At 45.0% G+C, this 57,671-nt stretch carries 54 protein-coding genes and 1 tRNA gene (2 of these 55 cut by a window edge); 9 read left to right on the forward strand and 46 right to left on the reverse strand.

Annotated features, from left to right (window positions below):
* From TW84_RS08630 to TW84_RS08665, 8 genes are all read right to left on the reverse strand, one after another.
* Nucleotides 1-347 carry the beginning of an ABC transporter ATP-binding protein gene (locus TW84_RS08630; protein ID WP_045975259.1) on the reverse strand. The gene continues 769 nt to the left of window position 1, outside the view, so the window shows 347 of its 1,116 coding nt (coding positions 1-347); the start codon lies at nt 345-347; the stop codon falls past the left edge of the window.
* Nucleotides 348-352: 5 nt separating this feature from the next.
* A complete protein-coding gene (locus tag TW84_RS08635) occupies nt 353-1,210 on the reverse strand; it encodes a carbohydrate ABC transporter permease (protein ID WP_019277875.1) in 858 nt (285 codons plus the stop codon).
* A complete protein-coding gene (locus tag TW84_RS08640; protein ID WP_006959370.1) occupies nt 1,207-2,130 on the reverse strand; it encodes a carbohydrate ABC transporter permease in 924 nt (307 codons plus the stop codon). Before TW84_RS08640 ends, TW84_RS08635 begins: the two co-directional genes overlap by 4 nt.
* 105 nt (nt 2,131-2,235) lie before the next feature.
* Entirely contained in the window at nt 2,236-3,483 is a 1,248-nt protein-coding gene (locus TW84_RS08645; RefSeq protein ID WP_045975260.1) for an ABC transporter substrate-binding protein, read from the reverse strand.
* A 138-nt stretch (nt 3,484-3,621) separates the two neighbouring features.
* Entirely contained in the window at nt 3,622-5,070 is a 1,449-nt protein-coding gene (locus tag TW84_RS08650; RefSeq protein WP_045975261.1) for an ATP-binding protein, read from the reverse strand.
* A 3-nt stretch (nt 5,071-5,073) separates the two neighbouring features.
* Nucleotides 5,074-5,796 (reverse strand): response regulator, encoded by a 723-nt coding sequence (locus tag TW84_RS08655; protein WP_045975262.1) that lies wholly within the window; start codon nt 5,794-5,796, stop codon nt 5,074-5,076.
* Nucleotides 5,797-6,519: 723 nt separating this feature from the next.
* Complete coding sequence (locus TW84_RS08660) at nt 6,520-7,128, reverse strand: DUF2913 family protein (RefSeq protein WP_045975263.1); 609 nt, start codon at nt 7,126-7,128, stop codon at nt 6,520-6,522.
* Between the two features lie 201 nt (nt 7,129-7,329).
* Nucleotides 7,330-7,406: transfer RNA gene (locus tag TW84_RS08665), tRNA-Arg, on the reverse strand.
* Between the two features lie 201 nt (nt 7,407-7,607).
* Between TW84_RS08665 and folD the strand changes: the two genes are divergently transcribed.
* A complete protein-coding gene (folD, locus tag TW84_RS08670; protein ID WP_045975264.1) occupies nt 7,608-8,471 on the forward strand; it encodes a bifunctional methylenetetrahydrofolate dehydrogenase/methenyltetrahydrofolate cyclohydrolase FolD in 864 nt (287 codons plus the stop codon).
* A 47-nt stretch (nt 8,472-8,518) separates the two neighbouring features.
* Here the strand turns inward: folD and recR are convergent, their stop codons facing one another.
* The 7 genes from recR to TW84_RS08705 all read right to left on the reverse strand — a co-directional run bounded on the left by recR (nt 8,519) and on the right by TW84_RS08705 (nt 14,149).
* Nucleotides 8,519-9,118 carry a recombination mediator RecR gene (gene recR / locus TW84_RS08675; protein WP_045975265.1) on the reverse strand — a complete coding sequence of 200 codons (600 nt, stop codon included), beginning with the start codon at nt 9,116-9,118 and terminating at the stop codon, nt 8,519-8,521.
* 16 nt (nt 9,119-9,134) lie between these two features.
* Nucleotides 9,135-9,464, reverse strand: a complete 330-nt coding sequence (locus TW84_RS08680; RefSeq protein WP_006959389.1) for a YbaB/EbfC family nucleoid-associated protein — start codon at nt 9,462-9,464, stop codon at nt 9,135-9,137.
* A 71-nt stretch (nt 9,465-9,535) separates the two neighbouring features.
* Nucleotides 9,536-11,620, reverse strand: a complete 2,085-nt coding sequence (dnaX, locus tag TW84_RS08685; protein WP_045975266.1) for a DNA polymerase III subunit gamma/tau — start codon at nt 11,618-11,620, stop codon at nt 9,536-9,538.
* A 12-nt stretch (nt 11,621-11,632) separates the two neighbouring features.
* Nucleotides 11,633-12,178, reverse strand: coding sequence for an adenine phosphoribosyltransferase (gene apt, locus TW84_RS08690; RefSeq protein ID WP_045975267.1), 546 nt, complete (start codon nt 12,176-12,178; stop codon nt 11,633-11,635).
* Nucleotides 12,179-12,339: 161 nt separating this feature from the next.
* The gene (locus TW84_RS08695) at nt 12,340-12,705 is read right to left on the reverse strand and encodes a YbaN family protein (protein ID WP_045975317.1); all 366 of its coding nucleotides are present in this window, start codon (nt 12,703-12,705) and stop codon (nt 12,340-12,342) included.
* 47 nt (nt 12,706-12,752) lie between these two features.
* Nucleotides 12,753-12,884, reverse strand: coding sequence for a hypothetical protein (locus TW84_RS25180; RefSeq protein WP_005432936.1), 132 nt, complete (start codon nt 12,882-12,884; stop codon nt 12,753-12,755).
* 164 nt (nt 12,885-13,048) lie between these two features.
* The gene (locus TW84_RS08705) at nt 13,049-14,149 is read right to left on the reverse strand and encodes a response regulator (RefSeq protein WP_045975268.1); all 1,101 of its coding nucleotides are present in this window, start codon (nt 14,147-14,149) and stop codon (nt 13,049-13,051) included.
* Nucleotides 14,150-14,391: 242 nt separating this feature from the next.
* Here TW84_RS08705 and TW84_RS08710 point away from each other — a divergent pair, with 242 nt between their 5' ends.
* Nucleotides 14,392-15,267: a LysR family transcriptional regulator gene (locus TW84_RS08710; protein WP_045975269.1), complete on the forward strand. Its 876-nt coding sequence runs from the start codon at nt 14,392-14,394 to the stop codon at nt 15,265-15,267.
* Between the two features lie 37 nt (nt 15,268-15,304).
* On the opposite strand, the gene TW84_RS08715 is transcribed toward TW84_RS08710, so the two are convergent.
* From TW84_RS08715 to fadI, 3 genes are all read right to left on the reverse strand, one after another.
* The gene (locus TW84_RS08715) at nt 15,305-15,853 is read right to left on the reverse strand and encodes an NAD(P)H nitroreductase (RefSeq protein WP_045975270.1); all 549 of its coding nucleotides are present in this window, start codon (nt 15,851-15,853) and stop codon (nt 15,305-15,307) included.
* A 103-nt stretch (nt 15,854-15,956) separates the two neighbouring features.
* Nucleotides 15,957-18,080, reverse strand: coding sequence for a fatty acid oxidation complex subunit alpha FadJ (gene fadJ, locus TW84_RS08720; protein ID WP_045975271.1), 2,124 nt, complete (start codon nt 18,078-18,080; stop codon nt 15,957-15,959).
* The gene (gene fadI / locus TW84_RS08725) at nt 18,080-19,387 is read right to left on the reverse strand and encodes an acetyl-CoA C-acyltransferase FadI (protein WP_045975272.1); all 1,308 of its coding nucleotides are present in this window, start codon (nt 19,385-19,387) and stop codon (nt 18,080-18,082) included. The genes fadJ and fadI overlap by 1 nt, the downstream gene beginning before the upstream one ends.
* Nucleotides 19,388-20,010: 623 nt before the next feature.
* Between fadI and TW84_RS08730 the strand changes: the two genes are divergently transcribed.
* The 4 genes from TW84_RS08730 (at nt 20,011) to TW84_RS08745 (ending at nt 24,540) form a co-directional block, all read left to right on the forward strand.
* On the forward strand, nt 20,011-20,586 hold the full coding sequence (locus TW84_RS08730; protein ID WP_157634020.1) for a sigma-70 family RNA polymerase sigma factor: 576 nt from the start codon (nt 20,011-20,013) through the stop codon (nt 20,584-20,586).
* Nucleotides 20,579-21,307: a DUF3379 domain-containing protein gene (locus TW84_RS08735; protein WP_045975274.1), complete on the forward strand. Its 729-nt coding sequence runs from the start codon at nt 20,579-20,581 to the stop codon at nt 21,305-21,307. The genes TW84_RS08730 and TW84_RS08735 overlap by 8 nt, the downstream gene beginning before the upstream one ends.
* A gap of 265 nt (nt 21,308-21,572) precedes the next feature.
* The gene (locus tag TW84_RS08740; protein ID WP_045975275.1) at nt 21,573-22,913 is read left to right on the forward strand and encodes an outer membrane protein transport protein; all 1,341 of its coding nucleotides are present in this window, start codon (nt 21,573-21,575) and stop codon (nt 22,911-22,913) included.
* A gap of 316 nt (nt 22,914-23,229) precedes the next feature.
* A complete protein-coding gene (locus TW84_RS08745; protein ID WP_045975276.1) occupies nt 23,230-24,540 on the forward strand; it encodes an outer membrane protein transport protein in 1,311 nt (436 codons plus the stop codon).
* A 50-nt stretch (nt 24,541-24,590) separates the two neighbouring features.
* Here the strand turns inward: TW84_RS08745 and TW84_RS08750 are convergent, their stop codons facing one another.
* The 23 genes from TW84_RS08750 to sixA form a co-directional block, all read right to left on the reverse strand.
* Entirely contained in the window at nt 24,591-25,361 is a 771-nt protein-coding gene (locus TW84_RS08750; RefSeq protein WP_045975277.1) for an MlaA family lipoprotein, read from the reverse strand.
* Between the two features lie 62 nt (nt 25,362-25,423).
* Nucleotides 25,424-26,644: a c-type cytochrome biogenesis protein CcmI gene (gene ccmI / locus TW84_RS08755; protein ID WP_045975278.1), complete on the reverse strand. Its 1,221-nt coding sequence runs from the start codon at nt 26,642-26,644 to the stop codon at nt 25,424-25,426.
* The gene (locus TW84_RS08760; RefSeq protein WP_045975279.1) at nt 26,644-27,123 is read right to left on the reverse strand and encodes a cytochrome c-type biogenesis protein; all 480 of its coding nucleotides are present in this window, start codon (nt 27,121-27,123) and stop codon (nt 26,644-26,646) included. The genes ccmI and TW84_RS08760 overlap by 1 nt, the downstream gene beginning before the upstream one ends.
* Nucleotides 27,120-27,674, reverse strand: coding sequence for a DsbE family thiol:disulfide interchange protein (locus TW84_RS08765; protein ID WP_045975280.1), 555 nt, complete (start codon nt 27,672-27,674; stop codon nt 27,120-27,122). The genes TW84_RS08760 and TW84_RS08765 overlap by 4 nt, the downstream gene beginning before the upstream one ends.
* Entirely contained in the window at nt 27,674-29,632 is a 1,959-nt protein-coding gene (locus TW84_RS08770) for a heme lyase CcmF/NrfE family subunit (RefSeq protein ID WP_045975281.1), read from the reverse strand. The genes TW84_RS08765 and TW84_RS08770 overlap by 1 nt, the downstream gene beginning before the upstream one ends.
* The gene (gene ccmE, locus TW84_RS08775) at nt 29,629-30,114 is read right to left on the reverse strand and encodes a cytochrome c maturation protein CcmE (protein ID WP_045975282.1); all 486 of its coding nucleotides are present in this window, start codon (nt 30,112-30,114) and stop codon (nt 29,629-29,631) included. Before ccmE ends, TW84_RS08770 begins: the two co-directional genes overlap by 4 nt.
* On the reverse strand, nt 30,111-30,317 hold the full coding sequence (ccmD, locus tag TW84_RS08780) for a heme exporter protein CcmD (RefSeq protein WP_045975283.1): 207 nt from the start codon (nt 30,315-30,317) through the stop codon (nt 30,111-30,113). Before ccmD ends, ccmE begins: the two co-directional genes overlap by 4 nt.
* Nucleotides 30,318-30,320: 3 nt before the next feature.
* Nucleotides 30,321-31,073, reverse strand: a complete 753-nt coding sequence (locus tag TW84_RS08785) for a heme ABC transporter permease (protein ID WP_045975284.1) — start codon at nt 31,071-31,073, stop codon at nt 30,321-30,323.
* A 116-nt stretch (nt 31,074-31,189) separates the two neighbouring features.
* Nucleotides 31,190-31,858, reverse strand: a complete 669-nt coding sequence (ccmB, locus tag TW84_RS08790; protein WP_045975285.1) for a heme exporter protein CcmB — start codon at nt 31,856-31,858, stop codon at nt 31,190-31,192.
* A gap of 2 nt (nt 31,859-31,860) precedes the next feature.
* The gene (gene ccmA / locus TW84_RS08795; RefSeq protein ID WP_045975286.1) at nt 31,861-32,481 is read right to left on the reverse strand and encodes a cytochrome c biogenesis heme-transporting ATPase CcmA; all 621 of its coding nucleotides are present in this window, start codon (nt 32,479-32,481) and stop codon (nt 31,861-31,863) included.
* A 191-nt stretch (nt 32,482-32,672) separates the two neighbouring features.
* Nucleotides 32,673-33,167: a DUF2802 domain-containing protein gene (locus TW84_RS08800; RefSeq protein ID WP_045975287.1), complete on the reverse strand. Its 495-nt coding sequence runs from the start codon at nt 33,165-33,167 to the stop codon at nt 32,673-32,675.
* Nucleotides 33,167-33,661 carry a chemotaxis protein CheW gene (locus TW84_RS08805; protein WP_045975288.1) on the reverse strand — a complete coding sequence of 165 codons (495 nt, stop codon included), beginning with the start codon at nt 33,659-33,661 and terminating at the stop codon, nt 33,167-33,169. The genes TW84_RS08800 and TW84_RS08805 overlap by 1 nt, the downstream gene beginning before the upstream one ends.
* 37 nt (nt 33,662-33,698) lie before the next feature.
* On the reverse strand, nt 33,699-34,691 hold the full coding sequence (locus TW84_RS08810) for a chemotaxis protein CheW (protein ID WP_045975289.1): 993 nt from the start codon (nt 34,689-34,691) through the stop codon (nt 33,699-33,701).
* Nucleotides 34,684-35,460 carry a ParA family protein gene (locus tag TW84_RS24350; protein ID WP_045975290.1) on the reverse strand — a complete coding sequence of 259 codons (777 nt, stop codon included), beginning with the start codon at nt 35,458-35,460 and terminating at the stop codon, nt 34,684-34,686. Before TW84_RS24350 ends, TW84_RS08810 begins: the two co-directional genes overlap by 8 nt.
* A gap of 9 nt (nt 35,461-35,469) precedes the next feature.
* Nucleotides 35,470-36,600: a protein-glutamate methylesterase/protein-glutamine glutaminase gene (locus TW84_RS24355; protein WP_045975291.1), complete on the reverse strand. Its 1,131-nt coding sequence runs from the start codon at nt 36,598-36,600 to the stop codon at nt 35,470-35,472.
* Between the two features lie 24 nt (nt 36,601-36,624).
* Nucleotides 36,625-38,907: a chemotaxis protein CheA gene (locus tag TW84_RS08825; RefSeq protein WP_045975292.1), complete on the reverse strand. Its 2,283-nt coding sequence runs from the start codon at nt 38,905-38,907 to the stop codon at nt 36,625-36,627.
* Nucleotides 38,908-38,916: 9 nt separating this feature from the next.
* The gene (locus TW84_RS08830; RefSeq protein ID WP_045975293.1) at nt 38,917-39,636 is read right to left on the reverse strand and encodes a protein phosphatase CheZ; all 720 of its coding nucleotides are present in this window, start codon (nt 39,634-39,636) and stop codon (nt 38,917-38,919) included.
* A 40-nt stretch (nt 39,637-39,676) separates the two neighbouring features.
* The gene (gene cheY, locus TW84_RS08835) at nt 39,677-40,045 is read right to left on the reverse strand and encodes a chemotaxis response regulator CheY (RefSeq protein ID WP_045975294.1); all 369 of its coding nucleotides are present in this window, start codon (nt 40,043-40,045) and stop codon (nt 39,677-39,679) included.
* 45 nt (nt 40,046-40,090) lie between these two features.
* Entirely contained in the window at nt 40,091-40,825 is a 735-nt protein-coding gene (locus TW84_RS08840; RefSeq protein ID WP_045975295.1) for an RNA polymerase sigma factor FliA, read from the reverse strand.
* Nucleotides 40,818-41,705, reverse strand: coding sequence for a MinD/ParA family protein (locus tag TW84_RS08845; RefSeq protein ID WP_045975296.1), 888 nt, complete (start codon nt 41,703-41,705; stop codon nt 40,818-40,820). Before TW84_RS08845 ends, TW84_RS08840 begins: the two co-directional genes overlap by 8 nt.
* Before the next feature lie 13 nt (nt 41,706-41,718).
* Complete coding sequence (gene flhF / locus TW84_RS08850; RefSeq protein WP_045975297.1) at nt 41,719-43,200, reverse strand: flagellar biosynthesis GTPase FlhF; 1,482 nt, start codon at nt 43,198-43,200, stop codon at nt 41,719-41,721.
* 30 nt (nt 43,201-43,230) lie between these two features.
* A complete protein-coding gene (gene flhA / locus TW84_RS08855) occupies nt 43,231-45,324 on the reverse strand; it encodes a flagellar biosynthesis protein FlhA (protein WP_045975298.1) in 2,094 nt (697 codons plus the stop codon).
* 156 nt (nt 45,325-45,480) lie between these two features.
* Complete coding sequence (sixA, locus tag TW84_RS08860) at nt 45,481-45,945, reverse strand: phosphohistidine phosphatase SixA (RefSeq protein ID WP_045975299.1); 465 nt, start codon at nt 45,943-45,945, stop codon at nt 45,481-45,483.
* A 240-nt stretch (nt 45,946-46,185) separates the two neighbouring features.
* Between sixA and TW84_RS08865 the strand changes: the two genes are divergently transcribed.
* Entirely contained in the window at nt 46,186-48,960 is a 2,775-nt protein-coding gene (locus tag TW84_RS08865) for an insulinase family protein (RefSeq protein WP_045975300.1), read from the forward strand.
* Here TW84_RS08865 and TW84_RS08870 read toward each other — a convergent pair.
* On the reverse strand, nt 48,952-49,551 hold the full coding sequence (locus TW84_RS08870) for a VOC family protein (RefSeq protein WP_045975301.1): 600 nt from the start codon (nt 49,549-49,551) through the stop codon (nt 48,952-48,954). The genes TW84_RS08865 and TW84_RS08870 overlap by 9 nt on opposite strands.
* A gap of 246 nt (nt 49,552-49,797) precedes the next feature.
* Between TW84_RS08870 and argS the strand changes: the two genes are divergently transcribed.
* Nucleotides 49,798-51,531: an arginine--tRNA ligase gene (argS, locus tag TW84_RS08875; protein ID WP_045975302.1), complete on the forward strand. Its 1,734-nt coding sequence runs from the start codon at nt 49,798-49,800 to the stop codon at nt 51,529-51,531.
* Between the two features lie 99 nt (nt 51,532-51,630).
* Nucleotides 51,631-52,059 (forward strand): HIT domain-containing protein, encoded by a 429-nt coding sequence (locus tag TW84_RS08880; RefSeq protein ID WP_045975303.1) that lies wholly within the window; start codon nt 51,631-51,633, stop codon nt 52,057-52,059.
* A gap of 30 nt (nt 52,060-52,089) precedes the next feature.
* Here TW84_RS08880 and TW84_RS08885 read toward each other — a convergent pair whose 3' ends face one another.
* The 4 genes from TW84_RS08885 to TW84_RS08900 form a co-directional block, all read right to left on the reverse strand.
* Nucleotides 52,090-52,320: a FeoC-like transcriptional regulator gene (locus TW84_RS08885; RefSeq protein ID WP_045975304.1), complete on the reverse strand. Its 231-nt coding sequence runs from the start codon at nt 52,318-52,320 to the stop codon at nt 52,090-52,092.
* A complete protein-coding gene (feoB, locus tag TW84_RS08890; protein ID WP_045975305.1) occupies nt 52,317-54,593 on the reverse strand; it encodes a Fe(2+) transporter permease subunit FeoB in 2,277 nt (758 codons plus the stop codon). The genes TW84_RS08885 and feoB overlap by 4 nt, the downstream gene beginning before the upstream one ends.
* Nucleotides 54,593-54,820 carry a FeoA family protein gene (locus TW84_RS08895; RefSeq protein WP_021457201.1) on the reverse strand — a complete coding sequence of 76 codons (228 nt, stop codon included), beginning with the start codon at nt 54,818-54,820 and terminating at the stop codon, nt 54,593-54,595. Before TW84_RS08895 ends, feoB begins: the two co-directional genes overlap by 1 nt.
* 531 nt (nt 54,821-55,351) lie before the next feature.
* Nucleotides 55,352-57,671, reverse strand: the 3' portion of a protein-coding gene (locus TW84_RS08900) for an AraC family transcriptional regulator (RefSeq protein ID WP_240478157.1). The gene runs 998 nt beyond the window's last position; only the last 2,320 of its 3,318 coding nucleotides appear in the window; its start codon lies off the right edge, out of view; it ends in the stop codon at nt 55,352-55,354.

Raw genomic sequence — 57,671 nt, forward strand, 5'->3', positions numbered from 1 at the left:
ACTTCAGCATCGATCTCTGCGTCAGGCATTTTACGGATCTTAAGGCCAAACGCGATGTTGCCACGCACTGTCATGTTTGGATACAACGCGTAGGACTGGAAAACCATCGCGATGTCACGATCTTTTGGCTCCACGACTGAGACATCACGGCCATCGATCACAATTTCACCTGAACTGATGCCTTCTAAACCAGCAATGGTGTTCATCAAAGTTGATTTACCACAGCCCGATGGGCCAACTAAAATCAGAAACTCCCCCGAGCCAATGCTGATATCGATTCCCTTAAGAGTTTCCTGTTCCGCTTTTGGATAGGTTTTACGGATCTGTTTGAGTTCTAAAGTTGCCATTATGATTATCCTTTTACTGATCCGGCGGTCAGGCCACGAACAAAATACTTTCCTGCCAGCACATAAACTAGCAACGTCGGTAGAGCGGCAATGATAGCCGCGGCCATATCCACGTTGTATTCCTTCACACCTGTGCTGGTATTCACCAAGTTGTTAAGTGCTACCGTAATCGGCTGTGTGTCGGATCCTGAATACACCACACCAAACAAGAAGTCGTTCCAGATCGATGTGAACTGCCAAATCACGGTCACCATAATGATTGGCGTTGAAAGTGGCAGCAGGATTTTGAAGAAGATGGTAAAGAACCCCGCCCCATCCAGCTTCGCTGCTTTGATCAACTCATCAGGAATGCTGATGTAGAAGTTGCGGAAGAACAATGTCGTAAAGGCCATACCGTAGATAACGTGAACAGTTACCAAACCCGCTGTGGTATTAGCTAAACCCAACTTACCTAGCACCGCCGCCATAGGCAGCAAGATGACCTGAAATGGGATAAAACAGCCAAACAGCAATAAGCTAAAGAAGAGGTTCGAACCACGGAACTGCCACTTAGTCACAACATAGCCATTGAAAGCGCCAAGCAAGGTTGAGATCGCAACAGCAGGTATAACCATCTGGAAAGAGTTCCAGAAATAACCTTTCACACCTTCACATTTCACTCCGGTGCAAGCTCCGTCCCAAGCTTTATACCAAGCATCAAACACCCACTCTTTAGGTAGGCTCATCAAATTACCCGCTTTGATATCTGGTAAGGTTTTGAATGAAGTGATAACCATGACAAACAATGGCATCAGGTAAACCAGACAGAAGAAAATCAGCGCTGAGTATATGAACAGGCGAGCAAAATTCATGTTGTTAGTCATGATTTCTTCTCCCTAAGTTCGGAATACAAATACGGCACCAGAATGGCAAGAATTCCGGCTAGCATCATCATGGCACTGGCAGCGCCAAGGCCAATCTGACCACGCGTAAATGAATGGGCATACATAAACAGTGCTGGTAGGTCTGAGGAATAACCTGGCCCGCCAGCCGTCATTGCTGTCACTAAATCAAAACTCTTAATCGCAATATGCGATGTAATGATTACCGCGCTAAAGAACACTGGCCGCAGACAAGGAAGAATAATTTTCACGTAAATCGTCGGTAGGTTAGCACCATCAATTTGAGCAGCTTTGATGATCGAGGAATCGATACCACGAAGACCCGCGAGGAACATCGCCATTACAAAACCGGAAGATTGCCATACTGCAGCAATAACCAAGGTATAGACCGCCATATCAGAGTCAACCAACCAGTCGAATTTGAAGTCTGTAAATCCCCAGTCGTGCATCAGTTTCTCGATGCCCAGACCTGGGTTTAGAATCCATTTCCAAGCCGTACCCGTGACAATGAAAGACAACGCCATCGGATAGAGATAAATGGTACGAATCGCCCCTTCCTGACGAATATTTTGATCGAGCAATATTGCTAGACCGACACCTAAGCCGATTGCGACCAGCATAAACAGCAGGCCAAAAATACCTAAGTTTGAAATTGAAGTGATCCAACGGTCGTTGTCCATTAGCTTTTCGTACTGGGTAAAACCGACAAAATTAAAGCTAGGTAGAAATCGAGAGTTGGTCATAGATAGTGCGGCAGTCCAGAAGATGTAGCCGTAAATACACACCACAGTAACCAACATGGTCGGTGCTAATACGATCTTCGGCAGCCAGGTTTGTAGCCTGTCAGCAAAGCTTGGCTTATAGACAGACTGACTTTTTGACCCAGTCAAAACATGCTCCATAACGAATCCTTGTGACACTTTTCCTGAAAGTAAGTCTTAGAAGGAAAGGACAAGCAGGCTCCCCACAAGCCTGCCTGCCCTTGGGGGTGACAGAATAAAGCGCTTTTAAATCGCCGCTTTTACTGCTTTCGCCAGTTTCTGCGCGGCATCTTGCGGATTGGCATCTTTGTCATTAAAGAAGTTAGTCACAACGTCAAAGATCGCACCTTGTGCGTAACTGGTAGTTGACATGCCGTGCGCCATACTTGGTACGAGATCACCAGATTTCGCCGTCGCTTTAAACTCGTCCATTGAATCCAGCGCACACTTGTCAAACTTAGACATATCCATATCTAGGCGTACTGGAATAGAACCTTTATTCAGGTTAAACACTTCTTGGAATTTAGGGTCAAGAATGGTGGCAGCCAGCGCTTTTTGCGCTTGTTGATTACCTGATTCGCCTAGCTCAAAGAAAGCAAAGCTGTCGACATTATGAGTAAATTGACCTGCGGTACCCGGAGCTGGTACACAGACATAATCTTTACCTGCCACTTTGCCGGCTGCTGAGAATTCGCCCTTCGCCCAATCACCCATGATTTGCATCGCTGCTTCACCATTGATCACCATCGAAGTCGCAACGTTCCAGTCACGGCCCGGCGAGTTTGAGTCGATGTAATCATGCATTTTCTGGAATTTGGCAAACACGTCGACCATCTTGTCGCCAGACAGAACATCCATATCCAGCTCAACAAAGGCTTTGACATAGTCTTCGCTGCCTAAAACATCAAGCGCAACCGCTTCAAACACAGTAGCGTCCTGCCATGGCTGACCACCGTGGGCCAACGGGATTAAACCAGCTGCTTTAATTTTGTCACCTGCGACAAAAAACTCATCCAAGGTCGTTGGGACTTTTGCGCCCGCTTTTTCAAATACCGCTGGGTTTGCCCAAAGCCAGTTCACACGGTGAACGTTGACTGGCACAGCGACAAAATCACCATCCCACTTCATGACGTCGGTCACCATTTTTGGCACTACGCCATCCCAGTTACCTTTTTCTGCAACGTCATCAAGATTAGTCAGGAAACCCAGACCACCCCACTCTTGAATGTCATGGCCTTTTATCTGCGCCGCTGAAGGTGGATTACCTGACACCGCACGAGTTTTCAGTACCGTCATCGCACTTTCACCACCGCCACCAGCAACCGCAAAATCCTTCCAGCTATGGCCTTGTTCTTCCAGCATGTCTTTCAGAACAGAAATGGATTTAGCTTCGCCACCCGAAGTCCACCAGTGAAGTACTTCAACTTCCCCCGCTTGAGTCATAGAGGCCGCTGATAGAAGGGATAAGGTAAGTAGGGTTTTATTCATTTTCATTATTATCTTCCATGTATTGGATTAGACACAGGGCTGACAGCGAACAAGCCCCTGTTTCATGTGTTCGAAAATGAGTGTATAGATTTGTACAGATTAGATTGAAACAAACCGTAATAATAATGTAACACCAATGTTACATCAGACTTCAAGTGTCGGTGGGATAAAGAGTTGCGCTCTCAAACCGCCTTGTGGGCGATTGCTGATAATGAGATCTCCACCATGCCCATGCAGAATGTTACGGCAGATACCTAAGCCTAAACCGTGGCCTTGGTCATCAGAAGCTAAGCGAAAATACGGCTCAAAAACTGCTTCGAGCTTATCACTTGGTATTCCCGGTCCAACATCGTCAATCGAGACGGAAATCCATTCATCCGTTACTTCAATCGACACGCTCGCACTATTTCCATATTTAACCGCATTATCGATTAAATTGGTCAACACTCGCTTAATGGCTAAGGGCTTAGCCACCATAGGTTCCATCTCGATTGGAATGAAAGTGACACAATCACGCTTAAAGTTCATCGGCTCGATTACCGACTGAATCATGGCATTGAGATCAATAAAGGCATTGTTCTCGTGTAAATCAGTGTCTTTCACACATTGAAGTGCGCCTTTGACCATCATCTCCAGCTCATCTAAGTCCTGATTGAATTTATGACGTTTTTTGTCGTCATCGAGTAGCTCAGCTCTTAAACGTAATCGAGTAATCGGCGTTTTGAGATCATGCGATATAGACGAAAACAGATGCTCCCTATCAGCCACATAGCGTCTGATACGCTGCTGCATACGATTAAACGCTCGCGTCGCAGTGACCAGTTCGCTCGCCCCTTCTTCACCTAGTGGCGGCTGATCAATATCCATGCTCATTTCATTGGCCGCTTTTGCCAAACGCTTTAAGGGTTTGACTTGCCGACGCATTAACAGATAAGTCAGACCAAGCAACAAGGTCGTCGAGAAGAAGATAAACAGGATCTGCTCTCGACCAATTAAGGTGTCATCTAATGTGACATAGGGTGCGGGAAGTAACGCAGCAATATAGACCCACTCATTGCTCTTAAGCTCGATCTGTACCACTAGGACGGGAGGATCAATGGGCGATAATGTTAAAGTATGATGCGCCCATGATTTGGGTAAATCACTAAGGTAGATGTCATTCTTTAGTAGACGAAGATTGTGCGCATGAGAAAAGTCGACTGATATCGAAGACACCTTAGGTAACTTGTCGTTGAGCACAGTTTCCACCGCAGAAAGTGAGGCTCTTTTTAACTGTGTATCTGGAATTGGCTCAACAATCAGCTTTTCTTTGTTGAATGACACAAAGAAACGCGTACCACCCATATTACGAATCTGATCCAGTACAATATGACGATAGCGCGTCGGTAGGGATTGGAAAAATGTCACGGTTGAGGCAAACATGTTCGCCATGCTTTCAGAGGCAGACTGAATACCTGCCAACTCTTTTTGCTTCGATTCGGTATACCAGATAGCCGTGGCAATGCCCTGTGCTAATATCACCGCTAACAACGCTAGCCCTAGAGTACGGGTGACCAAGGAATTGGGTTTTAGCCTATGTAATAGAGCGTTCATCTATCAATGTTCGATGCTGACTGGTACGGCGAGGATATAGCCATTACCGCGCATAGTTTTAATATATTGCGGGTATTTACCACTATCACCCAGACGCTGACGCAAGCGACTCAACTGCACGTCAATACCTCGCTCAAAAGGAAGTGCCTCTCGCCCTCTGGTCGCAAAAGAGATCGTATCGCGATCTAAAACTTCATTCGGACGCGAGAGAAACAGCATTAAGAGTGCAAAGTCACTGCCCGACAGATCGTGTTCTTCTTGGGTATCACTATGGGTAATTTTGTGCGCTAAGGTATCAAGTTGCCAGTCGCCAAACGTAATCTGTTTTGGTAGAGAATCCGAACTTTTTTCTTCATTGGCTTGAACTCTTCGCAACACCGCTTTTATTCGAGCAATGAGCTGACGTGGATTAAATGGTTTGGCAATGTAGTCATCGGCACCAATTTCCAGGCCAATGATTTGATCAGTTTCATCCGACACTGCAGTCAGCATAATAATTGGTACATTAGAATCGCGACGAATGTGTTGGCACAAGGTAAAGCCGTCATCACCCGGTAGCATCACATCAAGAAGCACCATATCTGGGTAGCCTTCTTGATCGAGGTGCGCTTTTAATTCATCTCCATCCGCCACGGCGTTGACCTGATAACCCGCTTTGGTCAGGTATTCACCCAACAGCTCCCGAATTTCTAGATCATCATCTACAACAAGTATCTTTGCGTTCATTCACTTCAATTATTACTTACGATGTCTGGCTCTAGTTTAGAGATTAATAGGAATGGGGCAGATTGATAAAATTGGATTATTTGATCACAAAACAGATTCAGATCACAACCTATTAACAAATATAAAAGTAATTCAGTACTTTTTCACAAGAGAGGCCAATTAGGAAGAGCAGCTGAAGGGAATTGACTAAAGCGGTAGTTAAGGTTGATCGGCGACAGAGAAGACATATGCAGTCCATTTGCAAAGCTGTTACCGCAGACAGTAGCATAAAGCCGATAGATATGCTTCGAAAGCTGCCCTAATAAATGATGTTATAACCATATCCCTGAACACTTATTAAGGCTTTGCTTTATTATCATTCATTATTAAATAAGAGCGAAAACACCCACAATCCCGACAAGAGAAAATAGGCAAGTACGGCTGATAACGCCAAAGTTAGAAGGTTGGATCATTTCTTGATGCTGCATACATTCTCCTCATTGTTTTTGTTACATCTTGATTACAATATGATGAATTTGATGAGGTTTCTCAATACACAATAAGATTAAATTTTTATGACAATCTGAAAAATTTGAGAGTTTAAGCCTACTTTTCGAGCTTTAAAGAGTGTAAACAATTGGTTCCAGTGCGCGATTTGTCAGTAAATTGCAGCTAAAGTTCGTGAAAATCTAATTAAATGAAGGCAATTAAGATTTCAGTCCATTCAGGAACGAAGCGGTAAATTTATTTCAAGCCTAAGCTAATGCGCACAAAGCTATCATCTTCGTAATCAACTTTATGTTCAAAGATTGCGGAAGCGTAAATGGTTCGAAGAATGGCATGCTTTTCGCCACGAGTACCACGAAATAGCATTGAAATATCAGCAGATAGACGATTGCGATTATCAAAATGCGCATTCAAATCCGGTGACAGCACACACAATAGACAACCTTTAGGATTAAAGGCTAAGTCCACCTCTTCTGCACTAGACACCAGCACCGTTGTATTGAGTTCTTTCTCTATAGAGTTGATAAGCAAAAGAAAACTGTCTAAATGAGGCAATTCATCACCATGAACTGGTGAGAACAGATTGCCTAGCATTGATTCCATATCCAGACGCTGAGATCGAGCGTGACTGACCAGAGAGCGGACTTTCTTCTTAAAAGGCTTATACTTCTTGCTGTTAGCCGCCTTGTTCAGCCAAGCAGAAAGTATATCATTGATGTCCGAACGCGACTTTCGGCCTAAAGCCTGTGCAGAATGATTAGTGTGCAGATGAAGCAATGCATGTAATGCTAGCTCAGACAGAAGAGGCTCAAACTCGGGTTTAATTTTAGTATGGATACTGCGCATGTTGTCTGAACGTATGGGGCCCTGTTCAAGCTTTAATCAATTTAGGTACTTTGAGAAGGAACGACATGCTACAGAAAAGCTCAGCTTATGTACAGGTCAAATTCAGTGCAATCGTCACGCTATGGTTATGAGCCAGTTTTCATCCTTTCACAGAAAGACAAAACCCTGACAGCCGCTAAGCCATCAGGGTTTTTAAAGAAATGGCACGCCCTGCAGGATTCGAACCTGCGACCACATGCTTAGAAGGCACGTGCTCTATCCAACTGAGCTAAGGGCGCGCTACAGGGAAAGGATTATACGAGTTCGAGTTCTTAAAACAAGGTATTTTCTTAACATTCTGATCTGAATGACTAAAAAAAGGTCACCAGATTGCATTTTGATTAAAAACACCTCAAGGCAAACGTTTGCTTATAGATGTTAGTCAAATTTTTTGCGACAATGCGCGGCAACTAGATAGCCATTCTATTTAAAGGAACGCCATGACTGCTCAAAATATTGATGGAACACTTATTTCTCAAACCGTTCGATCGGAAGTTGCCGCTCGTGTGAAGGCTCGTGTCAATTCTGGCTTAAGAGCACCTGGCCTTGCTGTAGTGCTGGTCGGGGAAGATCCGGCATCGCAAGTGTACGTTGGAAGCAAGCGTCGCGCGTGTGAAGAAGTAGGATTCGTATCAAAATCATTTGATCTTTCTGCTTCAACTTCAGAAGAAGCATTGTTGTCTCTAATTGATGAGTTGAATGCTGACGAAGAAATTGATGGTATTCTGGTACAGCTTCCGTTACCCGCTGGTATCGATACAACACATGTATTAGAACGTATTCACCCAGAAAAAGACGTTGATGGCTTCCACCCTTATAACGTTGGTCGTCTTGCTCAACGTATCCCTAAACTTCGTTCATGCACACCCAAAGGCATCATCACGTTACTTGACCGCTACAATATAAACCTTCGCGGTATGCATGCGGTTGTTGTGGGCGCGTCTAACATTGTAGGCCGCCCTATGACGCTTGAGCTTCTGCTAGCGGGCTGTACAACGACCACTTGTCACCGATTCACCAAAGATCTCGAAAGCCACGTGCGACAAGCTGATGTAGTGGTAGTGGCGGTAGGTAAACCTAACTTTATTCCAGGTAATTGGATCAAAGAAGGCGCCGTGGTAGTCGATGTCGGTATCAACCGCTTAGAGTCTGGAAAACTAGTCGGTGACGTCGATTACAAAAACGCAAAGGAAAACGCGAGCTTTATTACGCCCGTTCCTGGTGGTGTTGGTCCAATGACAGTAGCCAGCTTGATTGAGAATACAATGTTGGCTTGTGAACAGTTTCACACCAAACAGAAATAACAAAAAAGCCACTCTCAAGAGTGGCTTTTTCAATCATCCAGTATGAATCATAGCTTTTGTCGACCTAACAGTGAATGTGAGAGCGTTGTGCCATCCACCAACTCTAATTCACCACCTACAGGGACGCCATGGGCAATTCTGCTCGCCTGAACCTGATGTTCCTTACACAATTCAGCGATATAATGTGCTGTGGCCTCCCCTTCGACTGTGGGGTTGGTCGCGAGAATGACTTCGGAAACATCCCCTCGGCGTAAGCGGTAGTCGAGCACGTCCAGACCAATATCACTCGGACCAATTCCATCAAGGGGAGACAAATGCCCCATCAAAACAAAATAGCGGCCAGAAAACTGTCCCGTTGACTCTACAGCAGCAATATCAGCCGGGCTTTCAACTACACAAATTTGACCATTTTCCTGACGTTTAGGATTGGTACAAATATGGCAGGTTTCTTCTTCGGTAAACGTGCGACATTCATTGCAGTGACCAATTTCCGTCATCGCATGGCTTAACGCATCCGATAACTGCAAACCACCTTTTCTATCGCGCTGTAACAAATGAAAGGCCATACGTTGAGCCGACTTGGGACCAACCCCAGGCAGACAACGCAAGGCCTCCATCAATTGCTCCAGCATATGACTGGTGCGCATTAACTAACCCTATCGATTAGAAAGGCATTTTCATGCCCGGTGGTAGTTGCATACCTCCAGTCACGCCAGCCATTTTTTCTTTCTGAGTTTCTTCAACACGACGAGCAGCATCGTTGAAAGCAGCAGCGATAAGGTCTTCTAACATTTCCTTGTCGTCTTCCATCAGACTTTCATCAATTTCAACGCGACGCACGCTGTGGCTGCCCGTGATAGTGACTTTTACTAGGCCTGCACCAGACTCACCTGTCACTTCCATATTTGCAATTTCTTCTTGAAGCTTTTGCATACGCTCTTGCATTTGCTGGGCTTGCTTCATCAAATTGCCCATACCGCCTTTACCAAACATGATTATCTCTCTGGTTATTTAGCCTATTTCGTTAATAAATGGGGTCGAAGTATGACTTTTCAACCCCAGAATTAGATTGGTCGTACACTGTCTTTATCGAGTTCTGCAGCAAATCTTTGCTCAATGAACTGAACATGATTATCATTTTCTAAGCTCACAAACGCCTGTTGCAATCTTCCTTGATAAAGTTTTTCTCTCAGCTCTAAAGGTGTTTCTCCGCTATCGCCTATCTCAACAGTAAGATGGCAATCCTCACTAATAGCTCTGTTGACTGCCTCGAGTAACTCACTTTGCGCACGCTCTGTATTTAAATGCGCCTGCTGAGGCCTTAATGTTAGTGCGATTAATGAACCTTGTTTTTCATAATGGGAGTTCAGAGCCAATTGCTCAGTCAGCTTAGCCGTGTCCAGCTGACTAATCAGCTTCGCCCACTCATTTTTCCCTAGGCTCTCTTCTGCTAATTTTTGGGCCATTTCAGGTGTTTTCTCATGCTCCAACGCTTTTTTTATCTGAGTTGGAGTCAGTTCACTGTCCTGTTTTTCGACTTGAGTTAGGGTCGGCTTCCACTGATAAGGTTCATTCTTAATCGGCTCAGGTGTCGCTACCGACTGCGAGTTTGACAATGGCGACACCGGCAGAGTTCCTGATTGTCGCTGAGCAACTCGGTCAAGAACAGATTCTGATTTTTTTGCTGATGTCGCGTTAGCCTTTTTTGGCGTATTTCCTTGGTGGTTCCCTTTACGTTGAGAACGAAGCTGATGACGCAACCCACTCACAGGCGATGTAGGTTGGCCCTGTTGTACTGAAGGCGGAACCTGCTGCTCTTGAGACATAGATGGAACCGGTGTGTCTTGCTGTAAAGGCTCGTAATCCATAGGCTCATGGCTATATTGCTCTGGCATGTAACCAGCCGGCGGTAACGCTTCTCGATCCTGACGATGGGAAGGAGTCGGTACGACAGGCGACGTGGTACTGTGAGTCGTCGCACTAGAGAGAGGTTGAGAGACTGGCGCTTGAGTCTCCGGCTCTGACGGAACAACATCTGTCGAGATAGCATGTGCTTGAGGTTTTGCCGACGGCCTGAATGCCATCATTCTCAGCATAACCATCTCTAGACCAATGCGCTCTGAAGGCGCTAAAGGAAGATCTTGGCGACCTTTCAAAGCAATTTGATAATACAGCTGAACATCTTGAGGCGCTAAAGCACGACTCAAAAGCTCTACTTTTTCTGCGTCAGGCTGCGCCTTGTCCAAGGTTGCAGGCAGTGCCTGATACATTGCTAGACGATGCAACTGAGTCGCAAGCTGTTGGAGCAGCCCATCCCATTCAACGCCGTTTTGCGCTAAGGCTGATAAACGGTCCATCGCCACCTGAGGTTGCTTTGAGCTGATCGCCTCAAGCAAATGCAACGCCTGGTCGGTATCCAGTGTGCCCAACATGTGTGCCACGCTGTCAGCAAGTACTTGCCCGTTACCTAATGCAATGGCCTGATCACTTAAGCTCAATGCATCACGCATACTACCATCAGCAGCGTGTGCGATCATTCCAAGCGCTCGCGGCTCAGAGGACACTTGCTCATGTTTTAAAATATGATCCAACTGTTCATGGATAGTATCAACACTGATTGGCTTGAGATGAAACTGCAAACAACGGGATAAAATGGTAACAGGTAGCTTTTGCGGATCAGTCGTCGCCAGAAGGAATTTCACATACTCAGGCGGCTCTTCGAGTGTTTTAAGTAACGCGTTAAAACTGTGGCGCGAGAGCATGTGGACTTCATCGATTAGATAAACCTTAAATCGACCACGTGCAGGCTTATATTGCACGTTATCCAGCAATTCACGAGTATCTTCAACTTTAGTGCGTGACGCAGCATCGATTTCCAATAGGTCGACAAACCGGCCTTCATCGATTTCTTTACAAGTAGCACAAGTACCACAAGGCGTCGCTGTGATCCCTGTTTCACAATTCAGCCCTTTTGCAAACAATCGACCTATCGTCGTTTTCCCAACACCACGTGTACCGCTAAACAAGTAGGCATGATGGAGCCGGTTCTGGGCTAAAGCATTTTCCAATGCTGTCAAAACATGGCTTTGCCCTACCACTTCATTGAAGTTAGTAGGTCGCCACTTTCGAGCTAAAGCAAGATAACTCATGAGTATATCCGATTAATGGCCGTCAAATTCACAGATACTGTATACGTCGAGGCCTAAACCTTCTAGACGCTTGTCGCCACCAATCTCTGGAAGATTGATAACAAATGCAGCATGTTCCACAACGCCACCCAACTGACGAATCAGTTTCGTTGTCGCTTCAATAGTGCCACCAGTAGCCAAAAGATCATCAACAACCAACACTTTGTCACCTTGCGAAATCGCGTCAGTGTGGATTTCTAGTGTGTCAGTGCCGTACTCGAGATCATAAGATTGAGCAACGGTCTCACGTGGCAGTTTACCCGGCTTACGCACAGGAACAAAACCTAGGCCTAGCTCAAGTGCAAGCGGAGCCCCAAAGAGAAAACCACGCGCTTCTGTACCTACAATTTTGGTGAAACCCATGTCCTTGTATTTTTCAACTAATAGTTGGATCGTCGCTTGGTAAGCAGGAGCGTCTTCCATCAAGCTGGTCACGTCACGAAATAGAATGCCTGGCTTTGGATAATCTGGAATACTTTTGATGCTGGATTTGATCAGTGAGATTGTTTCAGTTGTCATAACTCATTTCTTAGATTGGCTAAGCGTGTACCTATCTTGTCATTATGTGGTGACGCTAGCGGGGTTCTCTGCACATTTGGGTCATCAACCGCTGACTTAAATGCTCTGTGCCTACAATTATAAACGCCCACTCTGAAGAGCGGGCACACTTTACTGCAATCTTAGTGATTTTCTTGCTTGTCAGCAAGGCGCTCTATCACTGGTAAACGAATAAACCAAGTCAATAAGATGATCAGCATGACTACCAGCATAATCTTTAGCCAAAAGTGGGGAACAACCCAAATAGAAAAGGTAAAGCTCGCGACCATACAAATGGCTCCACGTGTTTTTACTTTGCTGGTTACTGCACCATGCTGATGCCAATTGTCTAAGATAGGCCCAAACGTTTTGTGCTCATGCAACCAACGATGGAAGGTTGGGCTACTGCGCATAAAACACGCACTGGCAAGAAGAATAAATGGCGTCGTTGGGAGAAGAGGGAGGAATATGCCCAGAAAGCCCAGGCACAAACTTAAGCTACCGACAATATTTAAACCAAGTCTTTGAATACTGATGGTAAGCTCCGAGAAATCAATTAGAAACCCGCGTATCCGTTCATTACACGAATCCAAGTTAACGTGGCTGGTAGTGTAGGGATCAGTAGCACTGCAATAAAACCTAGAAAGTAGAAAATATTGTAAGGTTCTTTGAAATCTTTGTCTGCCATGGGATTACTTCTCTAATGTAGTGACGATTTTCCGACCACGGGTTAAACTTTCGTTAAAACATTGGGTCATTTTTGTTTTGGCGGACTATACCCTAATACCTTGCACATAAACACCGAATAAAAAAAAGGTTATTCCACTATTCAACTCGATGCAAAAGGAGCGCTTACGCACTCCCTCCGCGGAAAATATCTAAGCTGAAACTACTTGAACCCAAGCAGCTTAAAGTTAACTGGCAAGCAGACTGTATTGGCAGATCAGTGGTAATGAAGTTCTTCGCACAACTATCCCCTAGCCTCACACCCGCAGGTATGTGCTGCGAAAAGTAGCCATTAGACCACTGAGCATCTAATCCGGCAGGTAAAATAGATAGTGTTCCTTCAGACACATCAGCTAATCCAAACAGGGCACGTACTGGACTCGCACATTCGGAACACGTCACCCCTTTTTCAAGGAGGTCAGCAATGTCTTTCAGATCCGCGTTGAAACACTTCAGATTTCTTAAGTAATCATGGAACAACGCGCGTACCAGCAGAGTCGTCGCTGCACCGTGCTGCCCTTCGCTCGCTGAGTCAACAAGATAAAACGCAAACTGGCCATTCATAAGCCAAGCATAATCAAACACTAGAGGCATAACATCTGTGGACTGCAATAAGCGGTAACTGCACTTCCAATCCCCCTGAGACGTATCCTTATCAGGTAGCAAAGCATGAAGTAAATCTTTCGCAGCAATGGGATTGTCTTCGAGATATTCGAGGTGCCAATGTAACTCCTGTTCCTCTGGCATATCACCGCTGTCTACACGAAACCATTGGCTGGCAAAATCACGCTGATCACAAAGATGGTTATCAGAATCGTCGAGTGTGTTCTCGATTGCACTCGCGAGATGCTCATGATTTGCAATTGGCTTCGGTAAAAAATCCTTAATACCGAACCGTAGCGCTTTTGCTACATCTGACATTTCATCGGTTGCAGACACAACGATCAACGGGAGCGATGGGTACTCTAAACTCACCTCTTCCACAAACTCTATACCATCCAACACTGGCATAGATAGATCGCACAAAATGATATCGGGCTCAGCATCTCTGAGCTTTTTAAGACCTTCTAAGCCATTTTCAGCTTCTACGATTTGATAACCTTGAGCTTCGAGAAACCCGCTGGTAATCTTACGAAATACAGGATCATCATCGACTAGCATAATCCGTTTTGGGCTGGCAGCCAGCTGAACTGAGGGCTTTGTCGCCACTTCGTATGTTTTATGCATAAACCTTCGCCTCACACAACTAAAAACGTACAACTGCTGTTATTATTGTTTTTATAACTCGTTTCAAACACTCATTTAAAAGTAGTCGCGAAAGTGTATTTATACAAATCTTCCACTTCGCGCACTTGTTACATACTATATGTATGCAATGTCAAAGATCGTAAAACTTGTTGATGTGACTCAACCTTTGACATCTGATATAGATATAAATTAACCAAATCCATAAAAATGTGTCGGACATAATGAAATTAGACGATCTCAACCTGTTTAGGCTAGTTGTGGAAAATGGGAGCTATACCGCCACGTCTCGTAAGACGATGATTCCCGTTGCTACAATCACTCGACGCATACAAGCGTTGGAAGAGGCTCTAAACCTTAGACTGCTCAATCGCCATGCTCGTAAGCTTTCTCTCACAGAAGCTGGCGAACGTTTTTACAACGAATGCTCTCCGCTACTCAACAGACTGACCCTAGCCGCTGAAGAGATCACTGACGAATGTCGTGGCGCTGCGGGTAAAATTCGTATTTCAGCACCATCTAACCTCACTAAGAGAATGATGATGCCGATGTTCAATGAGTTCATGACGCATTATCCGGACATTAATATTGAACTCACTACCAGTAACCATGCAGATCAGCTCGACCCAACAGAATGGGACGTCATATTCCGTGTCGGCCCGCAACGAGATTCAAGCCTCATTGCTCGTAAAATCAGTTCTGTTGAAGATATCTTGGTTGCCAGCCCAATTTATTTGAAAAATAACCCAGCCCCAAAACATGCCGAAGATTTACATACCCACCCGCTGTTAAAAGGTGCTCCTCTCCTCAAATGGCAACTGACTAACGCCAGTGGAGAAACCGTTGTAAATAATGATAAAGGACGTTTTCAAGCAAACACCTTAGACGTGGTGCGTAGTGCCTGCTCAGATGGCTTGGGTATAACGCTTATGCCTGATGCGATGCTTAAGGAGTACCTCCAAGATGGCAGTTTAGTGCGGGTTCTTGAAGAGTGGAGCGCAAACCCACGAGATATCTACATGTTGTATAACCACAAAGACCACCTACCAGAAAAAGTACGCTTGTTTATCGACTTTGTGATCGCTTACAACATCCATTGATAAACAAAAAGAGCTTGGGGGAACCCAAGCTCTTTTGTTACAAGTACTCGACAAACTTACTTAGGTCCCGTTCTGGTACTTTCATTGGGTTACATGATGGTGTTCCCAAGTAGAGAAAGCCAACAATTTCATCTTCCCCTGTTAGACCAAACGCATCGTGAACTGCTGGGTGAAACATCCACTTTCCTGAGCGCCAAAAGCCTTGAAAACCTTGAGCCACCGCGGCCATTTGCATAGCCTGCACCGCACAACCCGCAGATAGATATTGCTCCAGTGGCGGTACTTTTTCATGCTGAGTAACTTTAGCAATCACTGTGATAACCATAGGTGCTCGGAATGGCGCATTTTTCAGTTTATCTAAAACCGCGTCTTCGCTGTTCTCGACTTTGGCCGCTGACACCAGAATGTGTGACAGCTTGTTAAGACCTTCACCTTGGGAAATAACAAAGCGCCAAGGTGTTAAGCCTGCGTGATCTGGGGCTCTCAATCCAGCACGGATTATATTCTCAAGCACCTGTCCTTCTGGCGCAGGCTCAGACAATTTTGCTATCGAACGACGGTTGAGCAACAAATCTAAAGCATCCATTTGAAATCCTTACTGAGTTTTTATCTTTGCTTTGGCTTGATCATAACCTCAGGTAACAAAAAAGGCGAACCTTACGGTTCGCCTTACCATCTTCGATCTCGCGTTACTCGTAAAACGATTTCTCTAACCCTGCTCGGGTCAACAAACCATCACAAGGAGCGAAACGATCCCCGTATTTCTGCGCGTGCTCGTTCATCATTTCTACCAGTTTCTTCACACCAATCTGGTCCATATAGCGGAATGGACCACCAAGGGAAGGAGGGAAGCCAATACCAAAAATAGCACCAATGTCACCATCTCGAGGGCTACGAATAATGCCTTCGTCAAGACAGCGAACCGCTTCATTCAACATAGGTAGCACACAGCGCATCGCGATGTCTTTCTCTGCCATCTTAGACTCTGGTGACAAGCTAAGTAGCTTATACACTGACTTGTCGACTTCCTTCTTCTTACCTTTATAGGTATAGAAACCTTTACCTGTCTTACGTCCTTTACGATTATCATTCAGCAAGATATCGAACACGTCAGGACCTTGGAAACGTTCGCCTAATTCTTCAACCAGAATCGGCATAATCTTAGCACCGATATCGACACCAACTTCGTCAAGCAAGGTTATCGGGCCTACTGGGAAGCCATAGTTCAGCAAAGCTTTATCCAATTGCTCTATCGGCTCACCAGACATCAAAACTTGTGCCGCTTCATTCATGTACGGAGCAAGAATACGGTTCACGTAGAAACCCGCACAATCTTTAACAACAATCGGCGTTTTACCTTGCTTACGTGCAAACTCAACGACAGTCGAGATTGTTTCATCAGACGTTGTTTGATGAGGAATAACCTCAACCAACGGCATTTTTTCTACTGGGCTAAAGTAATGCAAGCCAACGATGTTTTCAGGTCGCTGAGCTTTTTCCGCTATCTGATGAATAGGCAGCGAAGAGGTATTAGTAGCAAAAATAGTGCTATCTTTCGCATTCTCTTCCACATCAGCGACCATTTGCTGCTTGAGGCTCAGATCTTCAAATACCGCTTCAACAATAACATCCGCATGATTGAAGCTGGTGAAATCGGTTCCACCTGACATCTGTAACATTTGGGACTGCAGCTGTGCTTTAGAAATAATGCGACGCTTGCGCTGCTTATCAAACAACTTGTAGTTGTACTTCAACGCGTTAAGAACACCATCGTTAGAGACATCTTTGATACGCACTGGAATTTTCGCTTTCGAGACGCTGACGTGGCTGATTCCAGCACCCATCAGGCCACCACCTAGAACCGCCGCACGTTCAATCGTTTTAGGCTCAGCATCGCTGCCATTCTCTTTCTTCATCTCGGTTGTCGCGAAGAAAATAGAGCGAAGTGCTTTCGACTCAGAGGTCATTACTAGCTCACCAAAGCGCTGTGCTTCTTTTTGCTGGCCTTTTTCAAACCCTTTCTCTAGACCGTAGCGAATCACTTCTAGGATTGCCTCTGCCGCTGGGTAATTGCCGCGAGTCTTTTCGAGGGTCTTCTTTGATGCTTGCTCAAAGATCACTTTACGACCAAGACCGGTATTAGCGATTAGCTTCTCTTTCGTTGAAACCTTGCGCTTAGCTCGCGATTTTCCAGCATGCTTTTCGACAAAGCTCTTCGCTACCTCAAGTAAAATCGTCTCAGGTACCACAGCATCCACAACACCAAGCTTCTTGGCTTTTTTAGCACGTAGCTGCTTACCTGTCAGGATCATATCCAAAGATGGCAATAGCCCAACAAGACGTGGTAGTCGCTGCGTACCACCAGAGCCTGGGAGCAGTCCAAGCTGTACTTCCGGTAACCCTAGTCGAGTTTTATCTGAGTTCGTACAAACACGGTAATCACATGCAAGGGCAAGTTCTAAACCGCCACCCAAGCAAGGGCCGTGAATGGCAGCAATAACAGGATAAGGTAAGTCAGATAGTTGCTGAAACATCTGTTGACCTTGTTCGGCTAAAGCTTGCGCTTGTGAAGTACTGTTACATGCGTCCAGCATCCTGACATCAGCGCCTGCGATGAAATTGTCCGGTTTCAGAGAGTGGATAATCAAACCTTTTACTGAGGATTTTTTCTCCTTCAGTTGGTTAAAGATGTCTTCCATTTCCTGAGCAAACGCTGCTTGTAAGGTGTTCATTTTCTCACCCGGAACATCAATAGACAGCCAGGCGATATCTTGTTCGTCTATTTTTAACTCAAACGCTTTTTGCTCGCTCATTACTCAACCTCCAAAACCATCGCTGCACCCAAACCACCTGCGGCACATGCTGTATTCAACGCTAGTCCACCACCTCGACGTTTTAGCTCTCGTAACGTCTGAGTAATCATTCGTGCTCCTGTCGCTGCAAATGGGTGACCATAGGCAATCGAACCACCCAGCACATTAAACTTATCCATGTCGATTTCACCGATCGCTTTGGATCGGCCCAGTTGCTCTTGAGCAAACTTATCAGAAGCAAACATCTTCACATTCGATAAGGTTTGAGCTGCGAATGCCTCATGCATATCAATCAAAGTAAGGTCGGACAGTTCAATACCCGCTCTGGACAGAGCCATCGGTGTTGAGTAAGAGGGACCCATTAACATATCCGTTTCAACACCAATCGCAGAGAATGCGTAAGATCGGATGTAACCCATGATATCGAGGCCCAACTCTTTTGCTTTGCCTTCACGCATCAGCATAATTGCCGCCGCTCCATCGGTGAGTGGCGTACTGTTTGCAGCGGTGACACTACCATACTGACGGTCAAAGGCCGGACGTAACTTTGCGTAACCTTCGAGTGTAGAGTCATAGCGAATGTTATTATCTTTTGCGAGCCACTTTTTATACGGTTCAGGGAATGCCGTCATGACCTCCCCTTCAATTTTCCCTTCATTCCACGCCTGAGCAGCAAGAGTATGAGAACGATGCGCCAACGCATCTTGCTCAAGACGAGTAATCGCATGTGATTTAGCCATCTGTTCAGCAGTTTGGCCCATCGACAAACCTGTTGAGTATTCTGCCACGGCTGGAGGCACTGGCATCAAATCTTTAAAGGACAAACTTTTAAGAATCTTGAGCTTTTGGCCTAGAGTTTTCGTTTTGCTCAGGGCGAGTAGATTCGCCGCTAGTTTTTTAGACACGCCAATGGGTAATACTGAAGAAGAGTCTGCGCCGCCCGCAATCCCCACATCAATCGAGCCAGACATAATGCTTTCAGCCACATTGACCGCCGACTGAAAACTCGTCGCGCAAGCTCGGGTCACGCTGTAAGCATCAGTGTGAATATTCATTCCTGTACCAAGAACGATTTCACGAGCAATGTTCGGAGCTTCCGGCATTTGCACGACTTGACCAAAAACGACTTGATCGACAAGCTTTGGGTCGATCTCAGTTCGCGCCATCATCTCGCTTACGACCATTTTACCCAAATCAACTGCTGGCACTTGACTGAATTCAGTACTTTGACGTGCAAATGGTGTACGCAAACCAGCGACAACCGCGACGCGCTCTCCGGAACGCGTTTTCACTTCCTGTTTGCCCATTGTTTCTCCTTTAAAGAATAGAGGTCTGACCAGAAACATTGTAATCAGAATGTTAATACAATCAAACGGTCGTTTAAATAAACGTGATTTAGGATGGAAAAGCAGTTTACTTGTTTGGAATGAACCAAAGCTGAATGGCAGTGGGATTTATAGATTAGATAGCTTGCAGAAAAAGCCTTGGTTTAGGCAAGCTGTTTGCAAAAAATCTATCATCTATAGTTACAGTGGCGGAGAATGTTGAGCAAAAAAAAACCACACAGAACTGTGTGGTCGGAATATATAAAACAATTAACTTACGCCAATTGAAAATAATCAGTTTCCTGATTAGGAGAAAGTAAAGTCAGCCTTCAAAAGGAAGTGTCATCTTGCTCAACATGTTGGTCATAAGACCAACTAGATGACAAGGAATACTATAACCGTTGAAACTGAGTGGATTTTGAAATAGATCAAGTTTATGTGGATTTATCCACTTAATTATATTTTATAAAATAATCCGATTAACTTTAATTCTATCAGTCGCTATGAGAACATTCGCTTGCACATAAAGTTGGACATGCCCATTTCATTCAGGTCTCACGAACAACCTTTACTTACAGGCGTTCAACAAAAACCACAGAGCAAATTTGGAGGCTCATGTGTCAATCATCAGTTTTTTTGGGAAGAAAAAGTCCAGCCGCCCGGTCAACTCGGATATGGACAGACAAAGAAAGTATGAAGCGCTTGTCAGAGCGTATCACAGAGACTTGTACCGTTACGCTTACTGGTTATGTAAAGACCAGTCGGTGGCAGAGGACTTAGTACAAGAAACTTGCCTACGGGCATGGAAATCTCTGGATAGTTTACAGGACGAAAAAGCAGCTAAATCTTGGCTCATTACCATATTGAGACGAGAAAACGCTCGCCGTTTTGAGAGAAAACAGTTTGACCTGGTCGATATTGATGATCACGGCAACGATGCAAAGGTCAGCGATGACCCACACCATCAATCCGAATGGATTCAGGCGCAGATCATGAAGCTGGAAGATGAGTATCGCGAACCACTTTTCTTGCAAGTCGTCGGCGGATTTAGCGGCGAAGAAATTGGTGAAATACTCGGTCTGAATAAGAACACTGTGATGACACGTCTCTTCAGAGCAAGAAACCAACTGAAAGATATGTTAGACACAGAAAACCGTCACAGAGGGCAGCAAAATGGATGAGTTAGAGTTTCGTCGTCGCATCATGTCCGATCCTAAAGACCGCGACAGCGATATGTTAGAAGCCATTAAGTCAAATGATGCCAATGGCAAGTTCGCCGATGATATAATGGATCTTGATGCTCAGATTGCCAAAGCAATGAATGTAGATGTCCCTGAAGAACTGGCGGACAGAATATTGTTCCATCAGACATCAAGCACAGAATCAAACGTAGTTAGACCAAACTTTGCTAAACGAGCAATGGCCATGGCGGCATCGATTGCGTTTGTTTTTGGCTTGCTCGTCGGACAGGTAAATTGGGGTAACCTCGTTGTATCTCCAGCACAAGCAAGTCTGGCTGATACTGCCATCAAGCACGTCATTGCTGAAAAGCCATTCGTTCAAAATTTGGATGAAAATGTCGCATCATCGCAAATCAACGCCAAGATGATGCCATTTGATCACCAGCTTGGTGAAAACTTCCCATATCATGTCTACTACCTCAATCATTGTGGGTTTGGTCAATCGAATGCACTTCACATGGTCTTCCGTGGTGAAAAAGGTAAAGTTACCTTGTTCTTAACAGGCATTACTTCAGACAAGACTGTCGACTTCGAGAAAGAAGGTATGGCGGGTGTTGTAGAACCTGTCGGTCAGACCAGTTTAATCTTGGTCGGAGAAGAAGGTGAAGATGTGGCCAAAATCGCCGAAAACTTGATGAGTATCATTAAGCCTATGAGTTAACCAAATTTTAACATTTTGTGACCCACCTCATGGCTTGAGCGAATCGTTCAAGCCATTTTTTTAGCATAAAATTAGAGCTCAAGCTCTAAAAAGAAGTTTTTTCCAGCATTTTCCTGCCAAATACACATCATTTCCATAATTTTATCATCCAATTAGCTAATGGTCGGATTTCTATCTTTTATACTTGAGTCTAGTATCAGCCACCACTGAGCTTTTGCTCGAGTATAACGTCCGGTAGAGACGAACAAAAAAGGAAAAAGCAAAAATGAACAAGACGCGTCTGTTTAAAAAATCACTTTTAGCAGTGACCATTGCCACAACCACAATGGCTTCGCAGCAAGCTCTCGCTGCCGGTTTCCAACTTAATTCTCAATCAGCGACTGGTTTAGGCCGTGCATTCGCTGGTGATGCTGTTATCGCCGATAACGCTTCTGTTATGTCTCGTAACGCTGCAGCAATGTCATTATTCGACCAAACAGAAGTGTCGCTTGGTTTTAACATCATCGACTCTGAAGTTAAAATAAAGGATTCGACTTACACTCAACCAGCTGCAGTCGGCGGTTCATCTAGTTCTGTCGATGACACAACAAACGACGCAACCTCTTTTGTGCCAAACTTTTATATTGTGCATCCTGTTAACGAAGAGTTTGCTGTCGGCCTTGGTATTTACTCTAACTTTGGTACAACCAATGAGTTTGATAGCAACTGGGGTAAAGGAACGGGTACAGTGTACACCTCATCAGGCGGCGCGAATACCATCGCTAGTGTGCCTGGTGCAGACGCTTTCGGCGGCATTACTAACGTTAAAACAACAAATATTGCTTTACTTGGTTCATATCGTCTTAATGAACAATGGAGCATTGGTGGCGGACTAGATATTATTTATGGTGAAGGGGAACTTAAACGCCAGACTACTGTAAATATAGTGGACAATCCGGGTGGCAACTTGGGTACTCAGAGCAGCGAGCTTATGAATATAGATGCGTCTGGGTGGGCAGTAGGGTTTAACTTAGGAACCGTATACGAGTTAAATGAAAACAACCGCTTCGGTTTAAGCTATCATTACAGCCCAGAGAAAGAAGTGAGCGGCACTGTTTCGTACAACGGTAACTCAAATATCGGCGATCTTAAGATCCCACTACCCGATATGTTTGAATTCTCTGGTTACCACCGTATTGAAGACACTAAATTCGCTGTTCACTACAGCGTACAATGGATTGGTTGGAGCGCTTTCGATCGCTTAGCAACAACTAACGGTACTGAAATTAAAGAATATAAGTGGAAAGATACCTTCCACTACTCTATTGGTGGTACCTACTACATTAACCAAGACTGGGAAGCTCGTGTAGGCTACATGTTCGACGAAGGCGTTCAAGATGAACTGACTTCAGTATCCGTACCTGATTCTGACCGTCAATGGTTCTCTGCCGGTGCTACTTACCATATCAACCAAGATCAAGCAATAGATGTTGGCTTCACCTATCTCATAGGCGAAGACCAAAAGGTTAACGACACCATCACAAGTGGTGCGAACACCATTAAGCTAGATACAACGACTAAAGCGACAGCTATGTTATTCGGTGTGCAATACACTCACAAGTTTTAACGTATGGTTAATAACAACTTTAAAGGGCCAGTTTTTACTGGCCCTTTCTTTTAGCTGAACGATAAAGCCCACTTTAAACCTCTGTTTATCAACTATTTTCAGCTTACACATGTACTCGTAAACAACATTTTCAGACTACGCGTGTACGCTCAGTTTACAAAACAAGCCATTAACATTTAGTTGATTAAGTAGGTTAATACTCATTTTTAAGTATTTTATACCAAATGCTAGCTTAACACTGTTTTTAATTTTTAAAGCAATAACTCTAAACTTATGATCGCATGACCATCTCTCGACACGTTCAGCGAACATTAAAATGAAAACAAACAAAACTCTCCTATCTCTTGCAGTGGCAGGTAGCCTTCTTTCAGTATCAGCATCAGTCAATGCAGCGGGATTCCAGCTCGCTGAATATTCAGCGACAGGGTTAGGTCGCGCCTACGCGGGTGAAGCCGCTATAGCCGACAACGCGAGTGCTCAGTGGCGCAACCCAGCAATGCTAACCTATCTAGAAGGTACTCAGATTTCTGTTGGCGCTATCTACGTCAACCCGAATGTTGATGTTAATGGTAGTGTGGATGGTTCTAAGTCAGCATTATCTACACTTCCTACATCCAATGCTTCTTCTGATGATTTCGCGAATGACGCCGTTATTCCTAACTTTTACCTCTCTCATAAGTACTCTGAAAAAGTCGCAGTCGGCTTTGCCTTGGGTACTAACTACGGTATGGAAACCAATCTGGGTGATGACTTTGCCGCCGCACACTTTGGTAATGAAGCCAGCGTCACCACGATGGAAGCTAATCTAAACGCCGCTTACAAGCTGAATGAACAATTCAGTTTTGGTGGTGGTCTCCGTTATGTCATGGGTGAAGGTAGCTTCGGTGCAAAAACACCGCAATACAACGTATTGTCAAAGCCGCAAGGCACTACTCTAAAGTACATGGAAGGTGATGATACCGCTTGGGGTTGGCAAATCGGATCAGCTTGGCAAATTAACCAAGATCATAGAATTGGCTTTACTTACAAATCTGAAATTGATCTAAAACTTGAGGGTTATGCAACGGGCTTTGGGTTTAACTCGCTACTGAGTAACGGAAACCGTGACAACGGCTCTATGGATCTCGCCTTACCAGCCACCGCTGAACTAGCAAGCTTCCACCAGCTAACGGAAAAGCTTGCTATCCACGCAAGTTTAAACTGGACTGATTGGAGCAGCTTCGAGAAGCTTGAAGCACAACTTGATACCTATGGTACTAAAATGGTCAAGGTTGAAAACTGGGAAGACAACTACCGTTTCGCCATCGGTGCCACCTATCAGGTTGATCAAAAACTAACTCTGCGTACGGGCGTCGCATACGACACATCAGCAGTCAGTGATAAAAATCGCACCATTACCATTCCAGAAACCGATCGTACATGGCTGAGCCTAGGTGCGAGCTACGAGTTTACTAAGCAGTTCACACTAGATGGTGGATTAACCTACATCCTCGCGAAAGACGCACCAATCACCGAATCACGCGGATACACATCGGATGATGAAGCACAAAATGTTGCAGGCCAATTCGTCGGCGAAACTAAAGGCAGTGTCTGGCTAATCGGTGTGCAAGCTAATTACACATTCTAAATAATTATCCCGCAAAGAAAAAAGGCTTGGTCAATGACCAAGCCTTTTTATTAGAAATCTTCATCCAGATATTCATCTAGGTAAGCTTCTTCATCTGCATCGTAATCATCCTTGGGCTCGATTTCTGCTTTAAAGTCTTGCCTCTGAAGAAACGCATCACGTGTCAGCGCATATGGATCAGGGGAGTTTTCTAGCATAGCTTCTTGGGATACCAATGCCGCACGCGTCTCCATACCTTCAAGCGCCCACTTACCTAGCCCAGCCCAGAAGTTAACTAACGACAGCGGTATATATAAGCCATCGACAATATCTGTGGATTCACGCACAGTCCAAGGTCCGTATCCCGGCACCATAACATAAGGACCATTGCCTACTCCGTAATGTCCAACAGCGTCACTGAATGCTTTCTCATTGTGATCTGTAATCCCCGCTTCTGAGGCAATATCAATAAGACCTAACAAACCAAAAGTACTGTTAATCCAAAAGCGATTAAAATGGTCAAGTGCTTTTTCACCGTTTCCCATCAACAGATTATTTACCATACTCGCTGGTTCATCTAAGTTGCCAAGGAAGTTAGATACACCATGACGCAATGGATCAGGCACATAATTAACATATGCCAACGAAACGGGACGTACAAAATAAGGGTCCAGGAAATCATAGTTAATGGTCCACATTGTGCGGTTGAAACCCTCAAATGGATCATTCACTTCAGATTCGGCTGACGTTGAGTATTCATTTTCTTGAGGAGAACCCGCACAGCCGAATAATAAAATCGACGTACAAGCAATCACCCAGATCTGAGACTTAAGGCTCTTCATTATTATAATTTCCATAAAAAAGGCTGGTATCATCACCAGCCTTCGTACATTCATAAGGAGTATCATTGATACTGCTTATCAATTATAACTTCAACAGGTTCGCCCATTTTAACGGCTTCGCTCTCTCCAAACCAGTCCCCTTGCTTCGTTGCGACATTTCCATCGCTATCTAAACGAACCCTTACCATCAAAGATTCGAGTGAAGAAAGCTTGCGATTTTGCAACATGCTATTCCCATCATCCAAAACAACAGTCCTTGGGAAAGAACCGAGTGGATACCTCGCTGCAGCAACTGGCATTGGCGCGCCATCAGCAGTGTGTACCGATACAATCAAAGCTGAGTTAGGGTCTGCTTGAACTTGCTCACTGATCGATATTAAAACGGATACCGATTGACCGCTAGAAACGTGTTCACCCATTTGTTTCTGAGCATTCTCGATACTTCGAGAAAGCATCTCGTAGCGACTATCTTGCGGGCCTATCATCTGCTGCATAACGCTCCAGTAGCGAACCGCTGCTGAATAATCTTTACGCTCGTACGCATCGAAAGCTAACAATGAGAATACGCGTAAATCAACATAATCACTTTGAACCAGTTGACCAAGTATCTTACGAGCTTTGTCTTGGTCGATATCATCCTGAGACAACATCAAAGCTTGCGCATAACCCAGTTTCACATCCGCGTTATCTGACTCAAGCCTGTACGCTTTTTTCATCGACCCAATTGCCGTTTCCACATCCCTGTTGGCGAGTGCAATTCGACCAAGAAGCAACCAGCCTGTAGAATCATCAGGTTGGTAATGCAAACGAGTGCGAAGTGCTAAAGTAAGATCTTGCATTTCGTCATCACTCAACGCCGTCCCTTCCGGTGCCATCAGCTTTTTCGACAGAGCAGGAAGATTGGCACTCACTTGCTGCCATTCTACGACTTCATCTGAAGCACCAAATGTCATATACATCGCATAAGACAATATAATGACCAGAAGGACCGATGGTATAAGTACTGCCGTAGGTGAAATACCATTTTCACGTTCTGCTTTTTGAGCTTGTGGAATGTCATCTAGCAGTGACTGTTTCAAATCGTCAATCAGCTCTTGTTGGTTTTCGACTAACCCTTCTTCAGTTTCTTCTTTAAGCTCCGATAAACGATCTTTGTAAAACGCTTTATTTAATTCATCACGTAATGCTTCATCATTATTCGCTCTTTTTCTAACGATTGGCAAAGCAATCAACAGTGAACTCAATGCAACGAGAATGACTGAAGCTACCCAAAATAGTGTCATTACTGCTTGTCTCCATCATTCTTATCATCCAACAGCGCTTTCAAGCGTGCTTCTTTCGCGTTATCCCAAGATTCTGTCTGCTCAGGTTGCACTTTACGCGATCGAGTTCTTAGGACAATAAAGCCAAAACCAAATACCAAGACAAAAATCGGTCCTAGCCATAAAATTGATGTCGCCATTGTGAATGGAGGATTATAGGTAACAAAATTGCCGTAGCGAGCAATCATGTAGTCAACAATTTCCTGTTTTGACTTACCTTCTTTAGTCATCTCATACACTTTTTGGCGTAAGTCGACAGCCAACTCTGCGTTGGAATCCGCAATCGTATTGTTTTGACATTTAGGACAACGAAGCGTATTTCCGAGTTCTTTGAACTGCTGCTCTTGTTCCAAATTTTCAAACTCATAAATTTGGATTGTGGCATGTGCAGCTAAAGACAGAGTCATCGCAGCAAGTAAAGCGAATATCATCTTTTTCATTGACCAGCCTCCGCGAGAACTTGCTCGTACATCGGCTTAAGCGTTTCGTTCCAGTTACGGTCATTCACATCACCGACATGGCGATAACGAATCTTCCCTTGTGCATCAATAAGGAAGGTTTCTGGGGCACCATATACGCCTAAGTCTAAACCAAGCATTCCGTTCCCATCGAATAAGCTAATCAGGTATGGATTACCCAGCTCATTCAGCCACTGAACAGCTTTATCACGCTCATCTTTGTAGTTCATGCCGATGATCTTCACACCTTGAGATGCTAACTCATTCAGGTATTGGTGCTCTGCATAACAAGTTGGACACCAAGTCGCCCATACATTTAGCAGTAGTGGCTCACCTTTAAAGATGGATTGATCATAAAGCTTGCCTGGCTCAGCGAGATCTTCAAGACGAAATTCAGGCACCGATTTTCCTACTAGCACAGATTCTAGCTTGGTAGGATCATCGCCATGCGAGTTTTTAATCAGTTGGGTAGCAAAGACAGCCACCAAGCCCAAAAACACAAAAAGTGGTATGAACAGTAGTTTCTTATTCATTATGCCTCCTGCGTCTTAGTGCTTTGTCTGAAACGATAGCGCTTGTCACTGATTGCAATAGCGCCGCCCAAAGCCATCAACAGGGAGCCTGCCCAGATCCAACGAACAAACGGTTTGTAATAAATACGCACGGCCCAAGACTTATTGTCATCTAGACGTTCGCCCATCGCAATATACAAATCACGAGTCATACCACGATCAATCGCAGCTTCAGTCATCATCGAGCGTGCAGTGCGATAGAAGCGTTTTTCTGCGTGAAGGGTATTAATGTACTGACCATTATGAGTGATCTTGAAGTCAGCAATATAACCATCATAGTTCGGGCCATCTTTGTCACGCAGTCCTTCAAAGTAGAAGTCATAACCTTGAATGTTGTAATGCTGACCAGGAGCTAAGCGTACATCTCGCTCGATGCTGTAGTTCTGAACCATCGCAATACCAATAATACTTACGGCAAGGCCAATGTGACCCATCATCATCGCCCAGTGACTACGCTGAAGTTTCTTGATGCCAACAGCAAAACTGTGACGATGAGTTGCACGTTCATGCAACTCAAAGCCGTGCATGAAGATAATCCACAACGCCATCACCCAGCCTAAATAAGCCATAAACTGGAAGAAATCAGCAAACAAGTATACAAATACACCTGCGAGTACAAGCGACGCTATGCCAGAAACCAGCATAGGCTTGAGCAAGCTTGTTAAGCTATCTCGTTTCCAACGAATCAGCGGACCGATACCTAACAAGAAAGAGAAAGGAATCATTAACCACGCAAACAACATATTGAAAAATGGCGCACCGATAGACACAGAGCCCAAGCCAATCTGTTTATGCACTAGTGGTAATAGCGTACCAACTAAAACCACGACCAAAGCAGCAATCAATAGGACGTTGTTTGATAGCAATGCATTTTCGCGTGAGACTAAGCTGAAGTTACCTCTAGCACGAACGGTTGCCCCTTTTAGAGCAAACAAAAGCAGTGAGCCGCCGATAACAAACACCAAGAAGCCGAGTATAAACATACCTCGTGAAGGATCAGATGCAAACGCGTGAACTGACACCAAAATACCCGAACGCACAAGGAACGTACCTAACAAACTAAGAGAAAATGCAGAGATAGCCAACAACACAGTCCAAGCTTTGAAAGTACCACGCTTTTCGGTTACGGCTAATGAGTGCATAAGTGCTGTGCCCGCAAGCCAAGGCATAAATGATGCGTTTTCTACTGGATCCCAGAACCACCAGCCACCCCAGCCGAGTTCGTAATATGCCCACCACGAACCTAGCGCGATACCCAGAGTCAGGAACAACCAAGCTGCGGTGGTCCAAGGACGAGACCAACGAGCCCAAGCGGTATCAAGTCGCCCCGTCATTAACGAAGCGATTGCAAAAGAGAACGCAACTGAGAAACCGACATAACCCATGTAAAGCATTGGTGGATGAATAATTAAGCCAGGGTCTTGAAGCAATGGGTTCAAGTCGCGCCCATCAACAGGGAAGAAAGGCAAAGTACGTAGAAATGGGTTAGATGTAACTATGATGAATAGTAAGAACCCAACCGTAATCATCCCCATGACAGCAAGTACACGGGCCACCGATTCTTGCGGCATACCACGGCTGAATGCCGCGACTGCTACTGTCCAAGCGGCTTGGATCAGAACCCAAAGAAGCAAGGAGCCTTCATGCGCTCCCCAAACGGCGGTCAGGCGATAGTACCAAGGCAGCTGACTGTTTGAGTTAGTAGCAACATAATTAAGTGTAAAGTCATTGGTATAAAATGCCCAAAGCAGAACACAAAAAGAGAAAAGTAACAGTAGGAACATTCCCCAAGACAGAGGCCTTGCGGTGTTCATCAGCATGGTATTATTTCGAGATGCACCGACTAACGGCAGTATGCTCAATAGCACTGCCATTGCCAGTGAAACAATCATTGCAAAATGACCAATTTCAGCAATCATTGACCGCTTCCTTGTTTTTGTTGTTGTGTATATTCAAGCGGTTGGTGATTTTTCTTCATCGCTTCCGCTATCTCTGGCGGCATGTATTCTTCATCATGCTTTGCCAACACTTCAAAGGCTTCCACGGTGGTCGCATCTTTCAACACACCCTGAGCGACAATACCCTGCCCTTCCCTAAACAGGTCTGGAAGAATACCGTCATAGACGATGGTGACCTTTGGCCCGATATCATGCAAATCGAAAGAAACACGCAATGATTCGGGGTCTCGTCGAACCGAACCTTCAACCACCATACCGCCAATCCGAAGACGCTGGCCGACTTCAGGTTTGGTGCCGTCAGGTTTACCATCCACTAGCTCTGTCGGTGTATAGAACAAATCCATATTCTGATTCAATGCGTAAAGCATCAAACCAACAGTAGCGCTAATACCAATGAAAATGGTTAAGACAATAGCCAGCCTTTTTTTTCGCCTAGGGTTCATAATGTGTTCTCCAAATTTTTAGCCGCATCAATACGCGCTTGCCTGTCTACCTTCGACTGCACTTCATTCAACAGGTTTTTGCCACGGCGGATGCTGACTATAAGCAGAACAAACATCGAAAAGAATGTGATACCAAAAGCGCTCCAGACATAGCCTGCATAACCGCCCATCGCGAAAAAATCGCTCAAAGATTCAAAATGCATCGTTTAGTTACCTCGCTGAGATTTAGCCTGAGCTAAAGCAATCACCCACGGGCGGTGACTCTCTTTACTAATAATCTCATTGCGTAGACGAATCATCGTCACTACACCAAAGAAAAAGGCAAAACCGAAAATGTTCAGCAATAGAGGCCAAAGCATATCGCTAGAGATGGAAGGCTTTGCAAATTTAGTGATCGTCGCTCCCTGATGTAGGGTATTCCACCACTCAACTGAAAAATGAATAATCGGTAAGTTCACCACGCCAACAATCGCAAGAATGCCCGCAGCTTTTGCGGCGGTTTTTTGATCATCAAACGCGTGATAGAGTGCGATAACACCGAGATAAAGGAACAATAAGATCAGTTCAGAGGTTAGACGTGCATCCCATACCCACCATGCCCCCCACATCGGCTTACCCCATACAGCACCTGTAAGTAGAGCAATGAAAGTATAAACTGCACCGATTGGCGCCATTGCAGAAGCGGCCATATCTGACAGCTTCACTTGCCATACCAAGCCAATAAATGCGGCAATCGCCATGGACATATAAACACCCATAGACCAAATCGCAGAAGGGACATGGATGTATATAATCCGGAAGCTGTCACCTTGTTGATAGTCAGAGGGGGCGAACGCCAGACCCCATATTGTCCCTACTGATAAACACAATAGGGCTAATATCGAAAACCAGGGCAGCAGCTTACCACACAGCTGGTAAGCAGTTTCGGGCTTGGCATAAGGATGGAGCCATTTCCACATCGTCGTTCTCACTCTTACTTCAGTCTTTGTCTTATGTACGTCTCTTAGACTTATTTTGACAATTATTAGTTTTGTAATTTATAGAAAGGGGAATATTCGTACTTGATCGAAAACAATTAATTGACACTCACTCTCAACGCCGCACTGATCGCAAATGGTGTTAGGGTCATTGCCCCCATCAACATCGCACCCATGATTGCGAGCTGTCCGTTGTATGCCATTCCAAGTGAAGCAGCATCAATAGCCGAAGTCGCAAAAATTAGTACGGGAATATACAGAGGCAAAATCAACAAACTGAGTAACACGCCCCCTTTTTGTAGACCCACCGTCAACGCGACACCAATAGCACCGATGAAGCTCAACGTTGGAGTGCCTACAAGCAAAGTCGAAACAATAGCCAACCAAGAGTTCATATCAAGAGAAAGTAAAATAGCCAGCAAAGGGCTAATCAAGATCAAGGGTAAGCCCGTCAAAGCCCAATGAGCAATGACTTTTGACATCACCACGACTGGCAACGGGACAGGCATTAACATCATTTGTTCCAGTGATCCATCCTGAAAATCGTCCCTAAATAGCCTTTCTAGAGATAACAATGCAGACAACAATGCCGCGACCCACACAATACCGGCAGCAATACGAGCCAACAGGCTGGGCTCTGGACCAATGCTGAGTGGGAAAAGTGTAATCACTATGATGAAAAACCACAGCGGATTGAGTATGTCTGCCTGACGGCGAAACGCAATAAGCAATTCACGTCGAATAATACTGTTCATCGTTGCAAACATGGTTAACTACCCAGTTTTATTTTTCTTAGTTTTGGAGTATCAGCGAACATATCCTGATGCGTTGTAAGTATCACGATACCACCCTTTTCAGCGTGGCTAAGAAAGAGAGATTCCAAAACTTTCACTCCCTGTTTATCGATCGCTGTCAACGGCTCATCCAAGATCCAAAGTTTATGATCGCTCAACCACAAACGTGCCAGTGCAACCCGACGTTGTTGCCCTGCAGATAACTGAGCGACAGGGACATCCTCACGACCCACTAAACCCACTTTCATAAGAGCACGATAAATAGTCTCTTTATCGACTGGCTTATGAGAATGAATATTAAGGTAGAACCTCAAATTTTCATAAGCGGTGAGCTCACGTTTTACGCCGGTTTGATGGCCCAAAAACAGCAGTTCTTGGTGATAACCATCTCGGTTTGACTCAATGTTTTCGTTGTTCCAGAAAATCTCACCACTGTCACGATCTCCGAGCCCAGTAACGATACGCAATAACGTTGTTTTGCCCGTGCCATTTCGGCCTTCAATCTGTACTAACTCACCGGAATTTATAGTAAAAGATAGGGATTCGAAGAGAATTCTTTCATCTCTGATGGCAGTCAGTTGAGATACTTCTAACATGAACGTTCACTAGATAAATTTTATGTGGGTATAGTACCACAGCCGTACTCACACAAAATAGAAATAGCCCCATACGAATCACGAAACTCGGTAAGATTCTGTTAATAATCTATCACAGCTCAATCCAACTACCACTAAATGGTTACAATTGAACACAAAAAAAGGATGCTATTTGCATCCTTTTTCAATCGTTATTTTCTTGCACTTTTTCGCCGTACTGGTGCTTTTCGTTGTTCGTTACTTGCTCTTAACGGAGGAACCTTCTCTTTTCCAGCAATCTTTTTTTGCAAAGATAACATCAACTCCGCTTCCGCTTTAGGCAATTCACATTCTTCAATGAGCTCGTTAACATCAGCGCCTAGCTGAACCATTTTTGTGGCCCGTGAATACAACCGACCATCACCATCTTCCTGTTCTAGTTCTGATATTCTTTCGTTCAGGTGCTGGATGAGGTCCTGCTGCTCACTGACGCGTTGTCCCAATCCGACAACCACTGAGCGTACTTCAAGCAATTGCTTTGTTGCCTTGTGTAACTCTTTATCAAGATGACGATTTTGCTGTCGCCAATGGTCGGCCATTAAACGCTGACTTTTCTTAAGACGAAAAAGAGCCAATACAAACAACAGTACAACTAACGCAACGGCTCCTGCAATCACAGGAGCATTTGCCAACACAACCGCATCCATTACAGGTGAGCCATCTCATCCCATTCTTCGTCAGTCAGAAGTTTGTTCAGATCAACCAGAATTAGAAGCTTACCATCGCGGTTGCTTACACCTTGGATGAATTTAGCACTTTCATCAGTACCAACACTTGGCGTGGTGTCAATTTCAGAAGAACGCAAATAAACCACTTCAGCAACACTATCCACTAGAATACCAATCACCTGATGTTCAGATTCAATCACGATGATACGTGTATTATCGGTAATTTCACCTTCCATCAAGCCGAAGCGTGAACGGGTATCGATTACCGTTACGACGTTACCACGTAGATTGATAATACCTAGCACATATTCAGGCGCGCCTGGCACAGGAGCAATTTCGGTATAGCGAAGTACTTCACGTACTTGCATGACATTGATACCGTAAGTTTCTTCTTCTAGCTGGAACGTCACCCACTGAAGTACTTCGTCATTGGACTGATCTTTTCTTACTTCGACTTCATTAGTTTGAGACATACCTATTCCTCTCTAAGCCTAAATCGGCATAAATGTTTTATTTATCTAAGGCTTTTACATCAAGTCCTGCATTAAGCATAGCTATCAATGCTTCAACATGGATCAAAGCACACATTTTTTCTTTAACCATTCCAGCTAACCACGGTCGCTTTCCGGCCGTTTTACGCCAGCGAACTTTCTCTGGATTAAGTGATTCTGTTCCTTTGAGCTGCGTGGAAGCCAGTCCCCACATGCTCTCATCTAGCATCACTATATATTGGTATTCATCCTTGTAGCTGTCATCTACCAGCTTTTCGGCCATCACCCACTTTGCCGTATCTACCACATCCAACTGAGCCTCTCGGCTTGTTTGTAGGCCTAAATACCAATCAGGGCGGCCTATCAGATGATTCAATTCCGCGATTCGGTGTATACCACCAAGTTCGTCAAGAGGAACCGCAAAGGTCACTCCATTTACGTCAAAGTAAAGCACCTGAAACTCAACATCACGTATTGTCGAATGCCAAGTCCCTAGGTCGCTACCACCCGTTTCTGTTTCAGGCTCGGCTTGCGGTGTATTTTCAGCAATGATTTCAGGTTCTTCATAGAAAGTTTCTGGTTCAAGTTCGACTTCTAAGGTCTCATCTACTAAAGAAACATCTAACTCTGGTTCAACGCTTACCTCAATTGCCTCAGGAGTCTCAACATTCCACTCCTGAATTTCTTCAACCGCTTCTTTCGCTTCTGCGATCTGAACCGTGTTTTGCTCCATGACTTCTTCAAGTTGAAGTTCGGCAACCGGATTCGTAGATTCTAGTTGTTCTAACAACCTTTCCACATCGTCCAAATTCGGTACTTCGACTTCCAGAGTCGGTGCAGAGTAGTAGCTTTTCTCTTCGACCGATTGAACCAGAGGCTCAGGTTCTGGTAAACCATCCTTATCACTGACTAGCTCTTCTACAACCTCTTCAGATTCAATCGTTTCATCGAGTAGAGCCGAAAAATATTCGTCCAGCGCCTGTTCACTTGATAGTAAGGTATCGCTACTCATTCACCGCTAACCTCTCTAGATAGATCAACAGTTGTTTATAGGCAAAAACTCCACGACTCCCGGACGCAAAATGCGAAACAGGAAGATGCTTTAAACTCGCATCCCTAAACTTTGTATCAATGGGAACTGCAGAAGACCATACCTGATCAGGGTAGTCCTTCTTTAATTGCTGTAATGTCTGCAACGACGCCCTTGTGCGTTTATCATACATAGTCGGTACGATCGTAACATTGAAGGCTCTATTTCGTGATTTCTGCATAATCGCGAGTGTGCGAACCATTCGTTCAAGACCTTTCATCGCCAAAAATTCTGTCTGAACAGGAATGAGTATTCTATTGCTCGCCGCTAACGCATTGACCATCATTACACCAAGAATAGGTGGACAATCAATCAGCACGTAGTCGTAATGCTCTTTGATCGCCATCATCGCGCGCTTGAGAATCAAGCCCATTCCGCTGCGGTTGCCCATCACTCGGTCTAGTGTGGCGAGCGACATGTGCGCCGGAATAATATCAATACCTTCAATGTCAGACTTCATCACCAAAGGCAATACGCTTTGCTCGCTGAACTCTTTCAACTGAAAGAGGTCAAATAAGCTTGCATCTACACCGTCTGAATCATAGCCTAAATACGTAGTCAGAGATGCATGAGGGTCTGTATCGACAAGCAAAACCCGTTTTCCTTGCTTGCTCAACAAACCTGCCAGTGTGATAGTAGTCGTTGTTTTACCTACACCACCTTTTTGGTTTGCAATACTCCAAACAATCATGCGTAGCCCCTACGATAAACCGACTTCTACCAACATTCGCTCGGCGATGCGGTCTAAGGGGAGGTCTTCAGTGGAAATACCCGCTTTAGCCACCGCTTGTGGCATTCCGTATACAACACAACTTTCTTCATCTTGTGCCCAGATAGTTGCGCCTGCACTTTTTAGCATTCGAGCCCCTTCACGACCATCAGCTCCCATACCAGTCAGTACCATAGAGAGCACTTGTTCTGAATATATTTTTGCCGCACTACCAAACGTCACATCAACGCATGGCTTGTAGTTCATGCGCTCACCACCATCGATAATACGCAACTTAGCAGAGCCAGGTCGGCCATCGATCATCATCTGTTTGCCACCAGGCGCTAAATATGCCACCCCAGGTTTGAGAGCATCACCATCGGCAGCTTCTTTTACCTGGATCTTACACAGAGAGTTTAAACGACTTGCAAAAGCCGCTGTAAATGTCGCGGGCATATGCTGAATCAAAACGATGGGGTGTGGATAGTTAGCTGGCAGCTTTGTGAGTATTTTTTGCAATGCAACAGGCCCTCCTGTGGAAGTCCCAATTGCGGTCAACTGGTATTTTTTGCCGCTCGCTTTAAATCTCGCAGTGGAAGACGGTTTAGACGCAGGTGCAGCTTGGCGCGTCGCTCGTTGCGCGGAAGCTGCCGGCGTAGCGGCTTGCCTTGTCGTAGAAGTGGACGTTGGCGCAGGTTTGGAAGCCGGACGACGCATGAATGTACGACGTGTTGATATTTGAATAACGCGTTGCTGGAGCAAAGACACGGCTTCATCACGGTTGCGCGCAATATCCTCGAACTTCTTCGGCAAAAAGTCTAATGCACCTGCATCCAAAGCATCCAGTGTCGCTTTGGCGCCATCATGGGTGAGTGATGAAAACATTAAGATAGGCACTGGGCTTTTAGCCATTATTTCACGGACAGCAGTAATACCGTCCATCACTGGCATTTCAATGTCCATAGTAATGACATCTGGCTTCAGCTTCACAGCTTTTTCAACCGCTTCCTTACCATTGGTGGCCACGTCCATTACCTCAAGTCGAGGTTCGGAGTTTATTATTTCACTGACTCGGCGACGAAAAAAACTCGAATCATCTACTACTAACACTTTAATCGCCATAGCTATCCTTTTTATTTCTACGACTTAGATTCGAGAAGCAGTTGCGTACTGCTTGAGCAAATCCGGCACATCCAGAATAAGCGCAATATGTCCATCACTGGTGATTGTTGCACCTGCCATACCTGGCGTGCCTTGAAGCATACTATCGAGCGGTTTGATAACCACTTCCTCTTGTCCAATCAAAGTATCCACCACAAAACCAACACGCTGGCTACCGATCTGAACTATCACGACATGACCATGCCCTTTACGAAGTTCTACATCCCCAGCTCTCGGCGCTAACCAATTCTGCAGATAGAATAGTGGAATAGATTTTTCACGAACAATAATGGTCAGTTGGCCATCAACAACGTTAGTTCGACTCAAATCAAGGTGGAAAATCTCATTAACGCTTGCCAATGGAAGAGCAAATGGGTGTCCAGCCACACCGACCATTAAGGTAGGAAGGATAGCCAAAGTTAACGGCACCTTAATCGTTATTTTGGTCCCCTTACCCATCTCCGAATCGATGTCAATGGAGCCATTTAGAGTATTGATAGCGGTTTTAACCACATCCATACCTACACCACGACCTGAAATATCGGAAATTTTCTCTTTACTAGAGAATCCGGGCATAAAGATAAGATTAAAACACTCTTTATTGGTCAAACGAGAAGCTGCATCTTCATCCATCATGCCACGCTTAACCGCAATGCCGCGAAGTTTATCGGGGTCCATACCACCGCCATCATCCACAATGGCTAGCTCGATATGATCGCCTTCTTGAGAAGCAGATAGAATGACTTTACCCGTTCTTGGTTTGCCTGCCTTAGCACGATCATCTGGCATCTCAACGCCATGGTCAACGGAGTTACGCACCAAGTGGATCAATGGATCCGCGAGTGCTTCAACCAAGTTTTTATCTAGGTCGGTGTCTTCACCGCGCATCTCAAGCTCAATATCTTTCTTCAAACTACGTGCGAGATCTCTAACAACTCGAGGGAAACGACCAAACACTTTCTTAATTGGCTGCATGCGAGTCTTCATGACTGCGCCTTGCAAATCAGCAGTAACAACATCCAAGTTAGCTACCGCTTTAGACATTTCTTCGTCGTTGCTGTTGAGGCCTAAACTTAACAGTCGGTTACGAACGAGCACCAATTCCCCTACCATGTTCATAATGGTGTCTAGGGTTGAAGTATCGACTCGAACCGTGGCCTCAGCTTGAGGTTTTTTGGCTTGTGTCGCTGGGGGAGACGACTCTTTTTTAGCTGGCGGTGCAGCTTTCTCTTTTGGTTTGGGCGCAGGTGCAACTGTCGAAGCAGCAGGAGCGGCCGCCTTAGGAGCGGGTGCCGCAGCTTTGGGGGCTGGCGTCGGTTCGGGATCTGGCGCTACGTTTTGTGCGGCTGGCTTAGTAACGGCCTCAAGTTCTTCAATTGAAGGGCCTTTACCTGAACCATGTAAATCATCAAGCAACTTTTCGAATTCAGCGTCTGTCATTAGATCACTGTCACCAGCACCAGAAGCCGCAGCTGGTGCTGGCGATTCAGGTTTAGAAGCAGGCGCGGCCGCTGGGGGAGTTACCGCACCTTCACCAGGTGCTTTTCCGCTACCATGCAGTTCATCTAAGAGTTTTTCAAATTCATCATCCGTAATATCACCGCTCATATCACCATCAATTGCTGATGGGGCGGCGGGTGTTTCTGGTGCTGCAGCAGCTTCAGCTGCTCCTGGTGCGCTACCTTCACCGTGCAACTGATCTAATAATTTATCAAACTCGTCCTGAGTAATTTCGTCAATAGAACCAGCTGAAATAGTTTCAGAGCTTGATGAAGCTTCTACTGACTCAGTGACTTCTGGTTGTTGCGGAGCTGGTTCTTCAGCTACAACTTCAGGTTCCACTGGTGCGGCTTCACCAGGCCCTTCTTCATCCGCGGTTTGCGGCTGACTCAATCGATGCAGTTCGTCCAAGAGAGCTTGGTCAGCTGGGGTTAGAGGCTCTCTATCTTGCACAGCTTGAAACTGTTCATTAACGGTATCTAAGGCCGTCAGCATTGTATCCATTAGACTTGCAGATACCTCGCGCTGCCCGTTACGCAAAATATCGAATACGTTCTCCGCACCGTGACAAGTATCGACCAGTTCGGTCAATGAAAGAAAACCGGCCCCGCCTTTGACGGTGTGGAATCCACGAAAGATTGCATTTAAAAGATCTTTGTCGTCGGGGTTATTTTCCAATTCTACCAACTGCTCAGAAAGCAGCTCTAGAATTTCTCCTGCCTCGACCAAAAAGTCCTGTAGAATATCTTCGTCTAATTCATAGCTCATAAGTTACCTCTAAAACCCAAGACTTGAGAGTAAGTCGTCGACTTCGTCTTGTGATGAAACCGCATCATCCCTTTCATGAGGGTTGAGTATTGGCCCCTCTGGGTCTATCGATGAATTGTTCTTATTGTTTGCAGCATTTTCTAGCTGGCTAGCACCAAATGCTGTCAGAATTTCCACAAGCCGATCCTCTACTTCGTTAACCAAAGTAATGACTCGACTAATAATCTGACCTGTTAAGTCTTGGAAATCCTGAGCCATTAGAATCTCGGTTAATTGCCCTCTGAGTTCAGTACTATCGCCCTCTACCTCGCTCAACAATGCATCAATACGATGGCAAAGTGCTTTAAACTCAGTCAGATCAATCCGACCATGCATTAACTCATTCCATTGAGGGCGAACCTGAAGCAACCCGTCATGCAAGTTATCTGCTATTGGCATACAGCGATCTACAGCATCCATGGTTTTGTTTGCCGCTGTCTCTGTTTTTTCAATGACATACTTGAGTCGGTCCCTAGCATCAGGGATTTCATCATTCGCAATCTCACTCATACGTTCATCAAGGCTAAACTGCTTGATAGACTCGTGAAGGTCACGCGTTAGCTCGCCTATTTCCTGTAGCATTGGATTAGAAGAGCCATCATGTATGTCTTTAACAAGTTGGTCAGCTTCATTCTGCTGATCGTTTTCTAACAACTCTACCAGGTGCTTTGCCTGTTCTAATGAAATCATTCTGAATTGGCCTTTTGCGATACTTCGTCAATTCCTTGACTTATAAACGCTCAAAGATTTTATCTAATTTTTCTTTTAGTGTAGCTGCAGTAAATGGCTTAACGATATATCCGTTTACACCAGCTTGCGCAGCTTCAATGATTTGTTCGCGCTTTGCTTCTGCTGTGATCATTAGAACAGGTAGGTGCTTAAGCTCCTCATCGGCACGAATATGCTTCAGAAGGTCTATACCTTGCATACCAGGCATGTTCCAGTCTGTTACAACAAATTCGAACTCACCTTTTTTAAGCATTGGTAACGCCGTTAAGCCGTCGTCCGCTTCTTGAGTGTTATTGAAACCCAAGTCACGAAGTAAGTTCTTAACGATACGGCGCATTGTTGAAAAATCGTCAACAATAAGGATCTTCATGTTTTTATTCAAAATTGCCTCCACTGAGTTTGATATCAGTGATTTCTAGTCATTATTTGTCCAAACACTCAACTTAGTGCGTAGACGCTGCATTGATTGGCTTAGTATTTGGCTAACGCGCGACTCGCTAACACCAATAACTTCGCCGATTTCCTTCAAGTTTAACTCTTCATCATAATAAAGCGAAAGTACTAGAGCTTCTCTTTCAGGAAGTGATTTAATTGATTCTACCAGTGCTGTACGAAAATATTCATCTGCGACGCCCTGAAAAGGGATATTTTCTTCGTCAGCATCTTCGTGCGATATCGCATCTTCTGACACACCTAAATCGTCAATACCAATGAGACGTGAACTGTTTATATCAGTTAGTGCACTGTGGTATTGATCGAGAGTCATATCCAAACGCTTGGCAACCTCTGCATCTGTCGGATCACGATTGAGTTCACCTTCTAACTGCGCAATCGCCTGACTGATTTCTCGACTGTTTTTGTGTACGGAGCGAGGGACCCAATCCCCTCGGCGTATATCATCTAGCATAGCACCACGAATGCGAATACCAGCATAGGTTTCAAAACTGGCACCTTTGCTGCCATCGTAATTCTTTTGAGCTTCTAACAAGCCGATCATTCCAGCTTGAATAAGGTCTTCAACCTGCACGCTCGGAGGTAGTCGTCCAAGCAAATGGTGTGCAATGCGCTTAACCAGTACCGAGTATTTTTCTAAAAATGCTCGCTGGCTGTTTTGATTAGCGTATTGGTCATAGGTCAATGCCTTATTCACCAAATGGTTCCTCTAACATCTCTGTTCTATGAAGTAAGCGTTCTACAAAAAACTCCAGATGTCCACTCGGTGTTTTGGGAATTGGCCAAGTTAGCGCTTTATTTGCTAACGACCCCAAAGCCAACGATGCAGGCGAACGAGGGAATGCATCCACGACAATCTTTTGTTTTTTAACAGCTTGTCGAACTTTATCATCCAATGGAATACATGCTACGAGCTCAATGCTAACATTCAAGAATCGCTCTGTGACCAAGGTCAACTTTGCGAACAATTCTCTCCCTTCACGATAGCTTCTGACCATATTTGCAACAATTTTAAATCGTTGAACTTGATGTTCTTTACTCAAAAGTTTGATCAGGGCATATGCATCCGTGATGGATGTCGGCTCATCACAAACCACCACTACCACATCCTGAGCCGCGCGTGAAAAGCTCACTACCATGTCTGAGATCCCGGCTGCAGTATCAATGAGTAGTACGTCCATCTCATCTTCCAAACTGCCAAAAGCACGAATTAAACCTACATGTTGTGCATGTGACAGCTCAGTCATAGACTGGGTGCCTGAGGTCGCTGGAATGATTCTGATCCCATACGGTCCTTCAACAATAGCATCTTGTAGGTCACATTCACCTGCCAATACGTGTCCAAGGTTCTTTTTTGCCCGTATACCGAGCATTACATCAACATTGGCTAGGCCCAGGTCAGCATCAAGTACCATGACCTTTTTGCCCTGACGAGCCATACAAATCGCCAGACCCAAGGTTACATTTGTTTTACCCACGCCACCCTTACCACCAGTAACTGCGATTACTTTGGTTAGTGAAGGTTGTGTTAAGCGGCGTAGTCCGCTTGCTTGGTCTTGTATCATATTCTTAGTCATAATCGTACGCCGCCTAGAACCCTTCTGATTCACTATTCCAGTAGTGAGGTTCGTCATCTGTCGACTTCTCTAACAATTCATTTGCCTTGGCAACCATATACTTAGGCTGCGCTATCACTATGTCTTCCGGAACTCGTTGCCCGTTGGCAATGTAAGCAACGGGTAATGAGTTTTGTACAACGACACTGACAAACTCTCCAAGACTTAACGACTCATCTAATTTGGTAAGGATACAACCTGAGAGTGGGATCCTTTTAAAATGGTCTATCGTCTCCTGCAGTACTTTTCGCTGCGCGGTGGCTGGTAAAACGAGGTAGCTGTGAATAATCTCCCCGCTTTCGTGCATTAGAGTATCCAGCTGCTCTGACAGACGTACGTCTCGTTGTCCCATACCTGCTGTATCTACTAGAATTAGGCGACGATTTCTCAATTGGTATATTACATCGGCTAACTCTTTGGAATCTTTAGCAACTTTTACAGCGCACCCCATAATACGTCCATAAATTGCTAACTGCTCATGGGCGCCGATACGATAGGTATCGGTTGTCACCAAAGCGACGTTATCTGAACCAAACTCCATCGCAGCCCGAGCGGCAAGCTTAGCAACAGTGGTCGTTTTGCCAACACCCGTCGGTCCGAGTAACGCCACGACTCCGCCACGTTTTAGTATGTCTTGTTTAGAAATAGGGATCTGATCGGAAACCAAACCCAGTAATGCTTTCCAAGCTTTTGTCGGAGGGGTATCTTCAGGGATATAGCAAGCCAACTGATCCGCAAGTTCGGCCGAAACTCCCATTCGCTCAAGACGTTTAATCAACATAGCACGCAGCGGCTCTCGTCGTTCAACTTCCTGCCACATTAACCCTGAGACTTGGTGTTCCAGCAAACGACGAATTGATGTCATTTCTTCACGCATATCTTCAAGATCTTCACTGCGCACATTTTGTTCTTCGGCACGATGACGCTCGTAACGAGTGGGGTCAAGGCGTGGAGCAGGACGCTCGGCACTTTTGTCTTCGGCAATCAAACGAGCTAATGGGGAATCTTCTTTTAATTGAACACCATTGTTGCCATTACGAGCGGCAGATTGTCGTTTCAACAATGCAGACAATGAATCCACATTTTCCGCTTCTCTGCCGTCCGCCTCCTCAGCTCCATTACTATATTGCTTGAGCATATTGGCAAAACGCTTCGTCATAGAGCGACCAGAATCTGCCTTAGTCTGCAAACTCACGCGGTCTTCATCTAGTTGGCGTTGCTTTGGTGTAGACGCACTCTGCATTGTCGCTGCGGCTTGTGAATTATTGTAGCGAGGCTGGGAGTTATAGTTAGCACTGGAACGCGCGGCAGCCGTCTCATTGTCTATCGCCGCAACAATTTCAACACCACCTGCGACTTTTTTATTAGACATGATCACAGCATCATCGCCCAACTCTCCTTTCACTTGGAGTAGTGCGGTACGCATGTCTTTGGCAAAAAATCGTTTAATCTTCAAATTAGATATCCGTCTATTAACGCATCAATGCTAGTTACCAACAGCTTGAACAATACGTATTTGTTTCTCGTCTGGGATTTCCTGATAAGAAAGCACTCGCAGCGATGGAATTGTATTCTTCACGAACTTAGCCAATGTCGAACGCAATACCCCAGAGGTCAGAAGAACGGCTGGTTCCCCTTTCAACTCCTGCTCTTGTGTTGCCTGAGTTAAAGAAGATTGTAGTCGCTCTGCCAAGCCTGGTTCAATACCTGCAGATTCTCCCCCAGATGCTTGCATTGTTTGATGCAATATTTGTTCCAATTCGGGTATCAAGGTTATGACAGGCAGTTCTGGCTCTATTCCATTGATTTCCTGAACAATTAATCGTTTCAATGATATTCGAACGGCCGCGGTTAGGATGTCAGGTTCTTGACTCTTGCTCGAATATTCAGCCAATGTTTGGACAATGGTGCGAATGTCTCGAATTGGTACTGCTTCGTTCAGTAGGTTCTGCAAGACCTTAACAACCACACCCAGCTGCAGCTGATCTGGCACAAAGTTCTCCACCAATTTCGGCGCACTTCGACTAAGCATCTCCAACAAGTTTTGCACTTCTTCATGGCCAATCAGATTAGAAGCATTGTTCGTTAACAGTTGGCTTAAGTGAGTAGCGAGAACGGTAGATGAATCCACGACAGTGTAACCAAGCGCTTGCGCATGCTCTCGCTGTTCACCTTTTATCCACACAGCCTCAAGGCCAAAAGCAGGATCAATGGTTGGCTCACCTTCCACCATCCCGTACACCTGTCCCGGGTTAATCGCTAGCTCCATATCGGGACGGATCTCTGCTTCCCCTACAGCCACGCCCATGAGCGTGATCCGATAGCTATTTGGCGTTAGTTCTAAGTTGTCTCGAATATGGACTGCAGGCACAAGAAAACCAAAATCTTGCGACAATTTTTTACGCACACCTTTAACGCGTTCTAACAGTTCCCCACCCTGATCTTTGTCAACGAGAGGGATCAGACGATAACCGACTTCCAAACCAATAATGTCAACAGGTTGAACATCATCCCATGACAACTCTTTTGAAGTTGGTACTTCTTGCTCTGTTGTCGCTGGCAATTTCGCCTGTTCTGCCTCTTTTTTCTGCTTACGATAAATCCAGTACGCGCCACCACCAGCCAGTATTGCAAGCAGTAAGAATGCAAAATGTGGCATACCAGGAACAACGCCCATTACCCCCAATATGCCAGCGGTGATCATCAACGCTTTGGGGTTGTCAAACATTTGAAAGACAACCTGCTGACCCATGTCCTCGTCAGTGTTCTGACGAGTCACCATGATCGCAGCACCAATAGAAAGTAATAGCGATGGGATTTGCGCAACCAGACCGTCACCAATAGTCAGCAAGGTATAGATCTGAATCGCCTCCCCAAAAGCAAGACCGTATTGAACCATACCAATCGATAAACCACCGATGATGTTGATGAAAAGAATCAAAATTCCGGCAATCGCATCACCTTTAACAAATTTTGACGCACCATCCATCGAACCATAAAAATCCGCTTCTTTGGTGACTTCTTGACGACGAGTTCTTGCTTGTTCTTGGTCAATCAACCCCGCATTTAAATCAGCATCGATTGCCATCTGTTTACCGGGCAATGCATCCAAGGTAAATCGTGCACTCACCTCAGAAATTCGACCTGCACCTTTGGTTACAACCATGAAGTTGATGATCATCAGGATGAGAAATACCACCAAACCAACAGCGTAATTACCACCGATCACAACGCTACCAAAAGCTTCAATCACGCTACCCGCAGCACCTGTGCCTTCATGGCCATACAGGAGTACAACTCGGGTCGATGCCACGTTTAGCGCCAGTCGTAACAAAGTAGCAATAAGGAGTACCGTCGGAAAAGCTGCAAAATCCAAAGGCCTGCGTGTGTATACCGTGACAAGAAGCACGACCATCGCCAATGCGATATTGAAAGTGAAAAATAAGTCGAGCAGAAAAGGGGGTATTGGCAATACCACCATCGCCAGCGTCGCCAGTACCATGATAGGCGCCCCTATCGCTGGCATCGCTCTTTGAGGAATGGCAGGTAACTTATCCGCGAACGGCAATGTAAATTTCATAAAAAGAAATCTATAACTTAACCAAAATTGAAGGACTTGTGTTTATATGCAAATTCCAGTCCAAAAATCCTGTCAATTTTATGGCTAACGACACAAGTTCGGAGAGAGCGCAAACAGGTTGATTGCGCTTACCTCGTAAAACAGCTGACGTACTGGCTAGGGTTGGATATTGAAAATCAATTTACCACGTCGTTTTGCTAAGTCATATTCAATACACGCGATACCTGACGTAGGAAACATCGGAGGTGCCATATCCGGCACAAACTCAGCGGTTAGGTAACCAACCAACGGCAAATGGGAGACCAACAAAATAGAATCCAGTCCTTGCACCTCAGCGATAGCAGCAACGTAATCAGCGACGTGGCTGGATTCACCATAAGGCGTTATGTCTTCGCATGTTTGAATCTGTTTGGCGCTAAAGCTGCGCGAGACTTCTTGCCAAGTTTGTTGTGCACGTAAATACGGGCTAACAAGCACCATATCAAATTGAACGTAACCTTGCTCTACACATGTCCTAGCCACTGCTGTAGAAGCGCTACGTCCTTTCTCTGTCAGCGCTCGTTCTGCATCAGAGGCTGCATAATGCTCAGCTTCTCCATGACGCATGATGAATATTTTCATGGCTTCTTCCTAACTCTGCGACTTTCTAGTCATTACGATTGTTATTGTTATATACGAGGACTTTTAGAGCCCGTTTAAAAAATAATTATATCAAGTGCCTTGCTAAAGACTTCGACTTTCTTAACAATCTTGATGTACGAACCAATAATTTGCGTAGCTTCTATTTGTTACACAGATTGTTGGCACTCATCGACATCACGTACATACTAATATCTAAGCACCTTTAGCGGAGAATCTCTTGTGCATATAAGCCCCAATGATACCAGCCAATATCGCTACTTCACGTTGGAAAACGGGCTTAGAGTGTTGGCTATCCACGATAGCAATGCACAGAAATCAGCGGCGGCCTTAGCTGTTAATGTCGGTCATTTTGACGATCCTATTGAGCGGCAGGGACTCGCGCATTATTTGGAACACATGCTGTTTCTAGGAACCGAAAAGTACCCTAAAGTAGGTGAGTTTCAAAGCTACATTAACCAGCATGGTGGCAGCAATAACGCATGGACCGGAACAGAGCACACTTGCTTCTTTTTTGACATCGCACCCTCTGCATTTGATGACAGCCTTGAGAGATTCAGTCAATTTTTTACCGCTCCACTTTTTAACCATGAAGCTCTAGATAAGGAACGCCAAGCGGTCGAATCTGAATATAAGCTCAAACTTAAAGATGACTCTAGAAGGCTGTATCAGGTCCATAAAGAGCTGGTTAATCCGGCCCATCCTTTTGCTAAATTCTCTGTAGGAAATTTAGAAACTCTCGCGGACCGCGATGGTCAGTCAATTCGAGATGACATCGTTAAATTTTATGAGCAGCACTATTCTGCTGACTTAATGACACTAACCGCAATGGGTCCCCAGCCGCTAGATGAGATCGAGAGCTGGATCATCGAAAAGTTTTCCGCAATTACTACACACAATTTGGCGGGTAAGACGATTGATGTCCCGTATGTCGATGAGCATTCCACCCGTATTTTGGTTAATGTTGAACCTGTAAAAGAAATTAGAAAACTGATTTTGACTTTCCCCATGCCTTGTATGGACCAATATTACCGTCAAAAACCACTGTCATACTTTGCTCATCTTCTGGGGTATGAGGGAGACGGCAGTCTAATGCTTGCCTTAAAGGACGCCGGATGGATAACTTCCCTTTCTGCCGGAGGCGGAACAAGCGGAAGTAACTATCGAGAGTTTACTGTTAGCTGTGCGCTAACGTCTAATGGCGTCGATCACGTAGACGAGATAGTTCAAGCCATATTTAGCTACATCTCTCTCCTGAGCCATGAGGGCTTTGATGAGTGGCGCTATCTTGAAAAGCAGGCAGTATTGGAATCTGCTTTCCGCTTTCAAGAACCTACCAGGCCACTCGACCTAGTGAGTCATTTAGTGGTCAACATGCAGCATTATTCGCCAGACGATACGATCTACGGCGACTTTATGATGAATGAGTACGACGAACCTCTGCTCAAAGACCTACTCCAATATTTAACGCCAGAGAACCTTCGTATTACTCTACTCGCGCAGGGCTTCAAGTATGACAAGCAAGCTCAATGGTACGCTTCCCCCTACTCTGTCACTCCATTTAACTCAGAGAAGCTAGCTTACTACAAAGCCACAAGCGAATTGAGCTTTTGCCTTCCACCAAAGAACCCATTTATTTGTTATGACTTAGATCCGCAACCCATCGATTCTCAGTCTGACATCCCTGAAGTCATTGAAGATCTTCCAGGCTTCAAATTGTGGCACCTACAAGACCATGAATTCCGCGTGCCTAAAGGAGTCATCTATGTGGCGATTGATAGCCCGCATGCGGTCGCTAATCCGAAAAACATTGTCAAAACACGCTTATGTGTAGAAATGTTCCTCGATTCGCTGGCTAAAGAGACCTATCAGGCGGAAATTGCCGGTATGGGCTACAACATGTATGCCCATCAAGGTGGCGTAACGTTAACACTGTCAGGTTTTAGCAAGAAACAGCCTGAGTTGATGAAAATGATCCTCAATCGCTTTGCTAAGAGGGAATTCAGTGCCAAACGCTTTGAGACCATCAAAACTCAGCTAATCAGGAACTGGCGTAACGCTGCACAAGACAAGCCTATTTCGCAACTTTTCAACGCAATGACCGGGCTATTGCAACCCAATAACCCACCTTACGTGGAATTGCTGGAGGCGCTTGAAAACATTCATGTCGAAGAGTTAGCGGACTTCGTTCAGGACATTTTGGCTGAATTGCATGTCGAGATGTTTGTTTATGGAGATTGGAACCGCACCGACGCCATTCAGTTAGGGGCAACCCTTAAAGATGCACTCCGAGTGCACAATCAACAATATGAAGAAGCGCTTCGCCCTCTAATTATGCTTGGCGAAAATGGTTCTTTCCAACGTTCGGTGGAGTGCAACCAAGACGATTCTGCAATTGTGGTTTATTACCAATGTGATGACATAGAACCCCGACATATTGCACTCTATTCACTCGCCAACCACCTGATGTCTGCCACTTTCTTTCATGAAATAAGAACCAAACAACAACTGGGTTATATGGTAGGAACAGGGAACTTACCACTCAATCGTCATCCGGGTATTGTGCTCTATGTCCAGTCTCCCAATGCCGCCCCTATCGATTTGATTAGCTCGATTGATGAGTTTCTCAATGCGTTCTACATGGTGCTTCTTGAGCTCAACGAGTACCAATGGCACAGCAGTAAGAAAGGACTATGGAATCAGATAGCCACGCCAGATACAACGTTAAGGAGTCGAGCTCAACGCCTATGGGTTGCCATCGGCAATAAAGATCACCAATTCAATCAGAAAGAGATGGTATTAGAGGAACTCAAAACCTTAACACGCGCTGATATGATTCGCTTTGTGGTCAACGAGCTTAAGCCAAGAACGGCGAACCGCCTGATTATGCACACTCAAGGAAACGCGCATCATGAGTCCGCTCCGCTCCAATTAGGTTTGGAAATTGGCTCAATTGAAGAATTTCAATTGAGACCAAAGGACATCGATTTAGGCTGATGGCTCCGACTCGACAATCTTTTTCAATGAATGTGGGTGAAGCTTGATACAAACGCCATCGTGCTTAAATGCCACTGTTGGATTGTTGAGACGCTCGCCCTCTCCCTTCGGACTTGATAATTTTACCTTAATTCCCTGCTCTCCCAGCTGATTCCAGTGCTTGGCAAGTTCTGGCTGTTGTTGCTTGATGCCCTGCAAAAATTCCTCTGCTGTTTCAGCTTGCGAAGGAACAACAAACTCGACATGCTCCCATGACTGCTGCGGATAGCTTTTCCCCTCGGCTGGATAAGGCAATTCTAAGCACTCTATGGACCAATTCAATGCCTTCAATGGCTCAGTGAACTCAATCACAATGATCGGACGACCATTTATCACCGCATTTGATATTTCACAGCCTTCTTTTAACCATTCTTGATGAGCCAGTTTTGCCAATTCCAAGTCATTGATACGTAATGCAATATGATCCGCCTGAAAAGGACGTAAATTAATATGCAGTTTCTCGCTTAAACCTTGAATTTTATGCATAAAATCTTCAATCTTGCCTTTCATTTGTGAAGGCATCAATTCAGCATCCAGTAGTCTTTGAGACATTTTCATCTATCCAAAACGTTGATTTTTCCGCAATACTAGCAAGAACCTAAGGAAAAGTAGAAAATTTCCCAGAACACTCCCTATAAGAAAAGTAATAAAGTTGGTATTATGTGCGCCAAATTATGAACTCTATATAGAGATATGCATTCACTCCACCAGAGTGGATATTATTCAGTAATAGCGTCTGACGAAGCTGAATAACTCAATGCATATCCAACCAATTCCCAAGAATTGAAGGAAGCGCGTGTGAATATCCAAGCACTTATTAACGACAAAGTATCTCAGGCTCTTGAAGCCGCTGGCGCACCTGCAGGCAGCCCTGCAGCCGTTCGTCAATCAGCAAAGCCACAGTTTGGTGATTACCAAGCAAACGGTGTGATGGGCGTTGCTAAGAAACTCGGCACAAACCCACGCGAATTTGCTCAAAAAGTATTGGATGTTCTAGACCTTGAAGGTATTGCAAGCAAAACTGAAATTGCAGGCCCTGGTTTTATCAACATCTTCCTGAGCGAAGAATTCCTCGCTAAACAGGCTGAGTCCGCACTATCTGACTCTCGCCTTGGTGTTGCAGCTGAAGCGCAAAAAACGATCGTTGCTGACTATTCAGCGCCAAACGTTGCTAAAGAAATGCACGTTGGCCACCTGCGTTCAACAATCATCGGTGATGCTGTGGTTCGCACTCTCGAATTCCTTGGTCATAAAGTTATCCGTGCCAACCACATCGGTGACTGGGGCACTCAGTTCGGTATGCTTATCGCCAACCTAGAACGTGTACAGCAAGAGTCTGGTGAAGTTTCAATGGAGCTGGCTGACCTTGAAGCCTTCTACCGCGAGTCGAAAAAGCTTTACGACGAAGATGAAGAGTTTGCAGTAAAGGCGCGTAACTACGTGGTTAAACTGCAAGGTGGTGATGAATACTGCGCAGAGATGTGGAAGAAACTGGTGGATGTCACCATGATCCAAAACCAGCGCAACTACGATCGTCTTAATGTCTCTCTAACTCGCGAAAACGTAATGGGTGAGAGTATGTACAACGACATGCTTCCTGGCATTGTGGCAGACCTGAAAGAGCAAGGTCTTGCACAAGAAGATGACGGTGCACAAGTTGTATTCCTTGAAGAGTACAAAAACAAAGACGGCGAGCCTATGGGTGTGATCATCCAGAAGCGTGACGGCGGCTTCTTGTACACCACTACCGATATCGCTTGTGCGAAATACCGCTACGAAACGCTAGGTGCAGACCGCGTATTGTACTTTATAGACTCACGCCAGCATCAACACCTCATGCAAGCATGGACAATCGTTCGTAAAGCAGGCTATGTGCCAGAAGAGGTAACTCTTGAGCACCACGCTTTCGGTATGATGCTAGGTAAAGATGGCCGTCCATTTAAGACGCGTGCAGGTGGCACAGTTCGTTTGGCGGACCTACTAGATGAAGCAGAAGAGCGTGCAATCAAACTTATCGAGTCTAAGAACCCAGACTTAGAAACGGCTGAAAAGCAGAACATCGCGAACACCGTAGCAATGGCTGCTGTTAAGTACGCAGACCTGTCTAAACACCGTACAACTGACTACGTGTTTGACTGGGACAACATGTTGGCATTTGAAGGCAACACAGCGCCATACATGCAGTACGCATACACGCGCGTTGCATCTATCTTTGCCAAAGCAGGCATCTCTATGGATGAGCTGGCTGGTGACATTCAGATCACCGAAGAGAAAGAGAAATCTCTTATCGCCAAGCTACTTCAATTTGAAGAAGCCGTGCAGTCAGTTGCTCGTGAAGGTCAACCACATATCATGTGTAGTTACCTATTCGAACTTGCTGGCCAGTTCTCAAGCTTCTATGAAGCATGCCCAATTCTGAACACAGAAGATGAGTCTGTTAAACAGAGTCGTCTGAAGCTAGCAGCACTGACGGCGAAGACAATTAAGCAAGGTCTTTCTCTACTAGGTATTGATACGCTAGAACGTATGTAAGCTAGGGCTTTAGCGATAGAAAATAAAGGTTGATATGAAAGCATCAACCTTTTGTTTTTTCTGGCGTATACTGGCTAAAAATACTGATAGGAATGAATCATGAGTTTTGAACTCCATCCACAACTGGCAAAGGATACTAGCGTCATCGGTCACTTTCCTTTGACTATTGCTCTGCTCCACAAGGACAACGCTGTTCCTTGGGTCATTCTTGTTCCTAAGCGGGAAAACCTCAAAGAACTGCATCACTTGCCAATGCAAGAGCAACAACAGTTCTTACTCGAATCACAAGCAGTAAACCAAGCATTAGAAGCAACGTTTCGCCCAGATAAACTCAACTTAGGTGCGCTTGGGAATATGGTCCCGCAACTTCATGTCCATCACATCGCTCGTTTTAAGGATGACGTTGCTTGGCCGGGGCCCGTATGGGGAAATACTCAAGGGGATTTTCGTTCTGAAGAGGAACAACGAGCGATACTCAGTAAGATTCAGAATGTCTTATCACTAAGTAGCTTGTTTAAAAAAGCATAAAAAATGCCGCTGTTACTAGCGGCATTTTCTTTACATGGTCACCGTGAGAGATAACTCATCGGCACTATTCGCGGAGTATCTGACCCGGGTCACTTTCTGAGCTTTATTGGTATCGACTAAGCGAGATATCTTCCCTTTTTTGATCCATACCGCCAGCATGGCATCGACACCGTCTTCACTCATTGAAAATTTCTTCGCGAGTTCTTTCTGGCTAACGCAGCCCTGCAGTTCGATGTACTGTTTCAGCTCCTGTAAGATCATGCTGTTTGTGCCTCAGCATAATGCATCTGCTTCAGCCCCGCCGCTTTCAACGCGCGATAAGTCGCAAAGGAAACCAAAATGACTCCGGCTATCCAGGCTGCACTGTAGATTGGGTGGTCTGTGAAATGCATCGTCTGGTAGTAAAGCACTGCACCGCCGTAAGCAAGACCCATCGTCCATACAGCAATAAAGCGCGCGTATTTCTGGCCAAATTCACGGACATATGCGCCCATAGCCGCGACACACGGTGTGTACAGCAAGATGAAAATCAAGTAAGCAAACGCGGCATGGCCTGAGACGAAATATTGGTTCAGGTTACCAAAAATAGAAGCGTCAACTTCCTGCTCCTCTGCCACAGTAGAGCTATCGGTCAAATCACCCACTTCAATACCCAATGGATCGGAATAACTCAATCCAGCTAAGTTTTCCGGGATAGACATAACCGCCTCTTCCAAACTCGCCATGAGATTGAACTCACCTTCTTCTCCTTCACTTGGTGCGTAAAGGTTGTTCAAAGTTCCCACAACCGCTTCTTTGGCAAAAATACCTGTGATAATACCCACTGTCGCCGGCCAGTTATCTTCATGAACGCCTATCGGTTCAAATACAGGCGTCACCACCTGAGAAACTTTGGACAGTACTGAATTCTCGCTGTCTTCATTGCCAAATGACCCATCAGTACCTACAGAGTTGAGGAAGCTAAGAATAGTCACAACAACAACGATAGTTTTACCTGCCCCAAGCACAAAGCGTTTCAGTTTTTGCCACGTTTTTATCAGTACATTCTGTATCGTTGGTAATTCGTAATCAGGCATTTCCATGATTAAGCTGTCGCTTGAGCCCGGATAAAGCGTATGCTTTAGCACCAACCCAGTGAATACAGCCGCAGCAATCCCCAGTAGGTAAAGAGCAAATACGATATTCTGGCCACTTTCAGGGAAAAACGCGGCAGCAAACAATGCATATACAGGAAGACGAGCACCACAAGACATGAACGGCGCCATTGAAGCAGCAAGTTTGCGTTCACGTTCCTGATCTAACGTTCGTGTTGCCATGATGGCTGGTACGTTACAGCCGAAGCCAAGAACTAACGGGACGAAGGCTTTACCCGGTAAACCAATCTTCTGCATCACTTTATCGAGAACAAAAGCAGCACGAGACATATAGCCTGAGCTTTCCAGGATTGCTAAAAAAAGATACAAGCAAGCAATCACCGGAATAAACGTGGCGACAGTCTGGATACCGCCACCTACGCCATCCGCAATCAATGTCACCAGCCAGACAGGCAAATGGTCATCTAACAAGTAGTGTCCGCCATCAACTAGCAAAGCGCCGACACCAATATCAAAGAAGTCGATAAATGCACTGCCGATATTGATAGAGAACATAAACATTAGGTACATAACGACAAAGAAAAATGGAACACCAACCCACTTATTGAGAATGACGTTATCCACCTTTTCCGTAAAGCTATGACTAAGCTTGCCTTCAGTCCGGCGCACTTTTTTGCACTGTTCATGGAGGAAGGTATATTTGGTATCGGCAACCGTAAGATCGATATCTAGGTCTATGTTGTTCTGAACCTTTGCAATGTTATCCCTTTCCTCAGACGAGAGATTGTTTAAGACCAACAGATCCTGCTCTAAAGCTCGAATAGAAAGAGCGCGTGCGGATACCTCAGAATGATTAGCAAAAACAGGTTGGATTTGGTCTATCGCCTGCTCAAATTCTACGTCATAACGAATCTTCAGTTCATTCAGCGCAACGCCTTGAACCACCGCCTTATGTAGACGTTCTTTCAGGCGTTGGACCTGATTTTTGTTGTTTGCAGATAACGCATAGACCGGACAGCCCAGCATTTTTTCTAACGCTTTAACATCGATAGTTTGTCGTTCACGCTTCAATGCATCCATTTTATTCAGCACAACCATCATCGGTCTGCCAAGCTCTCGCAGCTGAAGCGTCATATATAAACTGCGTTCAAGACACGTCGCATCAACAACGTTAATGATTAAATCCGCTGGGTGCGTTAGTACAGCACGTGAAGCGATCGACTCATCAATGCTGTTGCCATCGTTACCACTATCCAATGCGTAGATACCAGGAAGGTCGGTGAGCATAAAATCATCACCAGAATGACTGTAACGACCTGTTTTCTTTTCAACCGTCACACCTGCCCAGTTACCAACTTGCTGTTTGGCTCCCGTCAGGCCATTAAAAAGTGTTGTTTTACCACTGTTTGGATTACCGACGGTCAGAATTTTGTATTTCATCAGTTGGCCTCCACATGAATTGAATTCGCAATATTAGTTCTAACTGCGAGAGATACACCACGAACCTCAACCTGAAGAGGATCGCCCATTGGGGCTTTACGGATAAGAGTGACTGGAGTCTGAGGAAGCAGCCCCATCACCATGAGCTTTTTCCTGACGTCATTAGAAAGCTCTGAAAAACCGGTGATCGTTGCTTTTTGCCCTTGAGTTAAATCTGAAAGTTTCATAGACAGGCCAATTAAAGATAAAAATGAGAAATATTATTATTAATAATCTGGAATCTTAGCCCGTGTAAATTTTGTAAATCTTGTCTGAAATCAAACATTACATTTATGGAACGTTATTTTTGTTCATTTACAACTCGTCAAATCCGTTAAAAGTTATCGACAACGAGTATTTAGTCATCATTCCATTTTGACATCATTGGTAATAAATAATAAATAATCAATTAAAATCAATAATTTAGAAAAGATGTCGTTTTTGTCATACAACCTTGGCGTTAATTTTATAAGTAAAATAAGTCGATAGTTTTATAGTTAAAAACGTCGACAGGGAAAGCTCCTCAAAGACAAGAAATTCCAGAGGTGGTGCAGCATGCATCACTCCGGCAGCAAGCGAAGGTGTCATTGGCACCCGTGGTATAGTCACCCCGGCTATACCACGATATTTTTTTAAAGTACGTCAATCAGTGTGTTCTCAGGTTCTGCAGTACATAGCTTCAAGTGTGCCTTTTAAGCTCACTGGACAGCTTAGTCTCATCAACTATCTTGGTTTTCAATGAATTGGGAAGGTGACACACCAAAACGATGTTTGAATCGTTGGCTGAAATAAGAGGGATCATTAAATCCACATTCAAAGGCTACATCGGATATTTTCTCACCAGCCAGCAAGCGCCGACAGGCATAGTCTAACCGTACCTCTGTGACATAATCCATAAATGTACGTTGTGTGGCAGATTTAAATCGGCGCTGCAAACTGCGTTCTGATAAATACATCTGCTTAGCTGCTGCCGCGGTACCAAACTCTGGATTGGAATAGTGTTGCATGACTAAGGCTTCAAGCTTCTCAATCCATGGGTCTTTAGATACCCCAATATCTGAGAGTTTAACCATTGAATTTTCTTTAAACTCGTTACCCGCTGACCAAACAAACTCGATAGTGTTGTTATCATCAGAACAGTATCGATGAAAGCGGCCGCCGCTTTCATTGACTAGAGACTCCAGTTCATTCCACAGCTCAATAGCATTCACTGATGGATCATCAAATCTTTTGCCTTGTTCGATCATAGAAAAATGCACTTTGTCGTTACTGATACGGCAAGTCATCAAGGCAACTTGTCCCTGATACGAGCGTTTGATCAGATTGTCAATCAATAGATTAAACACACTATCAAGGTTAAACACTTCGAGCGCGACATAAATATCTTTATCTTGCGCAGGTCTGACTTCGACAGACAAAGCAGATTTTTTAAGTTCCTCTTGCCAGCCATACAAGGCCGAGCGTAGGACCAACGACAGGTTATAAACAGGCAAAGCGTCACCATTAGCAGCCCGAACATTGAGCAACAAATCCAGCTCATGAGTCATAAATTGCACGAAATGCTGCTGTCCTTGCTCAAGCTCAACCTCTTCTTGCAAAGAATAACCTTGAAGCTTTTCCCGTAAAGACTGCAGCGACTGGTGGTACAAAATACGTCTTATTTGCAGCTGCTTACGTAATTTGTCGTTGTTGGTCAGTAAAATCCGACTTTGATGACGTAATTGGTTGGTCTGTAGTGCAACCAGAGACTTCAACTCTTTATTGGTTTTCGCCATCATGTGTGATCGCCAATAAACAATAACTGCGATAAGGAAAGAAACCGCAACAATGTAGGATATGACCGCATAAACCCCCATGTACCATGGCTCTTCCACTGTAAAGAGAAATGATTCAATGTCGCCTTGAACAAAACCATTAGTCGAGACGCGAACTTGCAGAGTGTAGTCACCGGGGAGAATATGTTCTATGGTCAGCTTCATTCCTTCAAGGTCTTGCCAGTTTTCTTGGCGGCCAAAACGATATTGAAGTGACACATTACTAACTTGGGGGAGTACACCAAATTGGAAAGCAATCGACTCTCCATATTTTACGTTTGGCGCGCTTAGTACACTTCCGCCAAGCGAGAATAGCTCCTGGTTAGCAACGACCTGGCTGAATACGACTTGTCGCTTAGGAGGGGGGGTAACACTCAACGTTTTCGTATCAATCTTGACCAAACTTCTCCTAGAGCCAAATAGCAGATTGTCTTTACTCTCAGACCCAGTAGTGCATAATCCAGACAGAAATTCGTTGTTCTCTAGGCCCAACGGTTCACTATAGTGTGCTTCAATTTCCCCACTACTCGCATAATGCGTAAGCCCAGCAGAAGACGTCATCCAGATACCATTCTTATTTCTAACCAGACATTTGGTAGTAATATGCTCATCTACCATGTCTAGAGGGTTAAGTTGTAAGCTGGCAACATCTAATCGATACAAACCGTAGGTGTTCGCAACCCATACTTCACCTTTGTTGACTTCTTCGATGCTCACGACTCGACCAAAATGCTCTGCTTCATCAACATAATGAATCTGACCATTAACTAGAACATATAAACCATTCTCGGTACCAAGAACTAGGCTTCCATTCTCTGTCACTGCCATCTGGGTCAACTGAGTTGGTAGGTGTTTATTTAGTATCCACTCAGACCCGTACTGAATCAACTGCCGACTTTTGATGTCATAACGCCATAGCTTTAGATCACTAGCTCCCCACAATCGCCCTTGTGAATCCAGTTCTAGCAACTTCACTGAAGAGTTGTTGAGAAGGTTGGGTAAACGACTAGAAATAACTGCACCAGATGCACTATCAACAGAGATAATACCGTTCTCGGTAGCGAGCCAAAGTACCCCATTCTGCTCAATCACATCGTTCACTTTTCCTTTGTAAAGGCGTTTTCTAGACGCATTTTGGTCTAAGGCTAGCGCATAAACGCCGGCACTCGTGATCATCCAGAATCCACTCCTGCTTTTCATGTAGGTCAGTTGAATCAGTTTTTCT

Origin of the sequence: Vibrio neptunius (genome assembly GCF_000967495.1) — a bacterium.
GTDB lineage: Bacteria > Pseudomonadota > Gammaproteobacteria > Enterobacterales > Vibrionaceae > Vibrio > Vibrio neptunius.

Bases quoted from the DNA above. Each gene is read 5' to 3' on its own strand.
- TW84_RS08635 (WP_019277875.1), bottom strand. From the start codon at position 1,210: ATGACTAACAACATGAATTTTGCTCGCCTGTTCATATACTCAGCGCTG.
- TW84_RS08640 (WP_006959370.1), bottom strand. From the start codon at position 2,130: ATGGAGCATGTTTTGACTGGGTCAAAAAGTCAGTCTGTCTATAAGCCA.
- TW84_RS08645 (WP_045975260.1), bottom strand. From the start codon at position 3,483: ATGAAAATGAATAAAACCCTACTTACCTTATCCCTTCTATCAGCGGCC.
- TW84_RS08650 (WP_045975261.1), bottom strand. From the start codon at position 5,070: ATGAACGCTCTATTACATAGGCTAAAACCCAATTCCTTGGTCACCCGT.
- TW84_RS08655 (WP_045975262.1), bottom strand. From the start codon at position 5,796: ATGAACGCAAAGATACTTGTTGTAGATGATGATCTAGAAATTCGGGAG.
- TW84_RS08660 (WP_045975263.1), bottom strand. From the start codon at position 7,128: ATGCGCAGTATCCATACTAAAATTAAACCCGAGTTTGAGCCTCTTCTG.
- folD (WP_045975264.1), top strand. From the start codon at position 7,608: ATGACTGCTCAAAATATTGATGGAACACTTATTTCTCAAACCGTTCGA.
- recR (WP_045975265.1), bottom strand. From the start codon at position 9,118: ATGCGCACCAGTCATATGCTGGAGCAATTGATGGAGGCCTTGCGTTGT.
- TW84_RS08680 (WP_006959389.1), bottom strand. From the start codon at position 9,464: ATGTTTGGTAAAGGCGGTATGGGCAATTTGATGAAGCAAGCCCAGCAA.
- dnaX (WP_045975266.1), bottom strand. From the start codon at position 11,620: ATGAGTTATCTTGCTTTAGCTCGAAAGTGGCGACCTACTAACTTCAAT.
- apt (WP_045975267.1), bottom strand. From the start codon at position 12,178: ATGACAACTGAAACAATCTCACTGATCAAATCCAGCATCAAAAGTATT.
- TW84_RS25180 (WP_005432936.1), bottom strand. From the start codon at position 12,884: ATGGCAGACAAAGATTTCAAAGAACCTTACAATATTTTCTACTTTCTA.
- TW84_RS08705 (WP_045975268.1), bottom strand. From the start codon at position 14,149: ATGCATAAAACATACGAAGTGGCGACAAAGCCCTCAGTTCAGCTGGCT.
- TW84_RS08710 (WP_045975269.1), top strand. From the start codon at position 14,392: ATGAAATTAGACGATCTCAACCTGTTTAGGCTAGTTGTGGAAAATGGG.
- TW84_RS08715 (WP_045975270.1), bottom strand. From the start codon at position 15,853: ATGGATGCTTTAGATTTGTTGCTCAACCGTCGTTCGATAGCAAAATTG.
- fadJ (WP_045975271.1), bottom strand. From the start codon at position 18,080: ATGAGCGAGCAAAAAGCGTTTGAGTTAAAAATAGACGAACAAGATATC.
- fadI (WP_045975272.1), bottom strand. From the start codon at position 19,387: ATGGGCAAACAGGAAGTGAAAACGCGTTCCGGAGAGCGCGTCGCGGTT.
- TW84_RS08735 (WP_045975274.1), top strand. From the start codon at position 20,579: ATGGATGAGTTAGAGTTTCGTCGTCGCATCATGTCCGATCCTAAAGAC.
- TW84_RS08740 (WP_045975275.1), top strand. From the start codon at position 21,573: ATGAACAAGACGCGTCTGTTTAAAAAATCACTTTTAGCAGTGACCATT.
- TW84_RS08745 (WP_045975276.1), top strand. From the start codon at position 23,230: ATGAAAACAAACAAAACTCTCCTATCTCTTGCAGTGGCAGGTAGCCTT.
- TW84_RS08750 (WP_045975277.1), bottom strand. From the start codon at position 25,361: ATGAAGAGCCTTAAGTCTCAGATCTGGGTGATTGCTTGTACGTCGATT.
- ccmI (WP_045975278.1), bottom strand. From the start codon at position 26,644: ATGACACTATTTTGGGTAGCTTCAGTCATTCTCGTTGCATTGAGTTCA.
- TW84_RS08760 (WP_045975279.1), bottom strand. From the start codon at position 27,123: ATGAAAAAGATGATATTCGCTTTACTTGCTGCGATGACTCTGTCTTTA.
- TW84_RS08765 (WP_045975280.1), bottom strand. From the start codon at position 27,674: ATGAATAAGAAACTACTGTTCATACCACTTTTTGTGTTTTTGGGCTTG.
- TW84_RS08770 (WP_045975281.1), bottom strand. From the start codon at position 29,632: ATGATTGCTGAAATTGGTCATTTTGCAATGATTGTTTCACTGGCAATG.
- ccmE (WP_045975282.1), bottom strand. From the start codon at position 30,114: ATGAACCCTAGGCGAAAAAAAAGGCTGGCTATTGTCTTAACCATTTTC.
- ccmD (WP_045975283.1), bottom strand. From the start codon at position 30,317: ATGCATTTTGAATCTTTGAGCGATTTTTTCGCGATGGGCGGTTATGCA.
- TW84_RS08785 (WP_045975284.1), bottom strand. From the start codon at position 31,073: ATGTGGAAATGGCTCCATCCTTATGCCAAGCCCGAAACTGCTTACCAG.
- ccmB (WP_045975285.1), bottom strand. From the start codon at position 31,858: ATGTTTGCAACGATGAACAGTATTATTCGACGTGAATTGCTTATTGCG.
- ccmA (WP_045975286.1), bottom strand. From the start codon at position 32,481: ATGTTAGAAGTATCTCAACTGACTGCCATCAGAGATGAAAGAATTCTC.
- TW84_RS08800 (WP_045975287.1), bottom strand. From the start codon at position 33,167: ATGGATGCGGTTGTGTTGGCAAATGCTCCTGTGATTGCAGGAGCCGTT.
- TW84_RS08805 (WP_045975288.1), bottom strand. From the start codon at position 33,661: ATGTCTCAAACTAATGAAGTCGAAGTAAGAAAAGATCAGTCCAATGAC.
- TW84_RS08810 (WP_045975289.1), bottom strand. From the start codon at position 34,691: ATGAGTAGCGATACCTTACTATCAAGTGAACAGGCGCTGGACGAATAT.
- TW84_RS24350 (WP_045975290.1), bottom strand. From the start codon at position 35,460: ATGATTGTTTGGAGTATTGCAAACCAAAAAGGTGGTGTAGGTAAAACA.
- TW84_RS24355 (WP_045975291.1), bottom strand. From the start codon at position 36,600: ATGGCGATTAAAGTGTTAGTAGTAGATGATTCGAGTTTTTTTCGTCGC.
- TW84_RS08825 (WP_045975292.1), bottom strand. From the start codon at position 38,907: ATGAGCTATGAATTAGACGAAGATATTCTACAGGACTTTTTGGTCGAG.
- TW84_RS08830 (WP_045975293.1), bottom strand. From the start codon at position 39,636: ATGATTTCATTAGAACAGGCAAAGCACCTGGTAGAGTTGTTAGAAAAC.
- cheY (WP_045975294.1), bottom strand. From the start codon at position 40,045: ATGAAGATCCTTATTGTTGACGATTTTTCAACAATGCGCCGTATCGTT.
- TW84_RS08845 (WP_045975296.1), bottom strand. From the start codon at position 41,705: ATGACTAAGAATATGATACAAGACCAAGCAAGCGGACTACGCCGCTTA.
- flhA (WP_045975298.1), bottom strand. From the start codon at position 45,324: ATGAAATTTACATTGCCGTTCGCGGATAAGTTACCTGCCATTCCTCAA.
- sixA (WP_045975299.1), bottom strand. From the start codon at position 45,945: ATGAAAATATTCATCATGCGTCATGGAGAAGCTGAGCATTATGCAGCC.
- TW84_RS08870 (WP_045975301.1), bottom strand. From the start codon at position 49,551: ATGTCTCAAAGACTACTGGATGCTGAATTGATGCCTTCACAAATGAAA.
- TW84_RS08880 (WP_045975303.1), top strand. From the start codon at position 51,631: ATGAGTTTTGAACTCCATCCACAACTGGCAAAGGATACTAGCGTCATC.
- TW84_RS08885 (WP_045975304.1), bottom strand. From the start codon at position 52,320: ATGATCTTACAGGAGCTGAAACAGTACATCGAACTGCAGGGCTGCGTT.
- feoB (WP_045975305.1), bottom strand. From the start codon at position 54,593: ATGAAATACAAAATTCTGACCGTCGGTAATCCAAACAGTGGTAAAACA.
- TW84_RS08895 (WP_021457201.1), bottom strand. From the start codon at position 54,820: ATGAAACTTTCAGATTTAACTCAAGGGCAAAAAGCAACGATCACCGGT.